Below are 57,671 nucleotides of genomic sequence, written 5' to 3'. Positions count from 1 at the left end.
CAGGGCTATGGAGCATTTCTCCTTCACCGATCAGCAGCCATCTCATATTCAGTTCGGAAAAGTGCTGCGTGATATCAGCCACTATATCGACGCTGGGTTTTGCCCCTTCATTTTTTATACGAAACAGCCGCGCGATCTTCTCGCAGCTTTTATATCCCAGTTTACGGGAAAACGCTGAAGTACTAAGCTCTTTGTGCTCAATGAAGTTTTTCAGTCTGCTTGCGATTGATTCCATAAAGATGTGTGTTACGCACTTTTAGACAGGGAATCCTGTCTAAAGGGTGAAATTTCAAAGCGAAATATTTTTTTTATACGCTTCACCCCTCGCCCCCCGAAATTCACTCTATTTAGTATAACTGCTGTTGTCGCCAGCCGGCGTTGCGATTGTAAAATTGTTCCCCGGCCGTCATCAGTTAGCCGAATGCCGGCCTTTCAACGTCCATGTCCCCAAGTGCCAAGACGCGCAGTAGCGCGCCCCGGCTGTGGGTTACAGGAAAACCGAAAACCTCCCGGCCGCGGACAGACACACTAACCACGGTCCCGTTGTCCGTATCGGCCTCAAATAAGTCTCATGTCTAATGTATGCATATACCGGAGGGTGAATTCTTTCACCCTTCTTTTTTTGCCGTTTATAAACTCCACTTGCATCACCCGCTGCCATTTCGTAGTTTAGGGGTAATAAGTACGCTTATTGAAAGAATATTAGCAGGGATTTGTATGATTTTAGCATAAAGCCCGGTGCAGCAGGCACCTCTACGTTATATATTGCATCGTTACGTCACAGTCGCTCATTAATTAAATTTATTGCCACGGCCATTATCATGAAAATGACCATTCGTTCCAACCACTGGATATTCGCCAGCCTGGTACTCGTTCCCTTTGCCGCCATGTGGCTCGGAGGTTGCGGGTCCGGTAAAAAGGTGGATTACAGTACCGAAGTAAAGCCCATCCTCAACAAGCATTGCATCAGCTGCCATGGCGGTGTAAAGCAGAACGGAGGATTTAGTGTCCTGTTCCGTGAAGAAGCCCTCGGGATCACTAAAAGCGGCAAACCTGCCATCATTCCCGGAGATCCCGGCGCCAGTGAGTTCATCCGCCGGCTCCACACCAATGATCCTAAAGAGCGGATGCCGCTCAAAGCACAACCGCTTTCCAAAGCCGAAATCGACATTCTCACCCGCTGGGTGGAACAGGGTGCCGAATGGGGCGATCATTGGGCTTATGTGCCTCCTAAAGCTCCTGCAGCCGATGCTACCATCGATCAGTTCATCAACGAAAAACTCGATGATGAAAACCTCGATCCTGCTCCGCAGGCCGATCCGCAAACCCTGCTCCGCAGGCTCTCTCTCGACCTCACCGGCATCCCGCCAACTGAAACCCGCGCCAATGCCTTCGCAGCACGGTTCAGCGACAGCGCCTATGCCCTGATGGTGGATTCCCTCCTCGCATCCCCTCAGTTCGGTGAAAAATGGGCCTCCATGTGGCTCGACCTCGCGCGCTATGCCGATACCAAAGGATATGAAAAAGACTCCCGCCGCGAATTCTGGCGCTACCGCGACTGGGTAATCAAGGCGTTTAACATGGATATGCCCTTCGACAGGTTCACTACCGAACAGCTCGCAGGCGATCTCCTTCCCTCACCAACAGACGATCAGCTCGTTGCCACCGCCTTCCACCGTAACACCATGAGTAACGATGAAGGAGGTACGCAGGACGAAGAGTTCCGCACCGCTGCCATCATCGACCGGGTAAATACCACCATGGAAGTATGGCAGGGCACCACCATTGCATGTGTGCAATGCCACGCGCACCCTTACGATCCGTTCCGCTTCGAGGATTATTATAAATTAATGGCCTTCCTCAACAATACGCGTGATGAAGATACCTGGGGAGAATATCCCAAACTGCGCTTCTACGACAGTTTACAGCGCCAGGATGTAACTGCTGTTACCCAATGGGTAAAACAACATGGAGACGCTAACCAGCTCCAGGAAGCACAGGATTTCCTGCGGACGCTGGAGCCTAAAGTGCACGCTCACGATGCTGACCAATATATCAACGGCCAGCTGGCTGATACCAAATTCATGGCCATCCGCAATGGAGGTAGCAGCAGAATGAAGAATGTGCCGCTGAATAATGCCGACCGTTTGCTGATGCGCTATTGGGCAGGTGCAGGAGGTTCAATGGAAATACGTGCCGATAGCCTGAAAGGTCCGGTCATCGCCAGTATGGCCCTGCCGCAGGGGAATGGCGTGTTACCGGTAGCGTTAAAGCCGCTGGAGGGCCGTCGTGATATATTCTTCACCTTCCGGAATCCCTCGCTGGACCCTATGAGTACGGTTGCCAGTGTGGAATGGATGGCTTTCCGTCATGACCTTCCCGGTAAAGGACAGGCAGGATATAAAGAAATGGAAGCCAAATTCCTGGCGCTGGTAAACGCCAATCCGGAAAGTATTCCGGTAATGGTGGAAAACAACAGAGACCTGTTCCGCCCTACTGCTGTATTTGAAAGAGGCAACTGGCTGGTGAAAGGCAGTGAAGTGAAACCGGAAACACCCGGTTCCCTTAACCCCTGGCCACAAGGCGCTCCGCGTAACAGGCTGGGGCTGGCACAGTGGCTGACCGATCCTAAGAACCCGCTTACTGGCAGGGTAATGGTAAACCGCCTCTGGGAGCAGCTGTTTGGTATCGGCCTCGTGGAAACGCTGGAAGATTTCGGCACGCAGGGCTTTACCCCATCGCATCCCGCACTGCTGGATTACCTCGCTTACCAGTTTGTACATAAACATAAATGGAGCGTGAAATCCATGCTGCGTGAGATTGTGCTTTCTGGTGCTTACCGCCGCGATTCGAAGAGCAGTCCGGAGTTGAATGAGAAAGATCCTGCTAACCGCCTTCTGGCCCGTGGCCCCCGCTTCCGTTTGACGGCAGAGCAGGTACGCGACCAGGCACTGGCCGTAAGCGGATTACTGAGTGGCAGAATGAGCGGTCCTCCGGTGATGCCGATGCAGCCCGATGGCGTCTGGATGTCTGTTTACAGCGGTGAGCGATGGAATACTTCAGAGAATGGTGATCAATACCGCCGCGGAGTATATACGTTCCTGAAACGTACCAGTCCTTACCCTTCTTCCATTACTTTCGATGGCAGCAGCCGTGAGGTGTGCCTGCAACGCCGCATACGCACCAATACCCCCCTGCAGGCGCTCGTAACACTAAATGACCCTGTTTATCTCGAAGCCGCCAGAACACTGGCCATCCAGATGGAGAAAGATGGCGGTAAAGATGCAAAAAACTGTATCCGGCGCGGGTATAAGCTTGCGATGAATAAAGATATTTCCCCGGCTAAATCTGCCGTGCTGGAAAAACTTTACAGCCAGGCCCTTCAGCAATATCAGAAAGACCCCGCCGCTGCGGATGCATTCAATATGCGTTCCGTACCCGATGGCGAAAAAGCACACGTAGCTGCTCTTACAGTAGTGGCCAACGCATTAATGAACCTGGACGAGTTCCTGTCCAAATCCTAAAGATCATGGCCGACAAAATCATAAAAGAAGCCAACGACCGGGCAGCCCGGTTTTTCTCCCGCAGGCATTTTCTGCAGGATTGTGTAACGGGCCTTGGCGCTACAGCCCTCGGTTCACTGGTAAGCGGTTGCAACCTGTTCTCCGGATCGGGTTCTGCACCGGCACAAAGCCTTAACCCGCTGGAACCCCGCGCACCGCATTTCCCTGCCAGAGCAAAAAGCGTTATTTACCTGCACATGGCCGGCGCACCTTCGCAGCTGGAAATGTTTGACTATAAACCGGAATTGCAGAAGCTGCATAACCAGCTGTGCCCGCAATCCATCCTCGAAGGCAAAACGTTTGCGTTTATCCGTGGCGTACCCCGTATGCTGGGACCGCAGGCAGTGTTCAGCCAGCATGGCGAAAGCCGTGCATGGGTATCTGATTTTATGCCCCACTTCGCCGAAAGGGTGGATGATGTGAGTTTCCTGAAAGCGGTACAAACCGATCAGTTCAACCACGGTCCTGCGCAATTATTCATGCATACGGGAAGCGCCCGCCTCGGGAGGCCCAGCACAGGCTCCTGGGTAACCTGGGGGCTTGGCTCGGAGAACAGTAACCTGCCCGGCTTCGTAGTGCTCACCTCCGGTGGTAAAACACCGGATGCGGGTAAGAGCGTTTGGGGCAGCGGATTTCTGCCTTCCGTTTACCAGGGCGTACAATGCCGCTCTAAAGGCGAACCTGTCCTCTACCTTTCAGACCCGGCAGGACTGAACAGGGATCTGCGTTACCAGGGGATACAGGCCATCAATGAAGTGAACCGCCTCGAATATGAAACTTTCCAGGATCCCGAAATCCTGTCGCGTATTTCGCAATATGAGCTGGCTTATAAAATGCAGATCTCCGTTCCCGGAGTAATGGATATTAACAGCGAGCCCGCTTACATACATGAACTGTATGGTACAGAGCCCGGTAAGGAATCGTTCGCTAATAACTGCCTGCTTGCACGCAAACTGGTTGAGAAAGGAGTGCGTTTTGTACAACTGTTCGACTGGGGATGGGATGCGCATGGCACCGACGAAAGCACAGCCGTAGATCTCGGTATGCGCAACAAATGCCGTGAAATTGATAAGCCCATCAGCGCCCTGCTGCTCGATCTGAAGCAGCGCGGACTGCTCGATGAAACGCTGGTGGTATGGGGTGGTGAATTTGGCCGTACCCCCATGCAGGAAAACCGCGATGGTAAGGAAATGCCCTACATGGGCCGCGACCACCACGTGGAAGCGTTCACCATGTGGATGGCAGGGGCAGGTATCAAACGCGGCGGCAGCTGGGGAGAAACCGATGAGATTGGCTTTAGTGCCGTTAAGGGCCAGGTAGCCGTACATGATATTCACGCTACTATTTTACAGCAATTGGGATTTGATCACGAAAAAATGACCTACCAGTTCCAGGGGCGGCCCTTCAGGCTTACCGATGTACATGGTCATGTTATTAAGGAAATTTTAGGATAACACATGAAGCATTCTATCAACCGGAGGGATTTTCTCCAGCGCACTGCAGCCCTGGGAGCAAGTACATTATTGACGCAATTGCCTGCTGCCGCCATGCCCGCGGCAAAAGCGGGTTTCAAATTAGTAGTATTAGCAACGGACTGGGGCTTCCCCGGCAGCCGCGATGCCCTTTGTCAAAAGGCGAAAGCCGCAGGATACGACGGGATCGAAGTATGGTGGCCGGGTTCTATCGAAGCACAGAATGAAATATTCGACGCCGTGGAAAAACACGGAATGGAAGTAGGGTTCCTGGCTTCAGGGGGCAGTAATGAATTCACAAAGCATGCTTCTACTTTTGAAACTACGCTGCTGGCAGCTACCGGGAACAAACGTAAGAAACCGCTTTACGTTAATTGCCACTCGGGCAGAGATTATTATACCGAAGCGCAGAACGGCCAGCTGATCGATATCACTACCCGCATATCCAAAGCTTCCGGCGTTCCCATCTACCACGAAACGCACCGCGCCAGGATGATGTTTGCCGCACATATTACGCGCCGTTTTATCGAAACCAAGCCCGACCTGCGCCTTACACTGGATATATCGCACTGGTGTAATGTGCACGAATCGTATCTGACCGATCAGGCGGAAACAGTGGCGCTCGCCTTGCAACGTGTAGGGCATATCCATGCGCGCATCGGCCATCCCGAAGGCCCGCAGGTAAACGATCCCCGCGCACCGGAATGGGAACATGCGGTAAAAGCGCATTTCGCCTGGTGGGATGAAGTGGCGAAGATAAAACGTGCGAAAGGCGAAGTGATGACCATGCTCACAGAATTCGGCCCGGCAGATTATATGCCCACGCTTCCCTATACCCGACAGCCCGTGGCAGACCAATGGGCCATTAATGTTCATATGAAAGATCTTTTAAAAGCACGTTACGGCGCATGATGTTTTTCTTACAATCCGGATGGGGCCTCTTCATCGGCCGGTTCCATCCCTTACTCGTTCACCTGCCGATCGGTATACTCATAATCGCCTTTCTGCTGGAATGGCTCAGCCGTTTCCGCCAGCTCGCTGTACTGGGTGCCGCGGTATTTCCTACACTGCTTTTTGGCGCCCTTTCGGCAGTAGCAGCATGTGTGGCGGGATACCTGCTTTCACTCTCCGGGGGGTACGACGAAGCTGCGCTCAACCTGCATATGTGGATGGGGATAGCAGTAGCGGTACTTTCCCTGCTGCTTTGTGTTTTCAGGAAATACAACCTGTTCCGTAAATCGTGGCTGCCCGTATCTGCTGCCATGATCCTCGCTTTGTCTGTTGCAGGGCATTATGGTGGCAACCTCACCCATGGAGAAGATTATCTGACTGCCGCATGGCCGTTCGGGACAAAGGAAGCCGCTACTACGGCCACCTTCAAGAATATAGAAGATGCGCAGGTATATGAGCAGCTGGTACAACCCATCCTCGAACAGAAATGCTACGGCTGCCATAATGAACAAAAACTGAAAGGCGGCCTCCGGCTGGATGGTATGGCGCATATCCGCAAAGGAGGAGAAAACGGGCCTGTGCTGAAAGACAGTATTCCGGAGATGAGTGAGCTGTATAAACGCCTCGTTCTCCCTGAGTCCGACGATAAACGCATGCCTCCCAAAGGCAAACCCCAGCTCACCCCGCAGGATGTTGAAATCCTGTACTGGTGGATTCAGCAGGGCGCCCCTGATTCCATAGCAGTTAAGGAACTGCAGAAAACACCGCGTATAGCTCTGGTATTTGAAGGCATGAAACCTACCGGCGATGGCGTGCATCCCTATATGCCCAAAACGGAAGTTAGTGCGGTGAACGATGAGCAGGTAGCCCCGCTCGTGAAATTAGGTGTGAAAGTAATGCCGGTAGCGGCAGATAATGGATATGTGATGGTAAGTGCGGTAAATGCTCCCGCCTTTGGAAATGCTGACGCTAAATTACTGGAGCCGCTGGCAAAGCAACTGGTATGGCTTAACCTGGGCAGTACTGCTACGGGAGACAGTGCCCTGAAAATCATTGCTTCACTGCCAAGCCTTACCCGCCTCCAGCTGGAATATACCGGTGTTACCGATGAGGGCATGCAAATGCTGTCGTCGGCTAAACAACTGAAATACCTCAATCTCACCGGTACAAAGATTACCGATAAGGGATTACAATATCTGCAGAAGCAGGCTGCTCTCCGTGAATTATTTATTTATGGAACAGGGGTAACTGCCGCCGGCGTGCAGCAGCTCCGTACTGCCCTGCCCGACCTGCGGGTAGATACAGGAGGATACCGCCTGCCGGTGCTGGCAACGGATACAATGGTGTTTAAGAAACAGCCGGCCTGATTTCAGACAGCACGGAAAGTGCGGGGAGTGAGCTGTGTTTTTTTCTTGAAGAAATTATTAAAGTGGGCAGGTTCCTGGAAGCCAAGGCAATAGCCTATTTCCGAGACATTCCAATCGGTATGGCGCAGCAGCGCTTTGGCTTCCTGTACCAGGCGGTCGGCTATATGATCTGAAGTCGATTTCCCGGTAGCGTCTTTCAACGCTTTGTTGAGATGATTGACGTGGATGGATAGCTGTTCTGCAAAATCGAACGCGGTACGCAGGTTCACCTGCTGCCGCGTTGTTTCTATAGGGAATTGCCGTTCCAGCAGGTCGGAGAACAGGCTGGAAATGCGCGTGGCTGCGTTGGTATGTGCGGGAGAAAGGGCTACGGGTTGATGTTTCATGCCAAGATGAATGAGCTCCATCGTGTAGTTCCGCAACAAATCAAACTTATAGATGTAGTCTGATTCCAGTTCCGCTTTCATTTTATGGAAGATATCGACCACCTGGGGCACCTGTGCTTCGGGCAGGCAGATGAGTGGCTGCCCTCCGGGGCGGAACAGCGGGAAGTCAGTCAGTTTCATGGACGAATGGCCATGGAAAAACGCATCAGTAAAAATGCAGAAATAACCCGCCTGTGCTTCGTCGAGATGGTCGCATTGGTAAGGGACCTGCGGGTTGGCGAAGAATAACCCGTACTGATCAATGTCGAGCGTTTTGTCGGCAAAGAAATACCGGTTGCGCCCGCTTACGAAGGCTATTTTATAGAAATCCTTACGGCTGTAAGGCAACGGAGCATTGGTGGTAATAAGTTCGGCGGTATCGAAAACGTTGAAATGTCCCAGCTCCCGGTTCATCCCTGCCGGAACGGGAATCTGTTTGGCACGATAAAATTCTTCGAGAGACTGTATTCTTTCCATACCATAAAGCTACAAATTCTGCGGTTTCAGCGAGCAGCTCAGCTATACTGACTGATAAACTGCCATGCCCGCTTCTCCGACCAGTAGTGTTTCTCCGAAAAAGTAACGAACCCTACATGGCCCCCCTCTCCGGGTGTTTCGAAGTGGAAGTTAGGGTTAGAGGTGGCGGCACTGAAGGGGTATGATCCTTTCCCGAGGAATGGGTCGTCGAGCGCATTGATGAGCAGGGTGGGGATGGCAATGCCGCTGAGGTAGAAGACCGAACTGGATTGCTTCCAATAATCAACTGCATCTTTGAATCCATGCAGCGGTGCAGTATAACGGTCGTCGAACTCGCGGAAGGTGCGGATGGCGGAAAGGCCGTCCAGCGATATGTCGTCAGGGTAAAAACGGGCTTTCTCTATGAGCTTTTCACCAAGGGAGCGGATAAATCGCATCCGGTAGATGGTGTTATGCCGCTTTTCGAGTTCTGAAGAGCTGTCGTGAAGATCTACAGGAACGGAAATGGCCACGGCGGAGCGGATTTGCTTGTTTATCGAAGATCCGCGCTCACCCACGTATTTAAGGGTAATATTGCCGCCAAGGGAAAACCCCACGAGGTGGATGTGGTCATAATCCGGGGAGATGTGGTCGATAACGGTCTGCAGGTCATCCGTTTCGCCGCTATGGTAAAAACGAAGTGCCTTGTTACATTCCCCGCTGCAGCCCCTGAAATTCATGGACACGGTGTCGAACCCTCTTTCATTGAAAATATTCACCATTCCGGTTACATAGGTCCGGTTAGAGCTGCCTTCCAGTCCGTGGAGGATCACTACCGCCGTGCGGCTCCCGATACGGCTGAAATCAAGGTCGAGGAAGTCGTTGTCGGGCGTGTTGATGCGCTCACGGACGTATTGAACGGGAGGTACACGGCGGAACAACGTAGGGAATATGGTGTTCAAATGCCGGTTACTTAGCAGAAAAGGCGCAGCGTAGTTTGTAGCGGTTAATACCGGCATGTTTACTGGAATTTAATATCGTAAAGGTAAGATTTAACGGTTAAACGGTTGCCGGAGGGTTGGTTGCGCCCGGATCGTGTATTATTTTTGAATATATGATCAGATCACTTTTAATATGTGCGCTCCTCATCCAAAGCGCCTCCGTAATGGCCCAGCAAAGCCAGTTCAGCGGCTGGTTTGCCAATTTCTCCACCGTCCGCATACCGGATACCAAGTTCAGTATCCATTTCGACGGACAGCTGCGCAGTAACGATAAATGGGAAACGCTGCAAACCTATATCGTAAGGCCGGGTATCAATTTTCATGCGCGGAAGAACGTTGTTCTCACAGCGGGTTATGCGCTGGTGGGTAATAAAACGCTCGGAACATTCATCTCCGAGCATCGTATCTGGGAGCAGTTGATTGTTACCCACAATATCGCGAAGTTCATGCCCCTGCAGCACCGCCTGCGGGTGGAGCAGCGGTTTATTCCGGTGACAAGGTCGCTGGATGGTGAAGTCTCGAAGGTGGCATCCAACATGTCGCACCGGGTAAGGTATTTCGTGCGCGGACTGTTGCCTTTCAGCGGACAGGCGGGCTTTACCAAAGGCATGTTCGGCGCGGTGCAAAATGAGGTTTTCCTCAATTTCGCGAAGAACCAGTATGCCAACAGCCATACCTTCGACCAGAACCGGGCATACGGGGCAATTGGTTACCGTTTCAATTCTAAGTTCGACGCGGAAGTGGGGTATCTCCACCATTACACGCTCCGCTTCAATGGGCAGCATACCAGCCGTGTCACGAACAACGTGATTCAGCTTGCTACCTACGTCCGGCTTTAAAAGGATTCACCTTACAACAATTAAAGAAGGGATATCGCATCAGCAGGCGATATCCCTTCTTTATTTACTGGGTATTCTATAAGTGGTTAATATACTATCAAAAGTGCCGTTTACGCCCTGTTTTTGGGCATTTCATAAGCTATTCATTATCAGTCTATTGAACTGCCATTGTTCGGTGATCCTTCAGTCATCCTTCAGTAAAAGGGGGGGCTTCACTGAAGGATCACCGAAGGATGACTGAAGGATCACTGAAGGATGATTATCCCGATTTTGATACGATATTATCAGAAAGGGCCACTTCCCTTGTTTATGCAACACAGGAAGCGGCCCTTTTGGGTTAGCAGGCAATGGAGGTTATTTCTTACGGCTGCCTTCGATATTGGGCAGGAAGCCGGTTAAAAGCCCGATAAGGGGTAAATAAGCACATACTTCGTACACGTAGTAGATGCTGGTACGGTCTGCCAGTTCGCCCAGCAATGCAGAGCCTACGCCGGCCATACCGAATGCGAACCCGAAGAAGAGGCCGGCAATCATGCCTACTTTACCCGGCACCAGTTCCTGCGCATATACGAGGATGGCCGAGAATGCGGAAGACAGGATCACCCCGATGAATACGCTCAGGATAACCGTCCAGAAAAGGGTTGCATGGGGCATTAAAAGCGCGAAAGGCGCCACGCCGAGGATAGATATCCAGATCACGTATTTGCGGCCTATACGGTCGCCTATGGGGCCGCCGATGAAGGTACCTGCGGCAATGGCGAAGAGGAACACAAACAGGTAGATCTGCGCATGCTGTACGGATACGTTGAACTTACCCATCAGGTAAAAGGTGTAATAGCTGGTGAGGCTCGCCATGTAGAAGTACTTGGAGAAAATCAGCAGCAACAGGATGAACAGCGCAAAGGCGACCTTGCCTTTAGACAGCTGTACCGCTGCAAACTGCGCCTGCTTCTTCGGTTTAATCCGATGCGTATTGCCGAGGTACCATTTGCTGATACGGAGCATCACGAATATAGCCAGCAATGCAATGAGGGAGAACCAGGCCACGCTGGATTGCCCGAACGGTACAATGATGGCCGCAGCCAGTAAGGGACCGAGAGAGCTGCCGGTATTACCTCCCACCTGGAACAGTGATTGTGCCATGCCATGCCTGCCGCCTGATGCCATATAAGCCAGCCGCGATGCCTCGGGGTGGAACACTGCCGAGCCTACGCCCACCAGTGCTACTGATACCAGAACGATGGGGAAGGAATGCGCCATGGCAAGGCAAAGAAGCCCCAGCAGGGTAAAGCCCATGCCGATAGCGAGGGAATAGGGCTGCGGGCGCTTATCAGTATAAAGGCCTACCAGCGGCTGCAGAATGGAGGCAGACAGCTGGAAGGTTAAAGTGATCAGCCCTACCTGTGAGAAGCTGAGAGAAAGGGAGTCCTTCACCATGGGGTAAATGGCGGGGATGAGGGACTGAATAGTGTCGTTCAGCAGGTGTGTAAAGCTCAGGGCTATCAGTACGGAGAATGCGGTTTTCTCCGCCACTTGCCTGGCTTGTGCCTGCCGGTCTTCCGTTTCAAGCGTAGTTTCCATTTTAATGTCAGATCATCTGATGTTTATAGTGTAAAGAAATGGTTTAACGGCTGTGTGTGCTGATCCGTGTGGCCCAAAGCAATGCATCTGCAGGATTCTGATCCACAATGGCGTCGAGCAGTGCTTTGTGCATGGATTGTGTGCCAATGAAATCGCTGGTGTCTTTATGCCGGTCTTTAAACGACTGCAGCATATGAGTGGCAATGGTCTGATACAGTTCCAGCATGATGCTGTTTTTGGATGCCACGGCAATACTGGTATGGAAATGCACATCGGCCTGCATGGTAGCGTCTACATTGCCGGCTTTGGCGAATTTTTCGCGGGCACGGAGGTAGGTCTTCATGCGGGTAAGGTCATCTTTGGTACGGTTCAGCGCTGCCTTTTCCGCGATCTTCACTTCGAGGAGCAGCCGTACTTCATTGAGTTCCTGATAGTCTGCCGTATGAAGCTTCCGGCCGAGGCCACCGGTAAGGGGCTGGCGCGAGGTAACGAAAGTGCCCTGCCCCTGCTGCACGCGCAGCATACCGGCATTCACCAGCAGCCTTACTGCTTCACGCACGGTACTGCGGCCTACGCCAAACTGCAACATGAGCTCAGGCTCGGAAGGCAGGCGGTCGCCCACTGCATACTTCTCCTGCGAGATCATGCCCTGCAGGCTGGCAGCCACATCGTCGGCCAGGCTGTTTCTTCTCAGTATGGTATCATGGTTCGTCATATCATCAGATGTTTGCAAAGGTAAGTGGATTTATGAAATCCGGAAAAGAGAATTTTTTTAAGTGTATACTGCTGTCGTAAACGGTTTACCGGCGCTTAAAAACTTATACCGGAATTTGATGTACTCCGGAACCGGTTAAATCCATACTTTTGTATTTACTGGTTTTTAACTAAAACGATTCCAATGGCACTACCGAAGTTCATGATTGCAGATGATCCCGTGACGGACCCGGACAACGAGTATATTTTCCATACGGAAAAGCCCCGGTTCTTTGCGAAGCGTGTGGAAGAAGATGAAGAGATGGCTTATATCGATATCGTGGAAGAAATCGATAACGTGGAAGAATACTTCCATGGTGAGCCTGAAAAGAAACAGCAGCTGCTGGAAGAGCTGGAAGACTGGTATTACGCATACCTGGAGTGGCTCGAAGAGGAAGAAGACGAGGACGAGTAATGCAAAGGGAACCGAAAGCCTGGCAGATCCGGCTGCAGCGCATCATTTTTGAATCCGATACTCCCGCCGGCAAAGCATTTGATATTGCCTTGCTCGGGTTTATCCTTTCCAGTATTCTCGTGGTCATGCTCGATAGCGTGGCCACCCTCCATAGCCGCTACGGCGGCCTTTTTTATGTCCTCGAATGGGTGTTTACCATCCTGTTTACCATTGAATACATCCTCCGGCTAATCACCATCCGCAGGCCGGTTAAATACATGTTCAGCTTCCTGGGGATCATCGATCTCCTTGCAGTTATACCCACCTATCTCAGCTTTGCTTTCGTGGGTGCGCAATCGTTACTGGTACTACGTGCACTGCGGCTGCTCCGCATCTTCCGGGTTTTCCGCCTCGTACAGTTCATTTCAGAAATGCGCTTCCTGACCGTAGCAATCGGCAGGAGTCTACGCAAGATCAGCATATTCATCCTTTTCGTACTCACCTGCGTGATCATCCTTGGCTCTGTTATTTACCTGGTGGAAGATGAGAATGAAGGATTCTCCAGTATCCCGCAATCCGTATACTGGGCCATCGTTACCATCACAACTGTCGGGTATGGAGATGTGGCGCCCGCTACACCACTGGGTAAGTTTATCGCGAGCTTTATCATGCTGCTGGGTTATGGTATCATCGCAGTGCCAACCGGCATCGTTACTACCGAAATGGCCCATGCCTTTAAGGATAAAGGTCATTCCACCAATGCCTGCCCGGGCTGTGGGCGGGAAGGGCATGATACAGATGCTAAGTATTGTAAATTTTGCGGGGCTAAACTATAGCACTTCTCCTTTCATCAACCGCAATGCCCCAGCGCCCAGTAAATGAGCAGGAAAATAAGAATGGTGCTGAGGCATCCTCCGCCCAGTTTCTTAGCGCCGTAACCCGCTATAAGTGCTCTCCAGAATTTGTTCATAAACTGCTGATTTAGATGGTTCCGGCCAACAACCATGCCGGTATCCTAATTTACGCCTTTCCCATCACAGGCAGAAATCGCCGTGGAATTATATCTACAGCGCGGGGAATCCTCTCTTACCCTGGTCGCCATCCCCCGCAGGGAAGCCATTCTGGCATCATTCTTCCGCTATTGAGAGAAAAAAACGCTCATGTCTACCGGACTTCTTGCATTCATCGTGCTCGCCGGAGTAATTCTGCTGTATGTGTTCATCCAGCAGAACCGCAAAACGCGCGACAAAGGACAGGGGAAACTCATCAACCGCAACGTGCCTCCTTACGACCCGGATAATACCCGGGCCGGCGGTGGCCATGACGAATAATGATTCGCCATGCCGTCTACCGTCATCAGTCACATGCGCTATAACCCGGAAACGGAAGTGCTCGTTATTACTTTCGTTACAGGGAAGGTGTATGCTTACCAGCCGGTTCCTCCTGATCTGTACGCCCGCATGCTGCAGGCCTTTTCCAAAGGCCAGTTCTTCAACCGCTTTATCCGCGACCAGTTCCGGTACCGCCAGCTGGACAACTGAAACTGGCCCGATAACCCCTGAAACTTGTCGCTTCCTGCCATCATCCGTATCCCGGAATGGACGTACTATTGCATTATCCTTTAAACCCGGAAACCATTTAACCAAGTAACCGCTTCGCATGAAACCGTTCTATGCAATTCTCATCAATTCCATCGTGGCAGGCATTACCAATACATTCGTATGGTTCGCCGTCACTTTCTGGGTGTACCTGGAAACGAGATCTGTACTCGCTACATCGTGGATGGCGGGTATTTACATCGGTACCGTGGCAGTATCCGGCTTTTACCTCGGCTCGCTGGTAGATCACTACAAAAAGAAGCATGTAATGATGCTTTCGAGCATCGGCTCCCTGGTGTGCTTTGCGCTGGCGGGCGCTGTATATGCCATTACGCCGCCGGAAGCATTCAAACATGCAGACAGTCCCATGCTGTGGGTATTTATCGTATTGGCGCTCATGGGGGCATTATCGGGTAACCTCCGGTACATTACCCTGCCTACCGTTGTAACGATCCTGGTGCCGGAAGATAAGCGGGATAAGGCCAATGGTATGGTAGGCACTGCCAATGGCACTGCTTTCCTCGTGGCATCAGTGTTCAGCGGTCTTGCTATAGGACTGCTGGGCATTTTCTGGACGATGGCCGCCGCCGTGGCAGGAACATTGCTTTGCATACTGCATCTCTGGTTTGTGAAGATGGAAGAAACACTCCAAGTGGAATCACACAGCGATAAGCCGCGCCTCGATGTGAATGGTACTATCCGGATAGTCAGGCAGATCCCCGGTCTTTTCGGACTCATCTTCTTCAATACCTTCAATAACTTCCTCGGCGGTGTATTCATGGCACTGATGGATCCTTATGGCCTGTCGCTGGTATCGGTGGAAGTCTGGGGTACCCTTTGGGGGGTGCTGAGCCTGGGCTTCATAGTGGGAGGGATCACCATTTCCAAAACCGGGCTGGGTAAGCAGCCGGTACGTACCCTGTTTACCTGCAACATCGTGATGTGGACTATCTGCATCTTCTTCGCCCTGCAGGCATCTATCGTTTTACTGGCCGTGGGTATGTTCGCCTACCTCTGCCTCATCCCTGTAGTGGAAGCGGCGGAGCAAACCATCATACAGAAAGTGATACCGCTGGAGCGGCAGGGCCGCGTTTTCGGATTTGCGCAAAGCATAGAGCAGGCTGCTTCTCCGTTAACGGCAATTATGATTGGCCCGGTTGCACATTTCTTCTTCATTCCATTTATGACAACAGGGCAGGGGGCCGATATCCTTGGTCCCTGGTTCGGTACCGGGCTCGACAGGGGCATTGCGCTGCTCTTTACACTGACAGGCCTGGTAGGACTGATGGTGACGCTGATAGCAAAGCGCACCAGGGCATATTCACATTTATTGAAAATCGCATAAAAACTGTACAACATGACTACGCAAGACGTTTCGCAAACCGGTAAGGTGGCTGCTTTTTTGCTGCTGTACGACGGGCATACGCCTATGTTCAACAATGTGCTGGAAGGGATTTCGGAGGCCGATGCCCGGAAGCGGCTCGATACCCCGGCAAACCACCCCGTATGGCTGGCGGGAAGCCTGGTACAGGAGCGGTTTGAACTGGCCAATGTGCTGGGGCTGCAGGAGAAGCAGCAGGCCCACGCGTTATTCGAAAATCATAAAGGCATACAGGCCGATGCGGAATACCCTTCGCTGGACACGCTGCGGGCAGATTGGGCACGAATCACACCCATACTGCGCGATGCCTTTGCCAATGCAACTGCAGAAAAACTGAACGGACCCAACCCATGGCCCATGCCGGGAATGGATGAGATCAGCCTGCTGGATATGTTCCTATATTGCGTTGACCGCGAATCTTATTGCATCGGCCAGCTGGGCCTCTGGCGGAGGCTCCTCGGATATCCGCCCATGCGTTACTCATAAAATAATTACATGCGTAAACTTTTTGTATCTAACCTCGCTACTTTAGACGGCTATCTTGCCGGGCCCAATGGCGAGATCGACTGGCATAATACCGATGGCGAATATGAAGGCTATGGTGAGAAAATGATGCTTTCCAGCGGGGCTATTCTGTTTGGGCGTATTACTTATGATCTCATGGCGGGCTATTGGCCTACAGCTACTGACAATAACGTGGCGGTAACGCAGCAAATGAATAAGCTGCCGAAATATGTATTCTCCAATACCCTGACCAGGTTGGACTGGAACAATGCCCACCTCGTAAAGGAGCCAATGGAGGCTTTTGTACGGGAGCTGAAAGAAAGTGAAGGTGGAGATATAGTGATCCTGGGGAGCGGCACCATTGTGTCTCAGCTTACGGAGCTGGGGCTGATTGATGAATACAGGATATTTACGGTGCCGGTGCTGTTAGGGGGAGGTATCCCTGCCTTTCCGCCGGTATTTAACAGAAAAGGGCTTACCCTGGTATCGTCCCGGGAATTCAGTAACGGGAATGTGCTGAATACTTATTGGGTAAAATAATGGTTCTTACCGTGTTGCCTTAAAATTTTCGCATCCGGATCACCGGAGGCGGTAAGGCAGCTTGTTGCTTTTTCCGATTCAACTCTTCAACAAAACAGCATGCACCATCTTCCGGTGCATGCTCCCGGCTGCAATACAGCCGCAGTTACATACCTGTTTCATTCTGAATTATTTAGGGGTTGTGCCCTGCCTGCTGGTAAAAGATCTTTTCAGTGCTATTAGCGTTTAAACTCCCTTTGGCGGAAAACGCCCTTGTTTAACAAAATAAGACATAACAATTACGAGGGTAAAATTACCGGATAATACATTAACTCATTGACACATAAAACATCCGCGTAATAGGTGTAACTTTTGACAAGTTACCCTGCCGGGTATCGAGAACGGCAGGGTTCAGTAACCATAAGGGCACAGAAAAGATGCTTCACTTCGTGACACTTTTCTTCACCATTACAGACAGCGAAAAAAAGGGGATAGCATGAGACGGACAGGCGAGAGGCCTGTTTCCGCCATGTCCTCTATATGCACAATCAGACAAGCGTTTACACATTTATATTTCTTTATCTAAAAAGCACTTTACCATGAAAGAGATTCTTAATGCCAATGCACTGCAGTATTCCTTCAGCCACCAACTCAACCCCAATGCAGAAGCCATGGAAGCCGTGATCCGGGGGTGGATCGAAACGGATTATAACTGGCTGCCCGATAAAATGAAATTCAAATACGGAAAAACAGGGATGGGTCATTGTGGCGGATGTATATTCCCGCATGCGTCTATGGCACAATTAACCGCCATATGCCGGTTTTTCATATGGGCATTTACAGTGGATGATATATATGAGTTGTCTGATCCTGCCGAAATCGAGCGTGTGCGCCATATTTCGATGGAAGCACTGCGGTATGGTAATTTTATCAGTGATGAGCAGATATTTGCACCGCTTCCGAAGATGCGGGAAGAGCTACTCGCCATTAGTTCTCCGCTATGGCTGGATAGATTTTGCAATAGCCTCGACCGCTATTTCGATGGTTTAAAAGAGGAAGTATATTATCGTGTTCCGCAAATCTTCCCGGATTTCGAAACATTTGTAAACATCCGCATGAAAGCGGTGAATGTATATTCCATGATTCACCTGGCAGAAGCTATCACTAAAACTACGCTGCCGGATTATGTGGTACAGACACAGGTTATAGACAGGTTGGAACAACTATCGTGCAGTATCCAGGCATGGTCAAATGATTACTTCTCAGCCCACCTCGAGAAGGGGAATGATGTTATGAACCTTGTATTAATCATTGAGAACGAAAGAGGTTGTTCCCTCAGTGAGGCGTACCTGGCCGCATTAGCGATCCATGATCAGGATGCAGATGAGTTTGTAATGCTTACACAGCAACTGCCGGATTTCGGAATATGGAATAAACCTGTAGCGAAATACGTGGAAAATCTTCAGCTGATGATAGCCGGGAATTTGTTCTGGACATTGAATCTGACGGAACGTTATAAAAAGGGCGGACACCCTTCAGAGGATCTTGCAAAAGCAAAGGAAATGGCTGCTTAGGTCAATTTGATATTTTATGCCAGTGCCTGTGTATGCAGGTGCTGGCTTAATTGCTGCAGAAGAGTGGTTCTGTCATAAGGTTTGCGGATAACGCCATGGGCTCCTAATTCCAGCCATTGTTCTACAGGACCACCTTTGCCGGTGATCATTATAACAGGAATGTGCTGAAAGCGTTTGTCTGCCTTTAAAAACTTCAAAGTTTCAGGGCCATTCATGGCAGCCATGTTGTCGTCCAGGATAATACCATCCGGCAGTGTGGTGGTGTTCTCCAGCTTCTCTATCAATTGCAGACCATCAATACTTGAAGTAACGGCACAACCAAAAGATTGAAGCAGGGAAGAAAGCAGTTTGTTTTGCATCAGATCGTCTTCTGCATAGCTTAGATTCAGCCCTGCCAGTTGATGTGTGGTTTGCACAGGTGCAACTTCAACAGGTGCTGTGCTGGCAATAAGCGGGAAGGTGATGATGAAAGTAGTAAGGCCATTCTGGCTTGTTACATGATAGCTGCCATTGCATTGGTCCATGATACTTCGTACAATGTACAAGCCCAAACCGGAGCCTTCTATCTTGGTATTGTGTTTGGCGGTCATGAACTTATTGAACAGCAGCTTGATCTTTTCCTGAGGGATATCCGGGCAATGGTTTGTAACGGCTATTTCTAAGAAGGAGTTATTGCTGATGCCGTTCAAGCGCACAGTGATAGGGGTATCTTCCCTTCCATATTTTACTGCATTGGAAATAAGATTGGTGACAGCGATATTAAGTTGCAGTGGGTCGCTTTCAATGTAAGCAGGTAACCCCCTGTCATAATTCAGCATGATACTTAACCTGCGGGATTCTGCCTTAATTTGCTGGATTTTAATAATACTTTGAATAAAGCCCTGCAATTCGAATGTTTCCGGATGAGCTTCGGAAGGGACACCATTCTCGATCTCTCCCATATTCAGCACATTATTTACAATGTTCCGCATGCCATGATTGATCGTCATCAGCTGTTCCACATATGGCTTCAGCTTTTCATATTCAGGATTGTCTTTGACTTCCGATTGTAACAGATCGATCAAAATGGTATTGGAGGCAAGATTGTTACGCATTTCATGCGAAGTCTTGAAAATCAGCATGGATACCTGATTTAACAAGATCTTATTCTCGCGGATGTCCTGTACAAAATAACCCAGAACCAATGCATCAAAAAGTAAGAAGCAGGGTAAGGCTACCCAACGAAGCAGATATTGAAACTCCTCCGCCAATTCAAGTGGAGGAACTATGTTGTAGTAATAGTTTATTTCAAGGGCAATCAGTGTAAATATGGCTGCACCGATACCTGTAATACGCTGCCAGCGCTTACGGTAAACAAGAAAGCTGACCCCAAAAATGAAAACCAGGATCATTGATATGTTGATGGTTTTACCCAGGATGGCAGCAAAGTATAAAGCACATAAGCAATGTGCCAGCAGTACACTGATGCTTGCAGCTTCGTATTTCTTTTGCTTGTTGAGGAATATTATACCGATAAATATCAGCCCTTCGATAAAGGCCGGAAACAGTATACCATTGTTGCCAGAATAAACATAGAAAAAGAATCCTATGGAGATTGACAACAGTGCAGTTATAAAACAAATGCTGTTGACTGTACGTATTTTGTGCGCCCTCTCTTCAGGCAAGCCTTTTGCTCCGGCTGAGATTATCTGGTTAACCCATCCGGTCATTGTAGTCAGTATGTAGGCGGGGTAGCGCATTAATTGGGTGTTTGTTTCTTTCGATGGTTTTCTCAATAAAATTCAACTCGGGTTTCGTTCCCCAAGTTACCGAATTAATTCACGGATTTTGTTAATTGGATGTAAATAGTCTGCAGGGTGTCACTTTTCCCTGGTAGTGCATTATTCAGCACATTCCTTCGTTGCCTTAATCACACACAATCTCACCTCCAAGACCCGAGCTGGTCACTATATACGAATAGTAATACAGTATGGATGCGATACCCCACAATCTGTAGGCATTTACATGGTTTTCCTGTGTTAAAAGCTCCATTTGTTATTGAAATGTAAATGAATTTTAACCAGCCCTAAATTACAAATTACTTCCCGCATACATGTATATCCGGCTTATTACCCATTAAATATAGAAGAAGTACTACAGCGGTTACTTTAAAAATGGAAAGAGCCGACTTTCAAAACATTTCAACAGATTTCAAAATGTTAACACTTTCATAAAGTTTAGTTAGTGTTCCGGTAACACTACTGCTATTCCTTTGCGCCTTCAACATGCCAATTATCAGGTCATCTAATCGCTCAAGCATTATGAATAAAAAATTACTACAGTTACTCGCATGCATTGTATGGTGTGCGGTTTTGTTTATTCCGGAGCAGCTTTACGCACAGGCCGAAATGCCTGTTAAAGGCGTGATACGCACGGCAGACAATGGCACCCTTATGCCCGGTGTTACCATCCTCGCCAACGGTAAACTGGTAGGTATGACCGACGAGAACGGTGCTTTCTCCATTAAAGTGACCGAAAAAGGCACCATGCTGCAGTTTTCGATGATCGGGTATGAGAAAATTCATTTTGTAGTAAACGACATTCCCCCGCAGCTGAAGCTTACCATGAAAACCGCGTCCAGCACCCTGAACGAGCACGTGGTAACCACAGCACTGGGTATTAAGCGCTCTGAAAAGGCACTGGGTTATGCCCAGCAGACCGTAGGTTCCGAAGCCCTTACCGATGCCCGCCCCAACAACTGGTCGGATGCGCTCCGTGGTAAAGTTGCCGGCCTCAACATCGCTTCCCTCGGCGGCCCCCTCAATTCCCAGGAGATCAGGCTGCGTGGCGAAAGCTCCCTCACCAGTAACGGTAACGCCGCACTGGTAGTAGTAGATGGTATCCCCGTTAACGGAAGCCTCACCACCTCCGGCGCCTCTAACATGTACATGGGTGGCGATGCGTCTATCGACGTTCCGGTAGATTTCGGTAATGGTATCTCAGACATCAACCCCGATGATATTGAGAGCATCTCTATCCTCAAAGGCCCCGGCGCTACGGCCCTATACGGCAGCCGCGCTGCCAACGGTGCGGTACTTATCACCACCAAATCAGGCAAAACACGGAAAGGCCTCGGCATCTCCCTCAATTCCAACACCAGCTACGACGTGATCACCCGCTGGCCCGATTATCAATACGAATACGGCCAGGGCGATGGTAAAACCAACTTCAATGCCAATGGTGAAATGTATTACTCTTATGGCGCAACGGCAGACGGGCGCAGCACCGGCGGCAGCTCCAGCGCTTTCGGTCCTAAGTTCAACGGTCAGTCGTATTTCCAATATGACCCCACCACCTTCACTACGGGTAAGGAAAGAACCCCCTGGGTGCCTTATACCGATAACCGCAAAGGCTATTGGCAAACCGGCCGCACTACCACCAACAGCATCACCCTCGATAATTCGGGCGATGCAGGTACCGTGCGCGCTTCACTGACGCATACCGACAATAAATGGATCATGCCTTCGATGGGCTTCAAGCGTACCACGGCATCCGTGAACGCGGGTTATAAAATTTCAAGCAAGATCAGGGTTAGCTCTGTTGTGAACTATACCAACAAAACGAGCGATAACCTGCCCGGACTTGGTTATAACAACCACTCCATCGCTTACTTCATGATTTTCCAGAATCCAAACGTAGACCTTAACTGGTACCGCCCCCTGTGGCGCCCCGGCTTTGAGGGTATCGATATGATCCGCCCTTACAGCTCTTTCATCGACAACCCGTTTGCGATGACCGACGAGATCAAGAACGGCCTGCGCAGCAACCAGCTTACCGGTAACCTGAAAGTTGATGCACAGCTGACGCCGAAGCTGAACCTGATGGTGCGCTCCGGTATCAACGCCAACCAGCAGGGCCGCGATCAGCGCCGTCCATGGGATATTAACCGCTATGGCCAGGGCTTCTATCAAACACAGCAGGTTTACAGCCAGGAGATCAACAGCGACTTCCTCCTCTCTTACCGCGATGCATTCGATAAAGGGAAGTTTACCCTCGGCGCTTCCGTAGGTGGTAACACCATGAGCAGCCAGTATAACCGTAACGATAATACCCTCATCGGCCTCGTGGTACCCGGTGTGTATAAAATGACCAATGGCATCGGCAACCCGCTGGTAGCTACCTACGATGCCGATAAGAAAGTAAACAGTCTTTACGGCCTTATCAACCTGGCGTACCGCGACAGGATCTTCCTCGACCTTACCGGCCGTAACGACTGGTCCAGCACCCTGCCGGAAGAAAACTGGTCGTTCTTTTATCCTTCCGCTAACCTTAGCGTGATCCTGAGCGATATGATCCGTATGCCGAAGGCGCTCAGCTTCGCCAAATACCGCCTGTCGGTAGCACAGGTAGGTAACGATACCGATCCCTACAGAACCAACAAGTATTACAACCGCAGCGATTTCCCCAGCTCTGCAGAAGCTCCCACGCAGTTGTATAACCTGCACTTCAAGCCTGAGATCGCTACCAGCATAGAAACCGGTCTGGACCTGGGCTTCTTTAAGAACAGGCTCCGCATCGATGCATCGGTGTACCAGACCAACACTAAGAATCAGATCCTTTCTGTTCCCCTCGAACACTCTTCCGGCTTCAGCTCTGCTATCCTCAACTCCGGAGAGATCCGCAACCGTGGCGTGGAGCTTGTAATTACAGGCACACCGGTAAAGAACAAAAACTTTACCTGGAACACCACGCTTACCTGGGCTACCACCCGCAGTAAAGTAATGAGCCTCGATCCGAGACTGGGCGGTAAGCTCTCCATCATGAGCTCTTCCAGCGCCACGCTCACTGCTGTGGAAGGCCAGATCGCTTCCGCGCTTTACGGTCTGAAGTTCGAACGTTCTCCTGACGGACAGGTGGTTTACAGCAACGGCCTACCCGTGGTAACGCAGACTACCGAATACATCGGCGATACCAACCCCGACTGGAGAGCCGGGCTCATCAACAACTTCTCTTACAAAGGCTTCAGGCTGAGCGCTACCATCGACGGACAGTACGGCGGTATCCTCTATTCGCACTCACATCACAAAATGACCGAGCAGGGTAAACTGAAACATACCCTGAAAGGCCGTGAAGAAAACTGGATCGTGGGCGAAGGTGTGGAAAAGAAAGCCGACGGATCGTATGTACCTAACACTACTAAGGTGCGCCCTGCGGATTACTATGCACAATACTACCGCCTGAACAATACTGAAGCCAACTCTTTCGACGCATCGTTCCTGAAGTTCAGGGAAGTATCGCTGGAGTACACGCTGCCTGCCAAATGGATTGCCGGCACTTTCCTGAAAGATGTAAGCATCGCTGCTTATGGCCGCAACCTGGCGGTATGGTCCGACTTCCCGATCTATGATCCTGAAGTAGCCACACAGGCCGGCGGTACCGGTATCCTCACCGGTGTGGAAGTAGGGCAGATGCCTGTGCCTTCGACCTTTGGCTTTAACCTGAAAGTAAAACTGTAATTACAAGTAAACTGCGAAACAATGAGATTCTCCAGCATAGGAAAAAATATACGGTCTATCAGTCTCTTCTCCGCCACAGCCGCCGCGCTGATGCTGAGCAGCTGCACCAAAGACTTTCTTGAAACCAACGAAGACCCGAACCGCCTTGAAAGCATTACACCTGGTACCCTGCTGAACCCTACCATCTACGGTGCTGCTACCTACGGTATGAGCCGCAGCCGCTCATTTACTTTCGAGCTGATGCAGGTGTCCGGCGGTTATCCCAACGAATCTGTGGAAGATCAGATTTATCTGTACGACTTCCGGGAAGATGTGGGTAACGGTATCTGGACTACAGGTTACAAATGGCTGGCCAACGCCCGCGAAATGGAACTGAATGCTGCAAAGCTGGGTAACAATAACTACCTCGCCATCGCGCTCACGCTGAAGGCATGGATGTACGCCAACCTGACGGATTGCTTTGGCGACGTACCCATGAGCAATGCACTGAGCGGAGAAGACGGTAAGTTCTTCCCCACCTTCGATAAGCAGGAAGATGTGTATAAAACGATGTTGTCCGACCTCGAAAGGGCAGACACTATTTATGGTAAGGGAAGTACTGCTACTTATGCGGCAGATATCCTTTATGCCAACGATTTCACCAAGTGGAGAAAGTTCACCAACTCCCTCCGCCTGCGCCTGTTGCTGCGTGCTGCCGGTAAAATGCCGGAGAACTATGGTAAGATGGCTGAGATCATCAACAATCCCGCTAAACACCCTATTTTTACCAGTAATGCTGAAGCTGCAGTACTGAACATCAGCGGAACGGTACCAAACATTTCCCCCTGGAGCCGCCCGCAGGATTATAGCTCCGGCCGTGTGTGGTACGACTTCTTTACAAAGAACCTGAACGATGTGAACGATCCCCGCCTGAAGCTTTTTGCAAGCGTGGCCCGCGGGAAAGATAATGCGAACCTCGGTTTCAAAGGGCTGCCTATCAATTACATGGAGTCGCCCACGAGTGTTGACTTCACTCCTTCCGGCCTCCTGCAGCGCCTTGTAATAGCACCGATGATTGTACCGATCATGAGCTTCTCCGAAGTAGAATTCATAAAAGCAGAACTGGCGCAGAAAGGCCACCTCACTACACCGGCAGAGGATCATTATAAGAGCGGTGTGAAAGCTGCCATCGAAATGTGGGGCGGTGTTATGCCGGCAACATACTTTGATGCTCCTGCCGCTAAGTACGATGGTACGCTGGCGAAGATCATGCTGCAGAAATACTATGCCCTGTTCTTCACCGATTATCAGCAATGGTTTGAACACCGCCGCACCGGCTTACCGGTTCTGCCTAAAACAACTTTCATGTTCAACAGTGGCAACATGCCCGCACGCATGTACTACCCCACTACCGTGAAGATTTATAACACGGAGAATTACCTGAAAGCCGCACAGCAAATGGGTGGCGATAAGCTCGACGTTAAAGTTTGGTGGCAACAATAAAAGCATAACTCATGAAAAGGAAATTCTTATCGGCATTCGCCGCACTGACGCTTATCAGCGCCCTGGCCAACGCACAGGTGAAAGGCCGGGTATTTGAAGATGTGAACGGAAATGGCAAATTAGATAAAAAGGAAAAAGGCATCGCCGGTGTAAATGTCAGCAATGGCATTGAAGTAACCGGTACCGACGCGCAGGGTTTTTACACCCTGCCCGAGCAACCCGGGCAGGTGATCTTCGTGATCAAGCCTGCTGGTTACCAGTTTGCGCTGGATACAAATAACCTCGCCAAAAACTACTATATCCATAAGCCGGAAGGTTCTCCGGCAGACTTTAAGTTCAAGGGCTCCGCACCCACGGGTAAACTGCCTGAGCAGCTGAACTTCGGCCTCCGCCGTCAGGAAGAGCATGAAAACTTCCGCGTACTGGTGTTTGGCGATCCGCAGCCTTATACCATGGAAGAGATCGCGCATTTCTCCAAAGGTGTAGTGGCAGAAGTAGCCGGTGTGAAGAATGTTGCTTTCGGCCTCAGCCTTGGCGACCTCGTAGGTGATAACCTCAATCTTCATGGCCCTTACATTCAGGCAGTGAAGCAGGTAGGCCTGCCCTGGTACAACGTGATCGGTAATCATGATATGAACTACGACGCGAAAGACGATCTGTATTCCGATGAAACTTTCGAAGCCAATTTCGGCCCTGCCAACTACGCATTTAATTATGGGAATGCCCACTTCATTGTGCTGGACGATATCATCTATCCCGATCCGCGCGATGGTAAAGGCTACTGGGGTGGCCTGCGGGAAGATCAGCTGAAGTTCATTGAGAACGACCTGAAAACCGTAGCAAAGGATAAGCTGGTGATACTCGCCTTTCACATTCCCCTGCTGAACGAACAGGGTATCGCCTTCCGTCCGGAAGACAGAAACCGCCTTTTTGAGCTGCTGAAAGATTTCCCGAATACCCTTTCCCTCTCCGCCCATACACACCTGCAACGGCAGAACTTCTATGGTAAGGCCGACGGATGGCTGCAGGAGAAACCGCACCATGAGTACAACGCAGGCACCACTTCCGGCGACTGGTATTCCGGTGAGCTGAACGAACAGGGCGTGCCCGCATCTACCATGCGCGACGGTACTCCCAAAGGCTACGCTTTCCTGAACATCAAAGGCAACCAGTACAGCATTGATTATAAAGTGGCAGGTAAGCCGGATGCATACCAGATCGAACTGTCGATCCCGAACGTAGTAGAGAAAGACAGGAACAGTTCTGCCGGTATTTACGCCAATTTCTTCATGGGTACGAAAGGCGATAAGGTGGAATATTCTATCGACGGAGGAGAATGGAAGCCGATGGACTACATGGAAGCTGCCGACCCCGCATACCTCAGTGTACTGCATAAATTCGACCATACGGAGAAGCTGCTGAACGGCAAGCGCCCTTCGCATGCAGAGCAGAGCACGCACCTGTGGTGGGTGAAGATCCCTTTCAAACTAAGCACAGGGAAACATGAAGTGAAAGTAAGAGCTACCGACCGCTACGGTAAAACATACGAACAGCAAGGTTCCTATACCATCATGAAATAAATTGAGAAACATTCAAACAGTAACCGCACGTATCCCGCGTGCGGTTTTTTTCATTTATGCCAGGCCCAAGTAGTGCTTCCTTTCTGCAGGGCTTAAACGCTCGATGGCATAGCGCAGCATGGTACGCGGCAGGGTGGCGGCATATTGATCGAGGAAGGCATAAAGCTGATCGGGGTTCTGTTTCCCCGCCTCCCTGATCCAGCCACCGGCAGCTTTCTGCACCAGCTCTTCAGGGTCTTTACGGAGTAAAGTGGCTATTTTGAATGTGTCGGCAGTTTCACCTTTGCGTAGAAAGTAGGCGGTGCTGACGATGGCGGTACGGCGTTCCCAGAGGTTTTTGGAACGAGCCAGTTTATAGAGGATGTCGCGCGGCTTGTCGAAGAGGTAGGCACCTACCACAAATTGAGCGGAGCGGTCTATCAGATCCCAGTTGTTGATACGGTCGTGGCGGCGGAGATAGAGGTCGTACAGGGCTTTCTGCTGTTCGGGAGGCGTCTTCTTATCCCGCGCCTGAAAATCCATAATACTAACGGCACCGGCACGCAGTTCATGGATGGGGCTTTCGAGGAGTTTTTCCACCTCCTTCAGCGGCATGGCCTTATATGCTTTGGCCAGCGCAAAAAGTTCTCCCATCTTTACGCCCATAAACTTATCCCCTTCGCCATATTCTCCGGCGCCGGATTTAAAGTACCGCTGTATTTTGCGGAGCTCCTCATCAGACTGTAAAGTTTTCAGGGCATCGGTAAATGCACGGGCGGTAAGTTGCATGGGGAAACAGTTGTTTTCCGAATGTCGGATATTTCCCGGAGAAAAGCACCGCCTGCCATACGGGAGTTTTGTCGTAAATTTCTATACCTAAAATGATTGCATCATGAAAAAGTATGTAACCGGCACCTTCATCTTCGCAGACCTTTCATCGGCCGATGCGGGCAAATTGCGTGAGTTCTATCAGGCGGTAGCAGGCTGGTCGTCTACAGGCGTGCCTATGAAAGACGGAGATACGGATTATGAAGATTACATGATGAACGATGCGGAAGGCAATCCTGTGGGGGGAGTATGCTATGCCCGGGGTACAAACCACGATGTACCGAAGGGCTGGATGATGTATATACAGGTAGATAATGCGGAACAGCGCATTGAAGACTGCAAAAAGCTGGGCGGCGAGGTAGTGAAAGTGGCCCGTAAGAAAGACGGCAGTGTGTATTATGCCATGCTGCGCGACCCTGAGGGCAACGCTTTTGGTATTGGTGATTATGGTGAACAGCCGGGTGCAGGTACTGCCGCTAAAGCCGCTATCCAGATCAGCAAGCCTGCGGCTGCTGTGTTTGAAGCCATCGTAGATCCGGAGCAGATGAAGCATTATTTCATTTCATCATCTACCGGCAGGATGGAAGCAGGAGCTTCCCTCACCTGGCGCTTTCCGGAATTTGATATGAACGTACCGGTAAGGGTAAAGGAAGTGGAAAAGAACGCGCTGGTAACTTTTGGCTGGGATGTGAACGACCATGAAATGACAGTTACCATCCGCCTGGAGCCCTTCGGGGATGGTGCGGCCACGGTGGTGAAGATCGAAGAAGCATCGGCTGAGGGATACGATCCCGGGCAGGAATGGCTTATCGGTAATACCGAAGGATGGGCTAACTTCTTATCCTGTATGAAAGCCTGGCTGGAATATGGTGTTCACCTGCGGGTGGGAGCTTTCGATTTCAGAAAAGAAGGCTGATAATACCTGTGGAAGAATAGGGACGTTTATGCACTGGCATAGTTTCTGACCGGGTAAAGGGTCATCATGGCACCCAAACGCTCAAATACCGCCCAAAAGAAGCCATCTCCCGGCAGCATTGCAGAAGCTACAGCCCTCCGCAAGCGTCCCGTACCCGGGGGGAAACGCACAGCTGCTGCAAAGCTCCCGGCAAAAGCGGCTGCCATTCTCAAAAAAGCAGTTAAGCGCCCGATGGATAAAACCATCAAGCCCATGCTGGCCACACTGGTAACCGAGCCACCGGAGGCGGAAGATTGGGTGTTTGAGATCAAATGGGATGGCTACCGCGCCCTCGCTTTCATGGACAAGGGGCACATCAGCCTCCGCTCCCGCAACGATAAATCCTTCGACGAGAAGTTTTACCCCATATTCGAGGCCCTTGGTCAGTGGGGTATCCGTGCCGTTATTGATGGAGAAATTGTTGCGGTGAACGACAGCGGCGCTGCAGACTTCGGCGCCTTACAGCAATGGCGCAGTGAAGCAGACGGTGAGCTGCGGTATTATGTGTTCGACCTCCTCTGGTATAACGGCTACGACCTCCGGGAGCTTCCCCTGAGCGACCGTAAAGCACTCCTCCGGGAACTGGTACCTGCTGGCGGCCCCATCCTTTTCAGCCCCGATTACCAGACTTCCGGCAAAGATTTCATGCGTGCCGTGAAGGACCTGGGGCTGGAAGGTATTATGGCCAAGCGGAACAGCAGCACCTATAACCCGGGTAACCGCTCGCGCGACTGGCTCAAGATCAAAGCGGGCCTCCGCCAGGAAGCAGTAATTGGTGGATATACAAAGAACGAAGGCAGTAAGAAGCCCTTCAGCGCCCTGCTGGTAGGGTTCATGGAAAATGGAAAGCTGGTGTATTCCGGAAAAATAGGTACCGGTTTTTCCATAAGCACGCAGGAAGAAATGCTGCGGCAGTTTAAACCCCTCATCCGCAAAAAGCAACCATTCACACAGGAGCCCGATATCAATAAGCCCAGCCGCTTCAGGCCTGATCCTCCCAAAGCAACTGCTGTATGGCTCAAGCCGGAGATCGTTTGCGAAGTGAGCTATACAGAAATGACCAGCGATGGCGTTATGCGGCATCCTTCCTTTGAAGGACTGCGGACAGACAAGCCGGCAAAAGATGTTGTACTCGAAGAGGCGGAGGAAACAGTTCCCGTAGTGGTAAAGAAGCCCCGGAAACAGGTGAAGATACCCATTACCCCGGTTGGGAAAAAGTCGCGGAAAACCTTACTGAACCCGTCGGAAGACACACAGGTGCGTATCGTAAGTGGTCATGAACTGAAGTTCTCCAATCTGGGAAAGATATACTGGCCAAAAGAAAGGATCACCAAGCGCGATATGCTGAATTACTATTACCAGGTAGCTCCCGTCATCCTGCCTTACCTGGCCGGCAGGCCGCAGTCCATGAACCGTTACCCCAACGGCATCACCGGTAAAAGTTTTTATCAGAAAGATGTTACGGCCACAGCACCCGCATGGATGGAGCAATATCCTTACCGTACCAGCGAAGGGGAAGATAAGAACTTCCTCGTGCCGGAAGACGAAGCCAGCATCCTCTGGATGGCCAACAGCGGATCTATAGAAATGAACCCCTGGAACAGTACAGTAAAAAAGCCGGATCATCCGGACTGGTGTTGCCTGGATCTTGATCCCTCCGAAGGCAATACATTCCGGCAGGTTATCCAAACAGCCCTTGCTGTGAAAGAAGTGCTGGATGAACTGGGAGTGACTGGGTATCCTAAAACTTCCGGCTCCACGGGAATTCATATCTATATACCGCTGAATGCGCGCTATACGTACGATGAATGCCAGCTTTTCGGAAAGATCGTAGCTACAAAAGTGCATGATATGCTCTCTGCATTTACGAGCATAGAGCGGATGACCAGGAACCGGAAAGGGAAATTGTACATCGATTATTTACAGAACCGTCCCAAAGCCACACTGGCATCGGCCTATTCATTAAGGCCTAAACCTGGTGCGCCCGTTTCCATGCCGCTGCATTGGGAAGAAGTAAAACCTGGCCTGAAGATCACTGATTTTAATATCCACAATGCACTGGACCGTATCAAAAGCGAGGGGGATATCTTCAAGCCGGTATTAGGAAAAGGAACGGATTTGCTGAAGATGATCCGTCGCCTTGGCAAATCCGTGTAACCATGCATGCCCGGAAAATATTACATTAGCGGTAAGACACAGCCGCATGAAAAAACTAATCTTTCTGCTGATAGCCGTTATTACTTTCGGCGCCGCACACGCACAGCACAAATCCATTGACAGTATTTATAATCCTAACGCCGATGCCCGGGCCGATCTGGCTGCCGTAATAAAAAAGGCAGCCGCAGAAAATAAGCATGTAATGCTGCAGATCGGCGGTAACTGGTGCATCTGGTGCCGGAGGCTTTATAAGTTCATAGGAGAGCATCCGAAGCTGGAAGAAGAGCAGAACAGGTACTACGTGGTGTATCACCTCAATTACAGTAAAGAAAACAAGAACCTCGATATCCTGAAGGATCTGGGCTTTCCCCAGCGCTTCGGTTTCCCGGTACTGGTGATCCTGGATGCGAAGGGCAACCGGCTGCATACCCAGAATACCGGCATCCTGGAAGCTGCCGACTCATACGATGAGAAAAAGATCCTGGATATGCTCCGCCAGTGGTCGCCTATGGCACTCGATCCCACCCTTTACAGGTGAGTGGCGAGCCGCGGCACCTTGTAAGGCCTGATGGCTGAAAAATAGACCCATCCGATAAAAAAGAATTGCAGCGGGATCCGAAACCACAGGTATTCGGGCCCGTTGCCGTCGTTGCCTGCCGTTTGCAGATTTACATGATGTAAGGTTGCGTATATATTGGCAGGAGTAATACACACAAAGAAAGCGATGAGCCACCACCCGGTGAGGGCCGCCATCCGCGGAATAAGCAAGCCTATGCCCGCAGCAATTTCCAGTATCCCCGTTATATAAACGATCCCCATTTTGAAAGGCACCGCCTCCGGCAGCATCATAGCCATCCCTTTGGCGAACCCGAAATGCGCGCCTCCCGTTACGAAGAGCATGGCGGCCATGCCAATGCGCGCGGCATGAGCGAAACGGTATTCTCCATGCTTCAGCCTCAGCACTATCAGCGACAGGAGGAATACGGCCAGTAATGTGATTTCAGGTACCATATTTTTTTACAGCAAAGTTCCGCCGCCGGAACGTATAAGTCAATGAACCCGGGTTAAGAAATACCGGAAATGCGCTTGCGGATCCTGCTCAGCGCCTGGGGCGTAATACCGATATATGAGGCGATGTATTTAAGCGGAATCTCGCGGATAAGATGCGGCTGATCAATTACCAGCTGCATATACCGCTGTTCTGCCGATTCTTTCAGCAGCGATATCTCACGGCGGAGAAGCGTAAGGTAAAGGTCTTCACTCGCATGCCTGCCAATGGTATTGCCTGCTGCAGTATTCTTGTAAATATCCTGCAGGTCGGACCAGGAGATGCGGAGCAGCGTAGTGTTGGTGAGTGCTTCCGTATGGTAACCGCAGGGCAGGCGGGTAAGGAAAGAGTCGTAGGCGGAAACGAAGTCTCCCGCGAAGGAGAAACTAAAGGTAAGATCGTTCTCCTCATCTCCGGGGATGTAGAAACGTACCAGTCCTTCGGCAATGAAAGAAAGGTGGTCTTCCGTTTGTCCCGCCTGGAGAATGAGCGACTTTTTAGGAAAGGTGGCCGCGGTTAACCGCGAAGAAAAGTAATGCCAGTCTTCGTCAGACAGTGGTGTAATGGTTTCGAAGTATTGCCTTATCAGCTCCATGAAAGTAAAAGTAAGATTAACCGATGATTTTTAATTAAATTGGAAGTATAGGGAGATGTGTCCGGAAAAGCATTTCTCCGATTTTCTGCCGTTATGAAATTGCGCCCTTATGTAATCGTGGGCTGTATAGCCCTCTTCGTTATACTATTATCGAGATGTGCCACCCGCAAGGCTGGTACGGCCGATCCCCGTGGCAACGGGTTTGCTGCAGCCACCTCCTGCGCAGATTGTCATAAGGCAGTATACGATTCATATGCTTCCACCGCTCACGCAAAATCATCAGCCATCGCCTCTGCAGGTACCGTAAAAGGGCATTTCGGCGCCCCTGATAACGTGTATCATTTCACCGGTGAAACCGATGTGGTCATGGAAAAGGAAGGCGATGCGTTGTTTCAGACCCTCACAGTCAGCGGAAAGCCGCAGGGTAAATATCCTTTCGATATCGTTTTCGGCTCAGGCCGTAAAGCGCAAACATTTCTATACTGGAAAAACGATCAATACTTTCAGCTGCCCATCTCCTGGTTTGTGCCTGCCAACAGCTGGGCTAATAGCCCGGGTTTCCCTGCCAGTCATCCTAAATTCGACCGGATAGTTCCTGCCACCTGCTTCGGCTGCCATAGCTCCATGGTATCGGTAAAGGAAGAGGTGAGCGGATTGAAGATTACAGACAAGTTTGCCAAAAGGGAGATGATTGCGGGGATAGATTGCCAGCGCTGCCATGGCCCGGCTGGGGATCATGTTGATTTCCACAGGGCCAACCCGGCAGAAAAAGCGGCTCATTTCATCACCCGGATGGATACACTCAGCCGTATTCAGCGCCTCGATGCCTGCGCACTCTGCCATTCCGGACTTAAGCCCATGGTGCGCCCCGCATTCGAATTTAAGCCGGGTAATAAGCTGGAAGATTTCATCATTGCCACAGTCCCATTCCCACAAAAGCCCAGTCAGCTCGATGTACATGGCAACCAGATGCAGCTGCTGGCGGCCAGTAAATGCTTCCTCCAAAGCCAGACGATGAATTGCTCCACCTGCCATAATCCCCACGTTACGGAGCGCACCAGCATGCAAACATTCTCTCAAAGATGTATGACGTGCCACCAGCCAGCAACCCCTCAGTTCTGCAAGCATACCGGCCAGCCTTCGGCCATCCTTCAGCAAAACTGTATCGATTGCCACATGCCCTCTCTCCCTTCAGGGTCCATAACCATGCTCACCAATGGGCAGCAAAGCCCTACGCCCGACTCAGTTCGTACGCATCTTATTGATGTATATGAAGTTATGAAGGGTAAACTACACTAGCCGGCATCTCCCATCTTACTTGATTTATGGTTTATTCAAGACAGCCCGTTGAGGCTGGGATACTGCATTATAGCCCGGCAGTTTATAGCTGGTATATTTTATGCACAACTATGTATATATTCTATCAACCTGTAGTTTGAAACATCTATGTCTTATCCCTTTATTAGGATAAGACATAGATAAGGTATAGATAAGTCATAGATAAGGTATAGATAAGGCATATGACAATTCAACTGGCTGTTTCTATGCTTTTAAGGTAAAATAGTATGACTATTAAGGTTGATAGGAGGTAGTTGATCTTTGGCCCCGTGGTAAGGGGGTATTTGCAGGAAAGTTGACAAATCCGGGAAAAATAAAGCCCGGTTCCTGCCAATGAGAAACCGGGCTTTAAAAAATATGTTCCGCTTATTCCTTCCCGAGGCTTTTTACGGGGTTGGCTACGGCTGCTTTAATGGCCTCATAGCTCACCGTTAAAAGGGCAATAGATACTGCCAGGAGGCAAGCCACGGCAAATACCCACCACTGAATGGTAACGCGGTAATTATAGCCCTCCAGCCATGCCTGCATGCACCAGTACGATAAAGGTGCTGCTATGATGAATGAGATCAATACCAGCTTTACAAAATCTCTGGATAAAAGGGCTGTTATGCTGGCGATGGATGCACCCAGCACTTTCCGGATACCAATCTCCTTAACCCTGTTTTCAGCCATATAGGTTGCCAGGCCAAACAGGCCAAGGCAGGAAATGAAGATGGTGAGCCCGGCAAACAACGCGGCTAAAGTGCCCTGGTGCTGCTCGTTTTTGAACTTTTGCGCGTAGGCTTCATCAACAAACTTGTATTCGAATGGGTATTCCGGATTGTACTTCTGGAAGATGGCCTCCACCTTGTCGAGGTTTTGGGCCGTAGGGTGCTGGTTGTTCAGTTTAATGTGCATCACCTCAAATGTCATGAAGCTGCTCTTTGCTCCGCAAATGAGAATCGGTCTGGTGGGTTCGTAAGGGTTGGTCAGGATAAAGTCTTTTATCACTCCTACGATATGCCAGTCTATTCCCAGATCAGATACAACTTTGCCAATGGGGTCTTTCAGCTTCATTACTTTCAGCGCAGATTCATTGATGATAAGCGCAGTTGAGTCGGTATGAAATGCTTTAAGGTTGAAATCTCTGCCTTGTATAAATTCCAGGCCGGCGGTAGTAGCCAGGCCTTCATCAGCTAAGTAGCGGTCGAAAGAGGTTCTGTCTTCCGGGTCTTTTCCTTCCCAGCTTTGGCCCCACCCGTCGCTCCACCTTTCCGTTAAGGGGGAGTTTGTTTTGGTGATGGAAGTAGCTGCTCCCGATTCCAGCAGTTCATTTTTTATCAGCGCGTAATTCTTTTTGATATCGCCTGTCATGTAATGGTACACAAGGTTTTCACTGTTGTAGCCTGTGGCCCGGTTGCGGCCATGATCTATCTGTTGCTTAACGATAATGGTGCAGATGATGAGCATGGTGGCAAATGTGAACTGTAATACCACCAGCACTTTGCGGGGCGTTACCAGTGCATTGGTTCTCTTATAGGTTCCTTTTAACACCTTCACCGGGCGGAAGGCTGAAAGAAAGAAGGCGGGATAACTGCCTGCCAGTAATCCGGTGAGCAGTATAAACCCGGTAAAGGCTAGCCATGTGGCGGTATTATTATATTGTAAGGAAAGATTTTTCTCGGTCAGCTGGTTATAGCCGGAAAGGCTTAGCTGTACAATTATGATGGCAAGGATGCCTGAAAGGAGAGAGATGAAAATTGATTCGCCGATAAACTGGGTAATCAGGGAGCTTTTCTGCGCCCCCACTACCTTCCTGATCCCTACTTCCTTTGCTCTTTTTTCGCTGCGTGCGGTACTCAGGTTCATGAAGTTGATACAGGCGATCAGTAAGATCAGTCCGGCTATGATACCGAATATTTTTACGAATGTAATCCGGCCTCCGTTATCTTCTACCCCATTGGTAAAGCTGGAATACAGGCGCCAGCGGTCCAGCGGGTAAGCAAAAAATTCCCATTTCAGATTTTTGGCTTCTTCATTATACCGCTGCTTCAAATCTTTCAGCTTAGGAGCCATGGAAGCAAGGGTGGCGTTAGGTTTTAGCAGGATGTAGGTGGAGGTGCTGTTATCGTTCCATCCAAAATCCTGCTTCTCGCCGGATTTAACAGTTGGCCATGGCAGCAGGTAATCGAATTCGAACCTTGAATTAGCTGGCGGATCTTTCAGGATTCCGGATACCGTGTAAATTTCACTATTCTTAATCTTTACTACCCTGCCGAGGGCTTCCTCTTCGCCAAACAGGCTTTTTGCAGTTTTTTCTGTTAGCACAACCGATTTCGGATCGTTCAGTGCGGTGGCGGAGTTGCCTTTCAGCATGGGGAAAGTGAACATCTGCAGAAAGCCGCTATCCACCGTTAACCCCGATTTCATCAGTTTTTTATCGCCCGTAGAGAAAAGGAAGTCATTATTCTCATCTACCCTCACCGCGCGTTCTACCTCCGGCAAATCATTTTCCAGTGCGCGGGCGGTTAATTCAGGAACGGAATTCCAGCAGGTGAGCTGGCCTTCATGCGCTACGCGGTTCCAGATCTCGTAAATCCTGTCTTTATGATGATGAAAGCCATCATAGCTTCGCTCGTCCCGGATCCACAGCATTATCAGGATGGCAGCAGCCATACCAATGGCAAGGCCTGAGATATTGATAGCGGAAACTCCTTTATTGCGCAGGATATTCCGGTATATGACTTTAAAAAAGTTAGAGATCATAGCTGCTGTGTCATTCGTTTAAAATATGATGGACAGGATGTGCGGCTGGGTGTGCTAAGACTATGCCGGATAGTTTTGGTATTGATTTTCAGTAAGATAGTTATAAAGTGAATATGCGTTTGTTCGTTTTCGGTACAAAAAACGTCCGCTTTTGATACACCGGGTTACTAAGATATATATAATGGAAAACCGCCCGTTCCCGGATATCCGGAAAGCGGGCGGTGTTTTTACCCGGTAGGGGGCGTTAATCATCTACCAGCACCAGGGCCAGGTTTGGGAAAATTCGGGCCAGTTGCATACTTCCAGCTGCATGTCAAACACCAGGCCCCAGGGGCATTCATGCATAACGGGCTGATACCAGTCGTCGCAGGTGTAGAAAACATGGCAATACGTATCATCGGGGAGGGTATTGCGTTTACCGCCATAAGGATCGTAGCAGCTGCCAACGGGGTAGGCGGTAGACGGGGTGATGAACGTAGTGGTGAGTGCTGCTGTCATCATCAGCATAGCGCTCCATTTCAGGATTTGCTTTTTCATGTTACAGGGTTTGGTTGGTGAGAAAAAGAGGTAAAGCTTCGCAGCGGAAATTAGTCCTGTGTTTACCATGAGTCGCTGCCGCAACCAGGATAAGTATAGGCTAATTGAGGCCATTGGCAAATTTCCAGGTTCATGTCTGCCAGCAGTATGTTCGGACATTGGTGTTCTACGGGTACGTACTGTTCGGTACAAACATAGTACACGCTACAGTCATCCGTATCCGGAATAAAATCTTCAGGAACACCCTGGGTGTTGGCCCAGCAAGTCCAGGCCGGGTTTTTGGCAACTGCACTCACTGCTGTCAAAGCCAGGAAAAGGGTGAAGCATATTACCCATCCAGACATTGTTTTCATCATAAATGATTGGTTGTTGGGTGAGAAGTTGATCGCGGTGATTTATCAATTCCAGGGATCGTAAGGGTCCTCATCTTCACAGTCGGGCCAGGTGATGGCAAATGCCGGCCATTCGCATACTTCGAACACCATGTCGGCATGCAGGCCCCAGGGGCAATGCATTTCAACAGGGCGGTATTCATTGTCACATACATAGAAAGTACCACAGTCGTACATGTCCGGGATAAAATTTTCCGGAACGCCTTGTGAGTTAGACCAGCATCCCCATGCCGGCTGGCCTGCAACAGCGCGGACAGATCCTGCAACGATGGCAGCAAAAAGGGTGAGGCATAGTGCCCATTTGGACATTGTTTTAATCATACATGATTGGTTTTGGGTGAAGAAATTGATCGCAATGTTTTATCAATCCCAGGGATCGAAAGGGTCTTGTCAACAGTCTGGCCAGGTAATGGCGAATGCTGGCCATTCGCATACTTCAAATGCCCAGTCGGCATGCAGGCCCCAGGGGCAATGCATTTCAACAGGGCGGTACTCATGGTCACATACATAGTAAATGCCACAGTCGTACATGTCCGGAATAAAATCTTCAGGAACGCCTTGTGAATTAGACCAGCAGCTCCATGCCGGCTGGCCTGCAACAGCGCGTACAGATCCTGCAACGATGACAGCAAAAAGGGTGAGACATAGTGCCCATTTGGACATTGTTTTCATCATACTTGATTGGTTTTGGGTGAAGAATAAACTTTAGTGCGCATAGGAATCCCTGCCCGGATCGGGAGGTGCATTTTATGGCTGGTATAAATGGTTGGGTAATTATTTTTTACATGACGAAGCCACTGATCGTGATGTGGACGGAGCTGTTAAACGCATTGGTCAGTAAATATGCCGATTGTGTGAAAGCACCTTCCTTAGCCGCTTTGTAAGTAAGGGTAACCGTTGTTTCTTCTCCCGGCAGGATGGGTTTCTTAGGCCAGTCGGCCGCGGTGCAGGAGCAGCCCACTTTCATATCGCGGATAAGGAGTGGTTGCTTACCGATGTTTTTAATCGTGAAAGTGGCTTTGGGCTTTTGATTGCGGTTTACCTCGCCGATGTTGATAGTGGTTTCATTAATCGCCACATAGGGATCGTCGTACTGGTCATAACTGGAATCATTCTGAAACTTCAGTTCTGCACGTAGTGTGGGGTAGAGAACTGCTTCCAGCGGGCCTTTCTTATTGAGGGCACTATCTGCAAAACGTTTCGACTCAGTGGAGTCTCCCAGTTTATGATGCAGTTTGGATAAGAGGTAGTAGTTAAAGAAATACGGCTGCTCTGTTACGGTTTTTTCAAGTCCGGAAAGGGCTTCCCGCAGTTGGGGGGTAGCTGCATTGTTTTGAAGAGCCATGTGCCCATAAAAGCCCGCAGCCAGTGTACGCACCAGCGTGTCGTGACCGTAGGGCAGTTTGGTTCGACTGTGTTTGTAAAGCTCCTGGCTGGCAGGGGTTATCAACGCTTTTGCCGCCAGATCTTTAATGACACCGGCGTTGCCATGTTTGATAACGGTCAGCAGTTTGCCTTCAGGCGAGAACAGGATGATGATGGGATAGGCTTTCTCATACAGCCACTGATCCAGCCACTGCTGGCCGGGTTCCATGGCGTTGAAACGATACACCACGTATTTGTCGAGCACTTCCTGAAACGTATCGTAATGCTTAGCGGCAGATAGGAGTTTGTCGCACGAGGGACAACCTTCATAAGTTACCACAGCCATCAGGTGTTTCTTTTCCCGGGAAGCGGTATTCAATGCTTCACGCATAGTGCCGGTGTTGATGGTGATTTCACGGGGAGCCTGTGAGCAGGAAAGCTGCATAAGACATAGCGCTGCGGCCAGTCCATGGAATAGGGACAAGAATCTCATAATAGAAGGGTTGGTTGGTTTGGTTGGTCGTTTTTCTGAAAAGGATTTGCGTATTGGGCTGTAAGTTATAATTCACCACTGCGGTAAGACTGCAGTGGAAATATTTTCATAATCTGCTTATATTCAGTTTATTATAAGCCATTTTTATTGAGGGGTGCGCTGAAATTAGCAGTGGGACTGCAAATGAGTTTGCGGCACTTCTATGTGTGTTAACAAAAGTGAGGCTTTGCTAAAAATTGGAATAACATGAATGCGGTAAACGGAGATGAACATTGTTTTTCAGTAGCCCGTTATAGTAACATTCACCCCTAAAAACTTACGTTATGGCCGCAACCCCTGCTGATGTAACCCTCTGGACTTTCCGGAGGATCCCCTACAAGTACGAAAGCAATTTTCCTTATAAGGATGAAGTGGAAGAGGCCATGCAGAAATGGTCGGATGCCGGTAAGGTGTGGTTTGTGCCACATACCAATGAGTACAATTATGTATTTATACAATCTTCGGATACCAGTAACAGCGGGATAGGAATGGAGAATATCGGCAGGCAGATTGTTAATATCAGTCATGGTTATAAAGCCCTGCACGAGCTGGGGCATACACTGGGTCTTATCCATGAACAATGCCGCGACGACCGGGATCAGTTTGTAGATATTGAATGGTATCATATAGCGCATGGGCAGAAAAATATAAATTTCATCCTTGAGCCGGACAGCGGTAATTTAACCTACTACGATACCGGTTCCGTTATGCATTATCCTGCTCCGGCCACAGGCTGGGGAGGTTTCCCTAAAGGTGCGGAAGTGTGGACGATGAAGAGTATAAAAGACCCGGAAGCACATCTGGGTGGTGGTGCAGCCCAGGGCTGGACCAATATGTCGGAAATGGATGAGATGGCCATTCGCGAACTATATAAAGATGTACCGGTACCTATGGGACCCGAAACCGATAATGGTCCGTTTAAAGAAGGATTCGATCAGCAATGTTCGTATACAATTGGCAACAGAACGTTCTTTTACGCGCAAAATACCGATGATGGAAACTGGTTTATCAGGGAGCTGATGCCTAAAGGTGAAATGGGCGGGCAAACGGATTTTGGCACCACAAAGCTAACCTTTCAGAATATGTTGACTTTTGCCATTGGCGGTAAGACTTATCTCTTTGGTCAGAACGAGGAAACGAAGTATCACGTTATCCATGAGTTACTGTCTAACGGTAAGCTGGGCGCAGAAACAACCAGTAAGCCCTGGCCGGTATATTACAAATCAATCGTTTCTTATACCATTGGCGGCAGGGTATTTCTCTTCGGGCAATATGAGGGTACAGGAGTATGGTTTATACAGGAAGTATTGGCAGGCGGGGTGATAGGTACGCAAACAGCTACCGGCAGCTTTAAGTTTTTCTATGATGTTCTCTTCACTTTCTCCGTTGGCGGAAAAGTATACCTGTTCGGTCAGAACATGAACGAGAGAAACTGGTTCATACAGGAGTTAAAAGCTGACGGCACGCTGGGGGCAGAAACCGATAATGATGTGTGGAATGAAGCTTACCAGGTGCAGTTTGGTTATAACATCAACGGGCATCAGTACATGTATGGGCAGAGCATGGATTCCCACGATTGGTTCATCCGGCAAATAACCAGAGATGGTAAAATGGGCGAGAAACTGCAGATCGGGACATGGAAATATGGCTATGCTGTGCAATTCCCTTTCCAGGTGGGAGGACAGCAATATTTCTATGGGCAGAATCTGGGAGCGTTGAATTGGTTTATACAGCAGTTGATAGACGTTTATGCATAGAAGAAAAGGCACCTGGTGAGGTGCCTTTTTCAATTACAATATCTTTTTTAAGTCTTTCACAGCCTCTGTGAAGGCTTCATCGATGTTATTGGATAAGGTGATAACCTGGGCTTTCTTAGGTGCGGTGTTGTAGGCGGAAAGCGGAGTGTCTTCCCATACGCAGCTGCGGATAATGATGGGGACTACTTTCACGGCATCAGGGTTTGTGTTTTCTTTATCAATGGCGTATTTGATCTCGATATCCCAGATGTAATCGGTGGCGAGGAAGTCGGAGCTGACGAGGAAGATGATGATATCGGCTTCTTCCAGTTCCTTTTTGATTTTGCCATCCCACTTTTCGCCGGGTAGTAGTTGCCGGCAGTTCCAGGTGCTGATGCTGCCATTGCGCTTCAGGGCGCTGAGGTGGTTTTCGAATTGTTGTAAGTAATGGGCATCGGCTTTGGAATAGGAGATGAATATCTTTTTCATTTTGAGTTCGTTTTTGAGATGGGCGCGAAAGAGTTTCAGATCGAAGTATTGATCGTTGTAATGGAAGATCCACTGGTTGGAATCCTCTGCGGCATGAATTACATCCACCGGCACGAAATCGGTGCCATTGGTGGTAACTGCTTTTTTGACGTTCATGTCGAAGGTGAGGCGTTCCAGTTCGCCGGTGATCTTTTTGAGCAGGGATTTGTCTCCGTTCTTGCCCAGTGAGTACACATCGATGAATGCTTTAGCTGTGGCGGTGGCATTGATGAAACGGACCATTACGATGCCCTGCGTCAGTTCGTCTTTAATCACAATGCCGTTTTTCCAGTAGTAGTATTGTTGTCCGTGTTCATCGCGGAGGGCTTGCCGGCCATAGAGGTGGAAGAACTCCAGGATGATGTGTTTATGGATGAATCCCTGGAACAGGAACCTGTAGGAAGGCTGGTGGCCGTCGTCCAGGAAGATGCTGATGCTTTTGGAGGGTTGTGCCGGGAGATATAGTGGAGCGATGAAGGAGCCTTCCTGCGACGGGTGAGGAAAGGCGATCTTGAAATGCTTCATGAGTTCGATGATGGTGGTGCATTCTTCGTCGAACTTTTTCTTTTGCAGGGCTTTCAGGATGTGATCCTGATCGAATTGCCCGTTGAGACCATGGAGACCTTCGAGGATGTCGTATATCTTTTTCAGGACATCATTCTGCCGCAGGAAAACTTTGTCTTTGAGATGTTCGTTGTCGGGGAAGTAGAGGATGAGGCCGATGTCGTTGAGGTATCGGGCATAGCTTTCGGTATGGGCTATGCTGAAGTAGAGGTTGCTTGTATCTAATTTCCCAGCGTTGATTACTGCAGGTATTTCGGAAATAATTTGATTGCAATAGAGCCTGAAATCTTTGAGGGACATTTCGCGCTTGCTATCTTCCACGCCATTTTCAATAGCTAGTTTAATGGCCCCCCAAGTACCCAGACATTCCCTGGTGGCAATGGGCATATTGTCGATCATTTCGAAAAGTAAATTCTGGAAATGGTCCATTCCCCGCCCTGTTTTAACAGAGATGTTGGCAAAATCGAAGATATTGGGGTATTCGGTATTCAACTGGAGTTGATCGAGGAAAAACGTATCTGCCGCAGTTGCTACTTTACTCTGGGTGATAAGAATGTTTGGCGGTTGTAATACCCTCAACAGGTTTTTCGTCGGAAACGAAATGTGAAGTTCTTCCATATTTATATCAACAGGATCCGCATCTTCCCTTTCAAGCATTATACTTTTAATTAAAGTGCCTTTTGTATTAAGTGACCTGAATAAGATAATGTCATCTTCTGTAAGTTTTCGTTGACTATGATAAGCAATGGATTCCATCCAATAAGGAATAGGGAACCCCTGGATAGATACATTCGTTTTAGTCTGATCTTTCTGCAGCTGCTGAATTTCACGTTCATCATAATTGTTGGTTTGATGATTCCACAGCAATACATAAGCGGTTTGACTACTGAAGAATAAATAATGGGTGTCGTGGTAATACTCCTGTCCACCAAAGTCAAATATCCGGATATTGTAAGTCCGGTTATTGCGTTTGGGGTGCCAGTGTTTTATCTCCATCCAGTGAGTGGAAGGTAATTTGTCGTTCCATTTGCCGGTGATCAGTCTTTCTGCGAGAGATGTTTTACCTGCATCGCTGTTTCCAACTAAGATTATTTTAATGTCATCATTTTTAAAGAGGGGTATCCTTACGGATTGTTCCACTTCATATTGCTGGAAGAAGCTTTTTACAAACGCCATGCCCTGTCCGATAACCTGCATATTGGGTACATCCAAAGGGTTGTTGGCAATGTTTATTGTATTGAGGCGCCACTTTGAATCAGATATGGTTTTTTTAATCACCAGTTCCCGGATGTTATACAGGTTACTTATTTTATTTGAATGCAGATCGATGGTTTCTGCATTGGGCGTTTTTATGAGGAAGTCTGCGTTTTTCAGCAGGTTGTTACTAAGGTTGAGATGCCTAAGTGATTTGAGGTGAAAGTGAGATCTGACATGCGTGATGAAGTTATTATTTGCAATAAATTCTTCCAGTTTAGTCAGCGAGTTAATATTGAGTATCCCTTTAATTCTATTGTTGCTGATATTTAGATACTTTAATTTATATAGTTTGAGGAATGGTTCTATCGTATTGAGGCGTCCTCTGTTTACATGTCCGTCTCCTGCCGCCCAATCTCCACCAATATTCAATGCTTCAAGGTTTTCCAGTTTCACTATTTCAGGCGGGATATGAAAGATGTTGTTGCGTATTCCGTTGTTGTTGCTGTGTAGTTTCTCGATCACCCCTGAGTGACGGTGTACTCCCCATTCATTGCTTAGGATAAGTTCTTTAAGATGGCTGCATTCAAAAAGTTCCGGCAGGAGAGATAAGTCTGTAATACTAAGGTTGCCCAGGTCTATCCGGGTATCTTTATTTTGTCGGCATTTTAATATTTTGTCGCGGGCAGGTTGTAAAGATTCATCGATCCATTTTACAATTTCCTCCCGCCCCCTTCTGGCTACATTGGATGGCGGGAATCTGAGTGGATTGCCTACAGAATTGATTCGTGCCAGATTGATTTCTTTACATTGGTTGTATAAAGGGCTCAGATCAAAAACCCGGTTATTTGCTATGCTTACATATTTGAGATGTATCAGGTTTCGTAATGAAGAGATATCCTCAATGTTGTTTCTACCAAGGTCGAGGAATGTCAGATCATGAAAACGGGATAAGAATGAGACGTTTGTCAGGCTGCAATTGCGAAGCATAAGGACCTGTAAGTCAGTAAATGGAGCCAATAGCTTAACTGGTACTTCACAGTCAGCCAGGCTCAACATTGTAATTTTCCTGATGCCGTTTAGCGAAAAAGAATTGGGGTAATTAGCAATTCTTGAAGTATCGTCTGTAGTTGGGAAGTAATTAAGGCTGATACCCAGATACTTTTCAATATCTAGTATAATTTTAGGCTTTTTCACCATAAAATGTCTGGATTTGCTGGTTTAGTTGGCGGGCTGTGATTTTCCTTTCTCGGCATTCGTTTTAATATGCCGCAATACTCTACCGTGAATCTCGTGGATAATGTAGTTACTCCACGGTCTCCAGTAAAAGGCCGGGCGGATATTATGATAATACCAGGTTGTGCCTTCGAGCAAGGTATGCCCATTAGGCAAAGCGGTCAATTTAAACTGGCCTTGTTTGGACACGAAGTAATCATGTAAGTGTGGGGCATCCACATCCCAGAAGCTCAGCTCTTTCATAGGAGCGGGTTGTTCCAGTACATCAAATTTCAGCAGATGTGGCGGGTTCCATACAGTAACAGGCTCTACAAAGCTTCCCGTCGTAAAGTTACAATGCCTGATGGCGCCAACCCCTTCACCTTCTATTTTCGCATTGATCGGGTAAGCAATGCCTGTTTTGAAAAGGAACTCCGTGGGCTCATCGAGCTGAGGGAACTCAATAACGTTTTTCCATACAGTTTGCGGGTCTGCCGCGATTTCAATGGATGTAACTACTGCATTCAATTCCGGAGGCGTATCTTTTTCAATAAATGAAATGAGCGGAATACTGCCCGCCAGGATGATCATTAAAGTAGGGGTTTTGCCGGGTTGCTTATTGACCATCCAGTATCCAAGGGTGCTTCCCATCCATATCAGCGGTAATCCAAGCGGGGTAGCCATTGCAATACAGATCAGGCCCTCCATGGCAAAAAATAACAGTCCTGCTGCGTATGCTAAAAGCGTAATGATGCCCAGCTTCCACGACAAACTGTAGCTTATTTTATTTGGATTTCTATAACCGTATAATGATACTGTGCCGAAGCCCATAAAGAAAGGGAGCACAAGAAATAGTACAAATCCATAATCTTCGAGCTGATAAAAAATTACTGCCGTGATTAGCCAGGAAACAATAGTGATCACACTTACTGCTATCCATGTGCGATTTTTGGAGGCCATAGGTTGTAGGGTTTCTTTAGGTGTTTGTTCCATGAAATAAATATACGGAAATCAAAATAGTGAAGGCGCAGGTTTTACCAGGCGCCTTCACTACAATGCCTTTTGCCTTAAAGAAGGCAGTTTTATGCTCAAAGTGTTTTCAGTACCGGTGTGTTAACCGATAAACAAACCTTTCAGGCTCGCCAATCACGCCGGAAGCTGCCATTCTGTTTTTAAGCATATCTGATTTCCAATAGGCGCTGGCTTTTGCAGTATCTTTTATGGCTGTCACCACTATTACTTTTTTATTATCGTCCACATCATGGCCGTACGCTCTTACCGAAATGCCATTATCCAGCCTGTGCTGATTGCCTTCTTCAAACGCTTTTAGCCAGGTATCCCAATCTTTGACCTGAAATGTTGCCCTCGCCCGTATATCTGTATCAACAGCGCCGGTATCTCTGAAAGTGACCGTAACAAGACTAAAAGAAGGGGTGCCAGTGACGCCTCCTTTTTGCATTGCCTTTTTCAGGCTGGGGTCTTTGGCAAACGTTTTGGCTTTGGCGATGTCATCAACTTTCACCGCTACAAATACCATGTTTGAATCGTTTAATCCGCGGCCAATAATATAACTGTGTATTTGGTTGGCCAGTCGTAGGGAATCATGCCCATCATAGGAGATCTTCCATTTTGCAAAGTTGGCCACTTTGTGGGTAACCAGCATCATACTTTGCGGGGCGGTGGTGGTTGTGTTTACTGCAGGCGTAACATAAGCAGAATTGCTATCAGTGTCTGTTGTGGTGTCGGCTTTTTTACGACCTTCTCCACAAGATGCCAGGCATAACGCCGCAGATGCATAAACGAGCAAACAAATAAATCTTAACTGGTACATTGAATTTGGTTTTAACAATTAAGAAATATGAGGATTATGGAAGATGTGGATGGGATGGAGGTTCAACAAAGGTAGATCATATTATCATGTCGGCTCAAACTCATTTTAAACAAAAAAGGTGTTCGTGAGAACACCTTTTTTGTTTTGTAGCCCGGACAAGAATCGAACTTGTATCTAAAGTTTAGGAAACTTCTATTCTATCCATTGAACTACCGGGCCGGCACTACCCTGAGGGTAACGGGAGGGCAAAAATAAACGATTTTGGCAAATTTCCTTAAAAAAATCAGGCATAGAGGCGTTCTATGGAATCCCGGTACTTTTCCTGTATAACACGGCGCTTGAGTTTCAGTGTGGGGGTCATCTCCCCGCCGTCTATCGTCCATTCCCGGGGCATCAGCTCAAATTTCTTTACCTGCTCAATATGGTTGAAGTACTGGTTGTATTTGTTTACCGCCTCTTTATAGAGGGCCTTGATCTTAGGATCTTTCAGTGCAGAGTCGTTGGAAGGGAACTCCACCTGGTGATCTCTGGCCCAGGCTCTCAGGTTCTCAAAATTGGGTACTATAAGGGCACCGGTGAACTTCCGGTCGGCCCCTACCACCATAATCTGCTCTATTAATGGCGATTCCTTGAACTTATTCTCTATTGGCTGTGGGGCCACGAATTTCCCGCCTGAGGTCTTGAAAAGCTCCTTCTTGCGGTCTGTGATTTTAAGGAAACGTTGCAGCAGGATCACTCCAATGTCGCCCGTATGGAACCATCCGTCTTTGAAAGCCTCAGCGGTAAGGTCGGGGCGCTTGTAGTAGCCGGAGGTAATGCTTGGGCCTTTTACGAGGATCTCCCCATCGTCTGCCAGCTTTACTTCCACATTTGATATAACTGGACCTACGGTGCCGAACATGCGGTCTTTCGGCTCTTTGCCGTTTACACTGATCACAGGGGAGGTTTCTGTGAGGCCGTAGCCTTCCAGTACGGGAAGGCCAGCAGCTGTGAAGAGCTTTAGCAGCCGTATCTGGCAGGCGGCGGCACCAGTAACGATACAGCGGATCTTTCCACCCAGTGCTTCCCTCCATTTGCCAAACACAAGCCTGTTGGCCAATGCCAGCTCCATCCGGTACCATGGGCCCTGGTTTTTGTTGATTTCATATTGCTGTCCCACGCGCAGCGCCCAGAAGAATATCGCCCGCTGGATGCCGGTTAGGGCATGGCCACGCGCCATGATCTTCTCAAACAGCTTTTCCAATACCCGGGGTACGGTGGTGAATATGCCGGGCTGCACCTCCCTGAGATTATCGGCTATGGCATCCAGACTTTCCGCGTAATAGACAGATACACCCGCAGTGAAATAGACATAGGTCACCATCCGCTCAAAAATATGGTTCAGGGGCAGGAAGCTGAGGGCGCGGGCATGTTCATCTACAGGGAGGATGGGAAGGCAGCCTTCCACATTGCTCATGATATTACCGTGCGTGAGCATCACTCCTTTGGGCGTTCCGGTAGTACCGGAGGTGTAAATGATAGTTACCAGCGTATCAGGTGTTATGGCTGCTGACACTTCCGGGAGCCGGGCTTCTGATTGTGGAGTGGCAGCAGCGGGCACATCCATCCAGTGGCGGACGCCGGGTATGCGGTTGAAAGAAAAGATGTCGGAGAGGTGAGGGAGCTGATCCCTGATGGATTTTACTTTTTCATACATCTCAGCATCATCCACAAACAGGACACGGGCTTCTGAATCGTTGAGGATAAACAAAAGCTCGGTGGCGCTGATGGTGGGGTAGATAGGTACGAGAACGGCCCCGGCCTGTTGGCAGGCAAGGTCGGTAAGTATCCATTCGGGCCTGTTGGCACTGATGATGGCGATCTTATGCTGGATTTCAGGTGCAGGGGGCTTTCCGCCTACACCCATTTCCAGGAAGCCGGCGGCAAACCGGGCGGTGAGGGTGGCAACATCTGCCGTGGCGTATTTCTTCCATACGCCTTCTTCTTTGGCGGCCAGCATATCCTGCTTGGGGAAATGCCGGAGCTGGTGCGACAGTACGTCAAAAAGGCGGTTGGGGTGGTGCATGATGAATGATTGGATGAATGGGCATATAAAGCACTTTGGGCTCATTCAATTTACCGAATTTTCCCCGGAAAATGAAAGGCCCGGCGTAAAACCGGGCCTCTTTATCATTTGGTAATCAGTTCAAACTGAATATTGACGACGGAATTGATCAACTTGTCCTGCAGCGATTTATCTGCCCGGTAAGTCATCCCCCACTGTGTACGGTCGATGTTGAAATTGGCCGCCGCTCTCACTTTCCCTTTCTCGTAAACGATCTTGGCGGGGAAAGTTATGTTCTTGGTGGCGTTTTTCATGGTCAGGTTACCGCGTATCATATGGGTCGCGTCTTTCAGGATCACAGACTGGTCGCTGGCAGCAGGGTGGTAAGGCGTCACCTCCGTTACTTCGAACTTCGCCGTTGGGAACTGGCCGGCATCAAAGAAGTTGGCTCCGCGGAGTTCTTCTTCCAGCTGCTGCTGCATGTCGGGCTGCTTGTTAAGGTCGAGGTTACGGAGGCTGGCGATATTGATGGTGAAATTGCCGCCGGTAATGGTACTGTCGTTCACGAATATCTCCCCGCCCTTGAACCGGAACGATCCTTTATGCTCCCCGGTGGGCTTGGTGCCGATCCAGTAGAGGATACATGCCGAAGTGTCGAGGGGGAGGGTATGCCCGCTGGAGGGAGATACCACTGCCTGTGGCTCTGATACTGCTGCCTTGTCGGCCTTCGGTGCCTGCTGGCAGGCCGCGGCGGCGAGGGGCAGTATAAACCATATCCGTGAAGATGTACGCATATACATGATGTTTTAGGCTACATAAGTTCTGTTCCCTACCCAAACGAAACGCTTATCCACAAACTCGGGAGTTGTGAAGCTGGCATTGCCGGCAGGGTTACCTCCGGTTACATGGAAGTCAGAGAAAGCGGCGTGCTGGTTTACCCAGATGAAACCCGTGAAATTGAATGAAACAGGCGTAAACACGCTGTTCATTGCATCGGCTATTTTGTCCATCACCCCTTCGTCAGTTGAATAGGCGCCGCAGGTAATAGCACCATGACTGGAAGCCATCTGTCGTGCCAGGCGAATGGAATCGTCGGTGTTTTTCGTTTTAACGAGCAACACTACCGGGCCAAACAGTTCCTGCTGGAAAATGGACTGGTCTTCGGCCGATACTTCCACTACTACAGGCGACCAGGTGCGAGCGCCTGCATACTCTTCGCTGTTTACCGGTGCTCCTTCCAGTAATATTTTACCTCCCAGTTTGGCAGCTTCGCGGGCACGGGTGAGGGTGGCTTCGTTTTGAACAGCGCCCAGCGTGCCGGCTCCCATTTTAGGGTTATTGACAAGGGCTGTAATGGCGTCGGTGAATTTCCTGGCTACCTCATCAAAGGAAAGCGTACCGTTGGCAGTTTTAACACCCGTTTCCGGGATAAAGAAGTTCTGGGGAGCGGTACACATCTGTCCGCTATAGAGGCTCACAGAGAAGGCGAGGTTCTGCATTACAGGGTCTATTTCCTGTACAGAATCGATGATAACGGAGTTAACACCGGCTTTTTCTGTGAACACCGTTTTACCCTGCGATGTGAGAGATTCCACATAGTTACCGAAAGCACTGCCGCCGGTATAATCGATCAGGTGGATGCCGGGATGCTCGCAAAGGGCTTTTGTAATTGGTGCTCCCGTAGAGTCTGCAGCAAGCTGGCAGGTATAAGGATCCTGCCCGTTTTCTTCCAGTACCTGCTGGATAGCAGCCACTACAATGGCAATGGGAAGTACGGCCCGGGCATGAGGCTTCACAATTACGGGGTTGCCGGTAATAAGATCTGCATAAATGCCGGGGAGAGAGTTCCATACCGGGAAAGTGGAGCAGCCGATCACGAGACCCAGTCCTTTAGGAACCGGGCGGAAGGTTTTCTGCAGCTTCACGCTGATCTTGCCCATGGGTTTTTCCCATGTTTGCTGTCCGGGGAAGTGTTGGAGCTGTTGGTAGCCCATAGCGATGGCTTCGAGGGCGCGGTCGTTTGCATGAGGGCCGCTGGCCTGGAAGCTCATCATATAGCTCTGGCCGGTGGTGTGCATGGTGGCATGCGCAATCTCGAAGAAGTGGTGCTGGATTTTTTCCAGTGTTTCGGTGAGGATGCCGGCACGATCGGCTACAGATAGCTGTGCCCAGCGTTGTCCGGCTCTCTGTCCGGCTTTAACAAGTTCGTCCGTGGAAATAATGGGATACGAAATGCCGAGGGGCTCAAGGGTGTAAGGGGATACTTCTTCCCCATACCAGTTCTCCACGACTTTTTGTTTCAAACGTGAAAAGGGCTTGTTAAGCAAGCTTTTGTAAGCAGCTTCTCCCTGTTGGGGAGCTTCATCGCCGTATGCCTTGGGGTGCTCGGGATACTGCGAGTAAAAGGTTCTTTCGTGGTTGGCCTTTACCGCGTTGTCGATGATGTTTTGGTGTTTTGCGATCAGCATAGCGCTATGGTTTAGATATGAGTTGTAAACGATTGCTGACGGCACCGGCCAATGCTACCGGATGGTGGCTACTTTGCCGGTGTTGTAAAACTCGTCGTCCCGGAGTTTCAGCGGGTGGTTACGCTGCCAGGCGGTGAAGTTGTCGTACTCCGTTTTGTGCAGGGCGGTCCATGATTTGTATTCAGACTGGTTAGCGGCAGGGCCAAACAGCCAGAGATTGTACGCTTCGAACATCCCTTCCCGCAGGAGCTTCCGCTGGAAGTCGAACAGGGCATATGGATACTTCACGCCGTAGAATTTGTACCAGTCCAGCAAAAAACGGGTGCGCAGCATGATGAGCGATTGGGGCTCAATGCCGGTGGCGATCACACTTACCTGTTTGGCCATTACGGTTTTATAAGCGTCCATGAAGGCATTCGCGTCCGTCTTTTTGCCTTTGGAGCTGCCGGTTTCACCGGGCACACTGTTAAAGATGGCCGGGTCGTCGAACAGTTTTTTATAACATTCCAGCACCACATCGCGGATCTCGGCGGTGCGGGTGGTATAACTTTCGAGGTTGATGAAGGTTTCGCCGTAGAGGATGGCCCAGATGGGTTCCTTGGTCCACAGGTAGCTGCGGGAGGCATGATAGTAATTGCCCGGGAAATTAGGGTCTACTTCAATGCCTTTTACCCAGTAGCGGAGGGCGCCGTCGAAGTTCTTCATGTTTTGCAGGAGATCTCCATAATCGCAATGGAGCTCGCCGCTGTTGGGGAATTTACGTAACCCGCGCTGGTAGATCTTTTCTGCACCCTTCCAGTCCTGCCTGCCCTGATAGATGTTGCCGGCTATCTGGAACAGATGAATGTCGGCGTCTTTCTTATCAGTGAGCGGCGAAACCACGGTATAGGCGCGGTTATAATCCCCTTTAAGGTAATAGGCGAAGGCCAGATCTTTTTTGAGCTGAAGATCGTCAGGAGCGGAAGTAATGGCCTGGTTGAGGACAAGTATGGCATTGGTATAATCGCCGGACCGGAGGAAGTTCCGGGCGGTTTGTTGCAGTTCGGCGTTATCCTGGGCAAGTGCCCATTGGAAGGAAAGCACGCCCGTCAGCACCATTGTCCATTTTTTTGCAGCCTTTTGCCATTCCATTGTTCAGTACGTTTTCTGTAAATGTAAGAAAAAACCGTTGACCCCGGCTCAAACCGGGGCCAACGGCGGATTTGTCGGAAATCAGAAAGTGTGGGTCAGCAACCCGTCGCGCAGTTTGGGTTCAAACCAGGTAGATTTTGGGGGCATCACATTGCCGGAGTCAGCAATGTCGAACAATTGCTGGATGGTAACTGGATACAGGGCAAAGGCCACAGCCATCTCGCCACTGTCTACCCTTTTTACTAGTTCGCCCAATCCACGGATGCCGCCTACGAAATCGATCCGCTTGTCGGTACGAGGGTCCTGGATGCCAAGGTGTTTGTCGAGCACATTGTTCTGGAGGATGGTTACGTCCAGGATGCCGATGGGATCATTCGTGTAAGTGCCTTCGCGGGCCACGAGGCGGTACCAGGTATGATCGAGGTACATGGAAAACTCGTGGAGCATAGCCGGCTTTTGCTCGTGATGGCCCACAGCCTCCACGATAAAGTCGTATTCCAGGCGGGAAATGAGGTCTTCCTTACTATGGCCATTCAGGTCTTTCACAACACGGTTGTAGTCGAGAATAGCGAGCTGGCTGGCAGGGAAGATGGTGGTAAGGAAGAAGTTTACAGGATTATCAGTGGCTACATCTTCACCGCTGGCTTGCTGTACCAGGGCGGCGGAAGCAGCACGGTGGTGGCCGTCTGCAATGTAGGTAGCAGGTACCTGGGTGTTGAAACGGTGAGTGATTTCTTCCACAGCTGCGGCATCTGCCACTACCCAGATCGTGTGGGCGATGCCATCGGCAGCTACGAAATCATATACGGGGGCGTTATGTTCCTGCCAGTGTGAGATGAGCGCGTTGAGTTCAGGGACATCGTTGTAGGCGAGGAAAACATTACCTGTTTGCGCACGGGTGGCGGTGATGTGGTTAATGCGGTCCTGTTCCTTTTCAGGACGGGTGAACTCGTGTTTCTTGATAATGCCATTATTATAGTCGGCAATGGAGGAAGCGCAAACAAGCCCGGTCTGGGAGCGGCCATCCATTACGAGTTTATAGATATAATACGCGGGAGATGTTTCCTGGAAAAGGGTGCCGTCTTCCTGCATTTTCCGCAGGTTTTCAGCAGCTTTGGCATATACGGGTGCGGAGTGGGTGTCCGTTCCGGCAGGCAGATCGATCTCCGATTTGCTGACATGATAGAAGGAATGAGGGTTTCCGGCGGCTTCTTCGGCGGCTTCTTTAGCGTTGAGCACATCGTAGGGCCTGGCGGCTACTTCTTTGGCCAGTGCGGGTTGCGGACGCAGCGCCTGGAACGGTTTGATAATTGCCATGGATTCTAAGTTTACTGTTAGGAGGGGTAAAAGTAAGAAAAGGAGGGTAGGAATAAAAAAGAGCGCCGCAGTAATCTGCGGCGCTCTTCGTATTTAAATATTTTCAATACTTCGGTAAGGGGAAAGGTTATGCTTTTTTGAGGGAGAAGAACTTCATGGCTTCTACCATAACTTCCACGCTGTCGAGCGGGAGGGCGTTGTAAAGGGAAGCACGGAAGCCTCCGGACAGGCGGTGGCCTTTAATGCCAACGATATCTTCTTTCTTGCAGAATTTGAGGAATTCATCTTCCAGCTCGGGTTTATCGATGGTGAAGGTGACGTTCATTTTGCTGCGGTCTTCTTTAGCAACGTTACCACGGAAGAGCGGGTTATGATCTATCTCGTCGTAAAGGAGGGCAGCTTTCTTATTATTGATCTGCTCAATGGCAGCTACGCCGCCCTGGCCTTTGAGCCAGCGGAGGGTAAGCATGGAGATATATACGGCGAAAACGGGCGGTGTATTAAGCATAGAGCCGTTTTCGATGTGGTTCTTGTAGTTGAGGATGGACGGGATCTGACGGGAGATCTTACCCAGCATGCTTTTACGGACAGCAACCATAGTAGCGCCAGCGGCACCCATGTTTTTCTGCACGCCTGCATAGATAAGGGCAAAGCGGTTAAAGTCCATCTGACGGCTCAGTATATCACTGCTCATATCGGCTACAACAGGTACATCCGTTTGGGGCATGGTGTGCCACTGGGTACCGTAAATAGTGTTGTTGGTGGTGATATGGAGATACTTGGCCTGGGGGGCTATAGTGTATTGTTTTGGGATGTGATTATAGTTCGCCTCTTTGGAGCTGGCGGCCACATCTACATAACCAAACAGTTTCGCCTCCTTGATGGCTTTGTTTGACCATACGCCGGTATCGATATAGGAAGCAGTTTCGCCACTGTCCAGCAGGTTCATGGGTACCTGCATAAACTGCATGGTAGCCCCTCCCTGCAGGAAGAGTACTTCGAAATCGTCATCGAGCTGCATGAGCTCGCGGGTAAGGTTGCGGGCCTCCTCCATTACTGCCATAAAAGGCTCCGTTCTGTGCCCGATCTCGAGGATGGACATACCTGATCCTTCAAAATCGATGAGCGCTTTGCTGGCTTTGTACAGCACCTCATTGGGCAATACAGAAGGACCTGCATTAAAATTGTGCACCTTCATGTTGCGGTCTAAATTGTATACGGTTTCTTGTTCCACTTTATATGGTTTTTCGAAGGAAAAGGTAAAAAATCACGGTAAATGAACCGGAAGATTGGTCAGTGTAGGAGTGGTTAAAAATATCAGATGGAGAACCAAAGATAATGTTTCTTTTCAGAAAACGTATTAGGGAACCTAAATATTTTAACGCCTTCAACACTGTACAGGCTTCCGTTTGGAGCGGGTTTTTACAGTGCCTGCAGCTATGCTGAGGCATCAGGAACGAAGGGCCGCCGGAGGGGCGGTTTACGCCTGAAATAATGCTGTTGTGATACGGGCTACAGATAGCCGGTAACGTTAATTACTTCAGTGTATCCGGAGGGGCTGTTAGTGCCCCCGCCCGATAATACTCCCGGCGGTGGCTATACTGTCCAGCCGTTGATCCTCCTTTGCTTCAAGCTCCGGAAAGGTGAGGGCTGCCAGATGTGCGAGTGGCGGCTGGCCGGCATCGGCCCATGCTGTATACCAGCTGGCGGCTACGGCGGCAATGGCTCCCCGCATTCTGCTTTCCACCATATCTCCAAGGAGGTCCTGGTAGGCGGTGGTGTATCCGGTGCTGTATTGCCGCACCAGTTTACCGTTCCGCAGTTCCCAGGAGTATTTCCCGCTGGCAGGGTAGTTTTTAGCGAGCATCCGTTCCTTTTCCAGCACCTGCCATGATGCCGATGCGCTTTCCAGCACGGCAGTCCAGAAGAAGGAATTGCAATCAGGGATGTATGCAGCACGCCCGGTCCAGAAATCGAACCGGCTGTCGGCAAATAGTTCAGGTATACGGGATTCCCATAAACCGTGAATGCCGTGCTGGCCGCTTAGCTGGCCGTTGTGATTGGAATTGGTGTGGAGAGGTACATAGGCATCAGCTATGTAGTGGCCAAGTTCGGCTGCTATGCGCAGTACCTGAAGACCGTTGCCCTTCCGGAAAGCTTCCGTAAGCCGGTATTGCATCCGCTCCAGGTGCCATGGGAGTATGCCATGGCGGGAAAGGGTATCTTCGCCGTACCGGGCAACTGCCTCCCGCCAGCTGCGTGGCAATGCGGGAAAGGGCGGAGCGCCGTAATGGTCGATATCGATATAGTGCCTGGTGCCTTCGTCGGCTACCATGTACCGCCGCTTGTCGGGCGTGGTGGAATGCCTGACGATATAGGCCAGATGCGGTTTAAAGAATACCAGCATCTCGGGTGGAAGGGAAAATACCGCAATCCGGTTGATCCGTTCATGTCCGAAGAAACCCCAGCTCCGGGCGCTTCCTGAAATACAACAACACGCCAGCGTAAGTAATGCAGCGCGCATCCATAAGGAATACATCATACAGTTCGTTTCCTGCAATGTAATCCGCTCCAGTATGTAAAGAACTCAATTTAACGATACGTTTCTCAGTCCGGGAAGAGCATTTCTCCGAATTAGTGAGATTCGGGCTTTTCCTGGGTTGTAACCGGTACGGAAGGCAGCTCTGTAATATGGGTAACGCCCCCTGAAACGGCAAACTTCATGGCCTCACCTGCCGATACATTCGTCAGCGGCCGTACTTTTTCCTGTTTAACGATGAATACCTTACCGGTGATCGCATACGCATGAGGCACATACACCGCCATAAAGCCTTCCAGGCCCAGGGCCCGCACATCTTCCTGGGTTATGAACCCCATTTCCCATACATCTTCACCATAAACATTCACCAATACCGGATGGTCGAATTTCTTCTTCTCCCCTACAAATGCATCAAACACATCCTTCACGGAAGAATAGATATATTTTATAAAAGGCGTCCGCTCCAGGATGTGGTCAAACATGTCGATCAGTCTGCCAATGATGAAGGAGGAACTCAGATAGCCAACAAATATTATGAAAATCAATACGATAGCAAATCCAACTCCTTTATAACGCAGGAAGTTCATGGGATGATCTTCCGGGATTATATCGCGGGGAAGGATGTTGTCTATAGTGATAAAGCCCCAGTAAAGGGTAAAGGCTGTGATTCCAATGGGTGCCAGAATCAGCAACCCCTGGAAAAAATACCGCAGTACCCGCGACAGCAATACCCTGAATTTCAGCTTTGGAGACATGTTTTCGGTTTGAAAGGGCAAAGTTACACCATAAAAACCGCATCAGCCCCCCAATAAAGCCGGGAAATCCTGTGATGAACTCCGTTCGTCATATTATGCCATAAATACTTGATGGAAACTTTGGAGGTTTAAATAGTTTCCATAGTTTTGTGCGTGTAATTCAATTCGCCCCCTTTTTATCAAAAACCAATGGAAGTTCAAGAACGAATCCTGGATACAGCGTTCAACATGTTCCGGCAGTACGGCACCCGCTCCATTACGATGGACGATATCGCCAACCGCATGGGCATTTCCAAAAAAACGCTGTATGCGCACTTCGCCGATAAAAGCGACCTGGTACTCAATGTGATGAGCCGCCACCTCGGCCTCATCGAAGAGGAATGTATCGCCAGCCGGCAAAATAGTGCCGATGCTATCGGGGAATTGTTCCTGGTCATTAAGATGATGGAAGATAAATTCCGGAACATGAACCCGGTAGTGATGATGGACCTCCAGAAATTCCATTCCAAGGCATTTCAGCTCTTTGAGCAGCATAAAAATGTGTTCATGGTACGGACGATCCGTGAAAACCTGGAACGGGGTATCCGGGAAGGATTTTACCGGCCAGACCTGGACCTGGACATTCTCAGCGCTTTCCGCGCCGCGTCGTCCCTCTTTTGTTTCCAGCCCGAACTGTTCCCCATGAACGGTTATGATATGTCGAAGGTGCAGCGCGTGCTGCTGGAACATTTCCTGTACGGGGTAGCCACGCTGAAGGGCTACCAGCTGATCGACCAGTATAAATCGAAAGATAACCAGTAATAAATCAATGTTCTATGCATTTTAAATGGAAACTCGCTGTCCTCGCGGGCACGATGTTGCATGTTTTAACCTGTGCCCATGCGCAGCAGCAACCGGCACCTACACCGGAAACACTGCGGTTCTCGGTGCAGGACGCCATATC

Annotated in this window: 49 protein-coding genes, 1 tRNA gene and 1 pseudogene (2 of these 51 cut by a window edge); 23 read left to right on the top strand and 28 right to left on the bottom strand. The window is 49.7% G+C overall.

The window, feature by feature from the left end; genetic code table 11:
- On the bottom strand, window positions 1-235 hold the 5' portion of the coding sequence (locus DEV76_RS02915; RefSeq protein WP_109694887.1) for a hypothetical protein. 128 nt of this gene lie to the left of the window's left edge; 235 of the gene's 363 nt are visible here — the first part of the coding sequence; the start codon lies at window positions 233-235; its stop codon lies beyond the left edge, outside the window.
- A 586-nt stretch (window positions 236-821) separates the two neighbouring features.
- Between DEV76_RS02915 and DEV76_RS02910 the strand changes: the two genes are divergently transcribed.
- From DEV76_RS02910 to DEV76_RS02895, 4 genes are read left to right on the top strand one after another with little or no spacing between them, the layout of a single operon-like run.
- A complete protein-coding gene (locus tag DEV76_RS02910; RefSeq protein ID WP_232826860.1) occupies window positions 822-3,524 on the top strand; it encodes a DUF1553 domain-containing protein in 2,703 nt (900 codons plus the stop codon).
- 5 nt (window positions 3,525-3,529) lie between these two features.
- Window positions 3,530-5,017, top strand: coding sequence for a DUF1501 domain-containing protein (locus DEV76_RS02905; RefSeq protein WP_109694885.1), 1,488 nt, complete (start codon window positions 3,530-3,532; stop codon window positions 5,015-5,017).
- A gap of 3 nt (window positions 5,018-5,020) precedes the next feature.
- The gene (locus tag DEV76_RS02900) at window positions 5,021-5,947 is read left to right on the top strand and encodes a sugar phosphate isomerase/epimerase family protein (protein WP_109694883.1); all 927 of its coding nucleotides are present in this window, start codon (window positions 5,021-5,023) and stop codon (window positions 5,945-5,947) included.
- A complete protein-coding gene (locus DEV76_RS02895; protein ID WP_109694880.1) occupies window positions 5,944-7,353 on the top strand; it encodes a c-type cytochrome domain-containing protein in 1,410 nt (469 codons plus the stop codon). The genes DEV76_RS02900 and DEV76_RS02895 overlap by 4 nt, the downstream gene beginning before the upstream one ends.
- Before the next feature lie 2 nt (window positions 7,354-7,355).
- On the opposite strand, the gene DEV76_RS02890 is transcribed toward DEV76_RS02895, so the two are convergent.
- Together DEV76_RS02890 and DEV76_RS02885 are read right to left on the bottom strand one after the other, a co-directional pair.
- A complete protein-coding gene (locus DEV76_RS02890) occupies window positions 7,356-8,255 on the bottom strand; it encodes a helix-turn-helix domain-containing protein (RefSeq protein ID WP_109694878.1) in 900 nt (299 codons plus the stop codon).
- A 38-nt stretch (window positions 8,256-8,293) separates the two neighbouring features.
- Window positions 8,294-9,253, bottom strand: a complete 960-nt coding sequence (locus tag DEV76_RS02885; protein ID WP_109694876.1) for a YheT family hydrolase — start codon at window positions 9,251-9,253, stop codon at window positions 8,294-8,296.
- 95 nt (window positions 9,254-9,348) lie between these two features.
- Here DEV76_RS02885 and DEV76_RS02880 point away from each other — a divergent pair, with 95 nt between their 5' ends.
- Window positions 9,349-10,074 carry a DUF2490 domain-containing protein gene (locus DEV76_RS02880; protein ID WP_109694874.1) on the top strand — a complete coding sequence of 242 codons (726 nt, stop codon included), beginning with the start codon at window positions 9,349-9,351 and terminating at the stop codon, window positions 10,072-10,074.
- A 354-nt stretch (window positions 10,075-10,428) separates the two neighbouring features.
- On the opposite strand, the gene DEV76_RS02875 is transcribed toward DEV76_RS02880, so the two are convergent.
- On the bottom strand, window positions 10,429-11,655 hold the full coding sequence (locus tag DEV76_RS02875) for an MFS transporter (protein ID WP_109694872.1): 1,227 nt from the start codon (window positions 11,653-11,655) through the stop codon (window positions 10,429-10,431).
- A 43-nt stretch (window positions 11,656-11,698) separates the two neighbouring features.
- Window positions 11,699-12,370: a FadR/GntR family transcriptional regulator gene (locus tag DEV76_RS02870; RefSeq protein ID WP_232826859.1), complete on the bottom strand. Its 672-nt coding sequence runs from the start codon at window positions 12,368-12,370 to the stop codon at window positions 11,699-11,701.
- A 183-nt stretch (window positions 12,371-12,553) separates the two neighbouring features.
- Here DEV76_RS02870 and DEV76_RS02865 point away from each other — a divergent pair, with 183 nt between their 5' ends.
- The 8 genes from DEV76_RS02865 to DEV76_RS02835 all read left to right on the top strand — a co-directional run bounded on the left by DEV76_RS02865 (window position 12,554) and on the right by DEV76_RS02835 (window position 18,378).
- Window positions 12,554-12,823 carry a hypothetical protein gene (locus DEV76_RS02865; RefSeq protein ID WP_109694870.1) on the top strand — a complete coding sequence of 90 codons (270 nt, stop codon included), beginning with the start codon at window positions 12,554-12,556 and terminating at the stop codon, window positions 12,821-12,823.
- Window positions 12,823-13,638, top strand: a complete 816-nt coding sequence (locus DEV76_RS02860) for an ion transporter (protein ID WP_109694868.1) — start codon at window positions 12,823-12,825, stop codon at window positions 13,636-13,638. Before DEV76_RS02865 ends, DEV76_RS02860 begins: the two co-directional genes overlap by 1 nt.
- A gap of 324 nt (window positions 13,639-13,962) precedes the next feature.
- A complete protein-coding gene (locus tag DEV76_RS25835) occupies window positions 13,963-14,133 on the top strand; it encodes a hypothetical protein (protein WP_157962690.1) in 171 nt (56 codons plus the stop codon).
- A gap of 9 nt (window positions 14,134-14,142) precedes the next feature.
- On the top strand, window positions 14,143-14,343 hold the full coding sequence (locus DEV76_RS02855; RefSeq protein WP_109694866.1) for a KTSC domain-containing protein: 201 nt from the start codon (window positions 14,143-14,145) through the stop codon (window positions 14,341-14,343).
- Window positions 14,344-14,461: 118 nt separating this feature from the next.
- Window positions 14,462-15,745, top strand: coding sequence for an MFS transporter (locus tag DEV76_RS02850; protein ID WP_109694864.1), 1,284 nt, complete (start codon window positions 14,462-14,464; stop codon window positions 15,743-15,745).
- Between the two features lie 12 nt (window positions 15,746-15,757).
- On the top strand, window positions 15,758-16,267 hold the full coding sequence (locus tag DEV76_RS02845) for a DinB family protein (protein ID WP_109694862.1): 510 nt from the start codon (window positions 15,758-15,760) through the stop codon (window positions 16,265-16,267).
- Between the two features lie 9 nt (window positions 16,268-16,276).
- A complete protein-coding gene (locus DEV76_RS02840; RefSeq protein ID WP_109694860.1) occupies window positions 16,277-16,825 on the top strand; it encodes a dihydrofolate reductase family protein in 549 nt (182 codons plus the stop codon).
- Window positions 16,826-17,403: 578 nt separating this feature from the next.
- Window positions 17,404-18,378: a terpene synthase family protein gene (locus tag DEV76_RS02835; protein ID WP_109694858.1), complete on the top strand. Its 975-nt coding sequence runs from the start codon at window positions 17,404-17,406 to the stop codon at window positions 18,376-18,378.
- A gap of 14 nt (window positions 18,379-18,392) precedes the next feature.
- On the opposite strand, the gene DEV76_RS02830 is transcribed toward DEV76_RS02835, so the two are convergent.
- Window positions 18,393-20,117 carry a hybrid sensor histidine kinase/response regulator gene (locus DEV76_RS02830; protein ID WP_109694856.1) on the bottom strand — a complete coding sequence of 575 codons (1,725 nt, stop codon included), beginning with the start codon at window positions 20,115-20,117 and terminating at the stop codon, window positions 18,393-18,395.
- A gap of 561 nt (window positions 20,118-20,678) precedes the next feature.
- Between DEV76_RS02830 and DEV76_RS02825 the strand changes: the two genes are divergently transcribed.
- The 3 genes from DEV76_RS02825 to DEV76_RS02815 are packed head-to-tail and all read left to right on the top strand — an operon-like array spanning window position 20,679 to window position 26,935.
- Window positions 20,679-23,873, top strand: a complete 3,195-nt coding sequence (locus tag DEV76_RS02825) for a SusC/RagA family TonB-linked outer membrane protein (RefSeq protein ID WP_157962689.1) — start codon at window positions 20,679-20,681, stop codon at window positions 23,871-23,873.
- Window positions 23,874-23,894: 21 nt separating this feature from the next.
- Complete coding sequence (locus DEV76_RS02820; RefSeq protein ID WP_109694852.1) at window positions 23,895-25,355, top strand: SusD/RagB family nutrient-binding outer membrane lipoprotein; 1,461 nt, start codon at window positions 23,895-23,897, stop codon at window positions 25,353-25,355.
- Between the two features lie 11 nt (window positions 25,356-25,366).
- Complete coding sequence (locus tag DEV76_RS02815; RefSeq protein WP_109694850.1) at window positions 25,367-26,935, top strand: calcineurin-like phosphoesterase C-terminal domain-containing protein; 1,569 nt, start codon at window positions 25,367-25,369, stop codon at window positions 26,933-26,935.
- A gap of 54 nt (window positions 26,936-26,989) precedes the next feature.
- Here the strand turns inward: DEV76_RS02815 and DEV76_RS02810 are convergent, their stop codons facing one another.
- The gene (locus DEV76_RS02810; RefSeq protein ID WP_109694847.1) at window positions 26,990-27,703 is read right to left on the bottom strand and encodes a DNA alkylation repair protein; all 714 of its coding nucleotides are present in this window, start codon (window positions 27,701-27,703) and stop codon (window positions 26,990-26,992) included.
- A gap of 103 nt (window positions 27,704-27,806) precedes the next feature.
- Here DEV76_RS02810 and DEV76_RS26080 point away from each other — a divergent pair, with 103 nt between their 5' ends.
- The 3 genes from DEV76_RS26080 (at window position 27,807) to DEV76_RS02795 (ending at window position 31,392) form a co-directional block, all read left to right on the top strand.
- On the top strand, window positions 27,807-28,658 hold the full coding sequence (locus tag DEV76_RS26080) for an SRPBCC domain-containing protein (protein ID WP_198651922.1): 852 nt from the start codon (window positions 27,807-27,809) through the stop codon (window positions 28,656-28,658).
- A 66-nt stretch (window positions 28,659-28,724) separates the two neighbouring features.
- A complete protein-coding gene (gene ligD / locus DEV76_RS02800; protein ID WP_232826858.1) occupies window positions 28,725-30,854 on the top strand; it encodes a DNA ligase D in 2,130 nt (709 codons plus the stop codon).
- Between the two features lie 46 nt (window positions 30,855-30,900).
- Window positions 30,901-31,392, top strand: coding sequence for a thioredoxin family protein (locus DEV76_RS02795; protein WP_109694845.1), 492 nt, complete (start codon window positions 30,901-30,903; stop codon window positions 31,390-31,392).
- Here DEV76_RS02795 and DEV76_RS02790 read toward each other — a convergent pair.
- Window positions 31,383-31,865, bottom strand: coding sequence for a DoxX family protein (locus DEV76_RS02790; RefSeq protein WP_109694843.1), 483 nt, complete (start codon window positions 31,863-31,865; stop codon window positions 31,383-31,385). The genes DEV76_RS02795 and DEV76_RS02790 overlap by 10 nt on opposite strands.
- 53 nt (window positions 31,866-31,918) lie before the next feature.
- A complete protein-coding gene (locus DEV76_RS02785) occupies window positions 31,919-32,497 on the bottom strand; it encodes a Crp/Fnr family transcriptional regulator (RefSeq protein WP_109694841.1) in 579 nt (192 codons plus the stop codon).
- A 93-nt stretch (window positions 32,498-32,590) separates the two neighbouring features.
- Between DEV76_RS02785 and DEV76_RS02780 the strand changes: the two genes are divergently transcribed.
- Window positions 32,591-33,796: a multiheme c-type cytochrome gene (locus DEV76_RS02780; RefSeq protein ID WP_109694839.1), complete on the top strand. Its 1,206-nt coding sequence runs from the start codon at window positions 32,591-32,593 to the stop codon at window positions 33,794-33,796.
- A 405-nt stretch (window positions 33,797-34,201) separates the two neighbouring features.
- Here DEV76_RS02780 and DEV76_RS02775 read toward each other — a convergent pair whose 3' ends face one another.
- The 6 genes from DEV76_RS02775 to DEV76_RS02750 form a co-directional block, all read right to left on the bottom strand.
- Window positions 34,202-36,580 (bottom strand): ABC transporter permease, encoded by a 2,379-nt coding sequence (locus tag DEV76_RS02775; RefSeq protein ID WP_109694837.1) that lies wholly within the window; start codon window positions 36,578-36,580, stop codon window positions 34,202-34,204.
- 252 nt (window positions 36,581-36,832) lie between these two features.
- A complete protein-coding gene (locus DEV76_RS25830) occupies window positions 36,833-37,117 on the bottom strand; it encodes a chitin binding peritrophin-A domain-containing protein (protein WP_157962688.1) in 285 nt (94 codons plus the stop codon).
- Window positions 37,118-37,179: 62 nt separating this feature from the next.
- Window positions 37,180-37,461 carry a chitin binding peritrophin-A domain-containing protein gene (locus DEV76_RS26330; RefSeq protein ID WP_394336953.1) on the bottom strand — a complete coding sequence of 94 codons (282 nt, stop codon included), beginning with the start codon at window positions 37,459-37,461 and terminating at the stop codon, window positions 37,180-37,182.
- Window positions 37,462-37,515: 54 nt separating this feature from the next.
- On the bottom strand, window positions 37,516-37,830 hold the full coding sequence (locus tag DEV76_RS02760) for a chitin binding peritrophin-A domain-containing protein (RefSeq protein ID WP_109694831.1): 315 nt from the start codon (window positions 37,828-37,830) through the stop codon (window positions 37,516-37,518).
- 69 nt (window positions 37,831-37,899) lie between these two features.
- On the bottom strand, window positions 37,900-38,184 hold the full coding sequence (locus DEV76_RS02755) for a chitin binding peritrophin-A domain-containing protein (RefSeq protein WP_109694829.1): 285 nt from the start codon (window positions 38,182-38,184) through the stop codon (window positions 37,900-37,902).
- A 106-nt stretch (window positions 38,185-38,290) separates the two neighbouring features.
- Window positions 38,291-39,367, bottom strand: coding sequence for a DUF1573 domain-containing protein (locus DEV76_RS02750; protein ID WP_109694827.1), 1,077 nt, complete (start codon window positions 39,365-39,367; stop codon window positions 38,291-38,293).
- A 323-nt stretch (window positions 39,368-39,690) separates the two neighbouring features.
- Here DEV76_RS02750 and DEV76_RS02745 point away from each other — a divergent pair, with 323 nt between their 5' ends.
- Window positions 39,691-41,163 (top strand): M12 family metallopeptidase, encoded by a 1,473-nt coding sequence (locus DEV76_RS02745; protein WP_109694825.1) that lies wholly within the window; start codon window positions 39,691-39,693, stop codon window positions 41,161-41,163.
- Window positions 41,164-41,196: 33 nt separating this feature from the next.
- Here the strand turns inward: DEV76_RS02745 and DEV76_RS02740 are convergent, their stop codons facing one another.
- The 13 genes and pseudogenes from DEV76_RS02740 to DEV76_RS02685 form a co-directional block, all read right to left on the bottom strand.
- A complete protein-coding gene (locus DEV76_RS02740) occupies window positions 41,197-43,953 on the bottom strand; it encodes a COR domain-containing protein (protein WP_198651921.1) in 2,757 nt (918 codons plus the stop codon).
- 366 nt (window positions 43,954-44,319) lie between these two features.
- Window positions 44,320-44,418 (bottom strand): annotated as a pseudogene (locus tag DEV76_RS26325) (leucine-rich repeat domain-containing protein); the annotation flags it as partial.
- Window positions 44,419-44,649: 231 nt separating this feature from the next.
- Window positions 44,650-45,603: an SRPBCC family protein gene (locus tag DEV76_RS02735; RefSeq protein WP_109694820.1), complete on the bottom strand. Its 954-nt coding sequence runs from the start codon at window positions 45,601-45,603 to the stop codon at window positions 44,650-44,652.
- Between the two features lie 139 nt (window positions 45,604-45,742).
- Window positions 45,743-46,474: a hypothetical protein gene (locus DEV76_RS02730; protein WP_109694818.1), complete on the bottom strand. Its 732-nt coding sequence runs from the start codon at window positions 46,472-46,474 to the stop codon at window positions 45,743-45,745.
- Between the two features lie 147 nt (window positions 46,475-46,621).
- A tRNA-Arg gene (locus DEV76_RS02725) sits at window positions 46,622-46,693 on the bottom strand.
- Between the two features lie 64 nt (window positions 46,694-46,757).
- On the bottom strand, window positions 46,758-48,539 hold the full coding sequence (locus DEV76_RS02720) for an AMP-dependent synthetase/ligase (protein ID WP_109694816.1): 1,782 nt from the start codon (window positions 48,537-48,539) through the stop codon (window positions 46,758-46,760).
- A gap of 104 nt (window positions 48,540-48,643) precedes the next feature.
- Entirely contained in the window at window positions 48,644-49,312 is a 669-nt protein-coding gene (locus DEV76_RS02715) for a YceI family protein (RefSeq protein ID WP_157962687.1), read from the bottom strand.
- Window positions 49,313-49,324: 12 nt separating this feature from the next.
- Entirely contained in the window at window positions 49,325-50,986 is a 1,662-nt protein-coding gene (gene paaN / locus DEV76_RS02710) for a phenylacetic acid degradation protein PaaN (RefSeq protein WP_109694812.1), read from the bottom strand.
- Window positions 50,987-51,040: 54 nt separating this feature from the next.
- Complete coding sequence (locus DEV76_RS02705) at window positions 51,041-52,117, bottom strand: tetratricopeptide repeat protein (RefSeq protein WP_109694810.1); 1,077 nt, start codon at window positions 52,115-52,117, stop codon at window positions 51,041-51,043.
- An 81-nt stretch (window positions 52,118-52,198) separates the two neighbouring features.
- Window positions 52,199-53,434, bottom strand: a complete 1,236-nt coding sequence (locus tag DEV76_RS02700; protein ID WP_109694808.1) for a DUF1015 domain-containing protein — start codon at window positions 53,432-53,434, stop codon at window positions 52,199-52,201.
- Window positions 53,435-53,561: 127 nt separating this feature from the next.
- A complete protein-coding gene (serC, locus tag DEV76_RS02695) occupies window positions 53,562-54,668 on the bottom strand; it encodes a 3-phosphoserine/phosphohydroxythreonine transaminase (RefSeq protein ID WP_232826857.1) in 1,107 nt (368 codons plus the stop codon).
- Between the two features lie 327 nt (window positions 54,669-54,995).
- Window positions 54,996-55,976 carry a zinc dependent phospholipase C family protein gene (locus DEV76_RS02690; protein WP_232826856.1) on the bottom strand — a complete coding sequence of 327 codons (981 nt, stop codon included), beginning with the start codon at window positions 55,974-55,976 and terminating at the stop codon, window positions 54,996-54,998.
- Between the two features lie 92 nt (window positions 55,977-56,068).
- Window positions 56,069-56,728 (bottom strand): DUF502 domain-containing protein, encoded by a 660-nt coding sequence (locus tag DEV76_RS02685; RefSeq protein ID WP_109694807.1) that lies wholly within the window; start codon window positions 56,726-56,728, stop codon window positions 56,069-56,071.
- Between the two features lie 189 nt (window positions 56,729-56,917).
- Between DEV76_RS02685 and DEV76_RS02680 the strand changes: the two genes are divergently transcribed.
- Window positions 56,918-57,529 carry a TetR/AcrR family transcriptional regulator gene (locus DEV76_RS02680; RefSeq protein WP_109694805.1) on the top strand — a complete coding sequence of 204 codons (612 nt, stop codon included), beginning with the start codon at window positions 56,918-56,920 and terminating at the stop codon, window positions 57,527-57,529.
- Window positions 57,530-57,543: 14 nt separating this feature from the next.
- On the top strand, window positions 57,544-57,671 hold the 5' end (the start) of the coding sequence (locus DEV76_RS02675; RefSeq protein WP_109694803.1) for a TolC family protein. 1,237 nt of this gene lie beyond the right edge of the window; 128 of the gene's 1,365 nt are visible here — the first part of the coding sequence; the start codon lies at window positions 57,544-57,546; its stop codon lies beyond the right edge, outside the window.

It is taken from the genome of Chitinophaga deserti (genome assembly GCF_003149455.1).
GTDB classification, from domain to species: Bacteria; Bacteroidota; Bacteroidia; order Chitinophagales; family Chitinophagaceae; genus Chitinophaga; species Chitinophaga deserti.
Note: the sequence above shows the minus strand (reverse complement) of the source record. Positions and strands in the feature narration are given on the sequence as shown.

Excerpts from the sequence above, each read along its gene's own strand:
- DEV76_RS02795 (WP_109694845.1), top strand. The coding sequence starts at position 30,901 with ATGAAAAAACTAATCTTTCTGCTGATAGCCGTTATTACTTTCGGCGCC.
- DEV76_RS02780 (WP_109694839.1), top strand. The coding sequence starts at position 32,591 with ATGAAATTGCGCCCTTATGTAATCGTGGGCTGTATAGCCCTCTTCGTT.
- DEV76_RS02850 (WP_109694864.1), top strand. The coding sequence starts at position 14,462 with ATGAAACCGTTCTATGCAATTCTCATCAATTCCATCGTGGCAGGCATT.
- DEV76_RS02680 (WP_109694805.1), top strand. The coding sequence starts at position 56,918 with ATGGAAGTTCAAGAACGAATCCTGGATACAGCGTTCAACATGTTCCGG.
- DEV76_RS02705 (WP_109694810.1), bottom strand. The coding sequence starts at position 52,117 with ATGGAATGGCAAAAGGCTGCAAAAAAATGGACAATGGTGCTGACGGGC.
- DEV76_RS02885 (WP_109694876.1), bottom strand. The coding sequence starts at position 9,253 with ATGCCGGTATTAACCGCTACAAACTACGCTGCGCCTTTTCTGCTAAGT.
- DEV76_RS25835 (WP_157962690.1), top strand. The coding sequence starts at position 13,963 with ATGTCTACCGGACTTCTTGCATTCATCGTGCTCGCCGGAGTAATTCTG.
- DEV76_RS02875 (WP_109694872.1), bottom strand. The coding sequence starts at position 11,655 with ATGGAAACTACGCTTGAAACGGAAGACCGGCAGGCACAAGCCAGGCAA.
- DEV76_RS02820 (WP_109694852.1), top strand. The coding sequence starts at position 23,895 with ATGAGATTCTCCAGCATAGGAAAAAATATACGGTCTATCAGTCTCTTC.
- DEV76_RS02760 (WP_109694831.1), bottom strand. The coding sequence starts at position 37,830 with ATGATTAAAACAATGTCCAAATGGGCACTATGCCTCACCCTTTTTGCT.
- DEV76_RS02860 (WP_109694868.1), top strand. The coding sequence starts at position 12,823 with ATGCAAAGGGAACCGAAAGCCTGGCAGATCCGGCTGCAGCGCATCATT.
- DEV76_RS02735 (WP_109694820.1), bottom strand. The coding sequence starts at position 45,603 with ATGGCCTCCAAAAATCGCACATGGATAGCAGTAAGTGTGATCACTATT.
- DEV76_RS02750 (WP_109694827.1), bottom strand. The coding sequence starts at position 39,367 with ATGAGATTCTTGTCCCTATTCCATGGACTGGCCGCAGCGCTATGTCTT.
- DEV76_RS26080 (WP_198651922.1), top strand. The coding sequence starts at position 27,807 with ATGAAAAAGTATGTAACCGGCACCTTCATCTTCGCAGACCTTTCATCG.
- DEV76_RS02890 (WP_109694878.1), bottom strand. The coding sequence starts at position 8,255 with ATGGAAAGAATACAGTCTCTCGAAGAATTTTATCGTGCCAAACAGATT.
- DEV76_RS02685 (WP_109694807.1), bottom strand. The coding sequence starts at position 56,728 with ATGTCTCCAAAGCTGAAATTCAGGGTATTGCTGTCGCGGGTACTGCGG.
- DEV76_RS02895 (WP_109694880.1), top strand. The coding sequence starts at position 5,944 with ATGATGTTTTTCTTACAATCCGGATGGGGCCTCTTCATCGGCCGGTTC.
- DEV76_RS02715 (WP_157962687.1), bottom strand. The coding sequence starts at position 49,312 with ATGCGTACATCTTCACGGATATGGTTTATACTGCCCCTCGCCGCCGCG.
- DEV76_RS02790 (WP_109694843.1), bottom strand. The coding sequence starts at position 31,865 with ATGGTACCTGAAATCACATTACTGGCCGTATTCCTCCTGTCGCTGATA.
- DEV76_RS02775 (WP_109694837.1), bottom strand. The coding sequence starts at position 36,580 with ATGATCTCTAACTTTTTTAAAGTCATATACCGGAATATCCTGCGCAAT.
- DEV76_RS02785 (WP_109694841.1), bottom strand. The coding sequence starts at position 32,497 with ATGGAGCTGATAAGGCAATACTTCGAAACCATTACACCACTGTCTGAC.
- ligD (WP_232826858.1), top strand. The coding sequence starts at position 28,725 with ATGGCACCCAAACGCTCAAATACCGCCCAAAAGAAGCCATCTCCCGGC.
- DEV76_RS02910 (WP_232826860.1), top strand. The coding sequence starts at position 822 with ATGAAAATGACCATTCGTTCCAACCACTGGATATTCGCCAGCCTGGTA.
- DEV76_RS02720 (WP_109694816.1), bottom strand. The coding sequence starts at position 48,539 with ATGCACCACCCCAACCGCCTTTTTGACGTACTGTCGCACCAGCTCCGG.
- DEV76_RS02745 (WP_109694825.1), top strand. The coding sequence starts at position 39,691 with ATGGCCGCAACCCCTGCTGATGTAACCCTCTGGACTTTCCGGAGGATC.
- DEV76_RS02835 (WP_109694858.1), top strand. The coding sequence starts at position 17,404 with ATGAAAGAGATTCTTAATGCCAATGCACTGCAGTATTCCTTCAGCCAC.
- DEV76_RS25830 (WP_157962688.1), bottom strand. The coding sequence starts at position 37,117 with ATGAAAAAGCAAATCCTGAAATGGAGCGCTATGCTGATGATGACAGCA.
- paaN (WP_109694812.1), bottom strand. The coding sequence starts at position 50,986 with ATGCTGATCGCAAAACACCAAAACATCATCGACAACGCGGTAAAGGCC.
- DEV76_RS02870 (WP_232826859.1), bottom strand. The coding sequence starts at position 12,370 with ATGACGAACCATGATACCATACTGAGAAGAAACAGCCTGGCCGACGAT.
- DEV76_RS02825 (WP_157962689.1), top strand. The coding sequence starts at position 20,679 with ATGAATAAAAAATTACTACAGTTACTCGCATGCATTGTATGGTGTGCG.
- DEV76_RS26330 (WP_394336953.1), bottom strand. The coding sequence starts at position 37,461 with ATGTCTGGATGGGTAATATGCTTCACCCTTTTCCTGGCTTTGACAGCA.
- DEV76_RS02730 (WP_109694818.1), bottom strand. The coding sequence starts at position 46,474 with ATGTACCAGTTAAGATTTATTTGTTTGCTCGTTTATGCATCTGCGGCG.
- DEV76_RS02690 (WP_232826856.1), bottom strand. The coding sequence starts at position 55,976 with ATGATGTATTCCTTATGGATGCGCGCTGCATTACTTACGCTGGCGTGT.
- DEV76_RS02900 (WP_109694883.1), top strand. The coding sequence starts at position 5,021 with ATGAAGCATTCTATCAACCGGAGGGATTTTCTCCAGCGCACTGCAGCC.
- DEV76_RS02700 (WP_109694808.1), bottom strand. The coding sequence starts at position 53,434 with ATGGCAATTATCAAACCGTTCCAGGCGCTGCGTCCGCAACCCGCACTG.
- DEV76_RS02830 (WP_109694856.1), bottom strand. The coding sequence starts at position 20,117 with ATGCGCTACCCCGCCTACATACTGACTACAATGACCGGATGGGTTAAC.
- DEV76_RS02840 (WP_109694860.1), top strand. The coding sequence starts at position 16,277 with ATGCGTAAACTTTTTGTATCTAACCTCGCTACTTTAGACGGCTATCTT.
- DEV76_RS02845 (WP_109694862.1), top strand. The coding sequence starts at position 15,758 with ATGACTACGCAAGACGTTTCGCAAACCGGTAAGGTGGCTGCTTTTTTG.
- DEV76_RS02905 (WP_109694885.1), top strand. The coding sequence starts at position 3,530 with ATGGCCGACAAAATCATAAAAGAAGCCAACGACCGGGCAGCCCGGTTT.
- DEV76_RS02755 (WP_109694829.1), bottom strand. The coding sequence starts at position 38,184 with ATGATGAAAACAATGTCCAAATGGGCACTATGTCTCACCCTTTTTGCT.
- DEV76_RS02810 (WP_109694847.1), bottom strand. The coding sequence starts at position 27,703 with ATGCAACTTACCGCCCGTGCATTTACCGATGCCCTGAAAACTTTACAG.
- DEV76_RS02815 (WP_109694850.1), top strand. The coding sequence starts at position 25,367 with ATGAAAAGGAAATTCTTATCGGCATTCGCCGCACTGACGCTTATCAGC.
- DEV76_RS02865 (WP_109694870.1), top strand. The coding sequence starts at position 12,554 with ATGGCACTACCGAAGTTCATGATTGCAGATGATCCCGTGACGGACCCG.
- DEV76_RS02855 (WP_109694866.1), top strand. The coding sequence starts at position 14,143 with ATGCCGTCTACCGTCATCAGTCACATGCGCTATAACCCGGAAACGGAA.
- DEV76_RS02880 (WP_109694874.1), top strand. The coding sequence starts at position 9,349 with ATGATCAGATCACTTTTAATATGTGCGCTCCTCATCCAAAGCGCCTCC.